The 57,671-nt window shown below is 62.1% G+C and carries 43 protein-coding genes, 1 tRNA gene, 5 pseudogenes and 1 riboswitch (2 of these 50 running past the window's edge); of the genes and pseudogenes, 22 read left to right on the top strand and 27 right to left on the bottom strand.

Annotated features, from left to right (window positions below):
* The 9 genes from tolB to serA form a co-directional block, all read left to right on the top strand.
* On the top strand, nucleotides 1–1,234 hold the 3' portion of the coding sequence (gene tolB / locus QMO82_RS18980) for a Tol-Pal system beta propeller repeat protein TolB (RefSeq protein WP_183609617.1). Its footprint begins 77 nt before the window's first position; the window shows 1,234 of its 1,311 coding nt (coding positions 78–1,311); the start codon falls outside the window, past its left edge; its stop codon occupies nucleotides 1,232–1,234.
* 150 nt (nucleotides 1,235–1,384) lie between these two features.
* Complete coding sequence (pal, locus tag QMO82_RS18975; protein WP_085738270.1) at nucleotides 1,385–1,921, top strand: peptidoglycan-associated lipoprotein Pal; 537 nt, start codon at nucleotides 1,385–1,387, stop codon at nucleotides 1,919–1,921.
* Nucleotides 1,922–2,081: 160 nt separating this feature from the next.
* Nucleotides 2,082–3,071 (top strand): tol-pal system protein YbgF, encoded by a 990-nt coding sequence (gene ybgF / locus QMO82_RS18970; RefSeq protein ID WP_183609618.1) that lies wholly within the window; start codon nucleotides 2,082–2,084, stop codon nucleotides 3,069–3,071.
* 11 nt (nucleotides 3,072–3,082) lie between these two features.
* Entirely contained in the window at nucleotides 3,083–4,579 is a 1,497-nt protein-coding gene (gene tilS, locus QMO82_RS18965) for a tRNA lysidine(34) synthetase TilS (RefSeq protein ID WP_183609619.1), read from the top strand.
* A gap of 97 nt (nucleotides 4,580–4,676) precedes the next feature.
* Nucleotides 4,677–6,608: an ATP-dependent zinc metalloprotease FtsH gene (gene ftsH / locus QMO82_RS18960; RefSeq protein ID WP_047616537.1), complete on the top strand. Its 1,932-nt coding sequence runs from the start codon at nucleotides 4,677–4,679 to the stop codon at nucleotides 6,606–6,608.
* Between the two features lie 240 nt (nucleotides 6,609–6,848).
* A complete protein-coding gene (glmM, locus tag QMO82_RS18955; RefSeq protein WP_183609620.1) occupies nucleotides 6,849–8,201 on the top strand; it encodes a phosphoglucosamine mutase in 1,353 nt (450 codons plus the stop codon).
* 262 nt (nucleotides 8,202–8,463) lie between these two features.
* The gene (locus QMO82_RS18950; RefSeq protein WP_183609621.1) at nucleotides 8,464–9,300 is read left to right on the top strand and encodes an outer membrane protein; all 837 of its coding nucleotides are present in this window, start codon (nucleotides 8,464–8,466) and stop codon (nucleotides 9,298–9,300) included.
* 185 nt (nucleotides 9,301–9,485) lie between these two features.
* Nucleotides 9,486–10,664 carry a phosphoserine transaminase gene (locus tag QMO82_RS18945; RefSeq protein ID WP_183609622.1) on the top strand — a complete coding sequence of 393 codons (1,179 nt, stop codon included), beginning with the start codon at nucleotides 9,486–9,488 and terminating at the stop codon, nucleotides 10,662–10,664.
* Between the two features lie 83 nt (nucleotides 10,665–10,747).
* A complete protein-coding gene (gene serA, locus QMO82_RS18940) occupies nucleotides 10,748–12,343 on the top strand; it encodes a phosphoglycerate dehydrogenase (protein ID WP_183609623.1) in 1,596 nt (531 codons plus the stop codon).
* A 78-nt stretch (nucleotides 12,344–12,421) separates the two neighbouring features.
* On the opposite strand, the gene QMO82_RS18935 is transcribed toward serA, so the two are convergent.
* Nucleotides 12,422–12,685 carry a hypothetical protein gene (locus QMO82_RS18935; RefSeq protein ID WP_183609624.1) on the bottom strand — a complete coding sequence of 88 codons (264 nt, stop codon included), beginning with the start codon at nucleotides 12,683–12,685 and terminating at the stop codon, nucleotides 12,422–12,424.
* A 713-nt stretch (nucleotides 12,686–13,398) separates the two neighbouring features.
* Here QMO82_RS18935 and mnmA point away from each other — a divergent pair.
* Together mnmA and QMO82_RS18925 are read left to right on the top strand one after the other, a co-directional pair.
* Nucleotides 13,399–14,598, top strand: coding sequence for a tRNA 2-thiouridine(34) synthase MnmA (gene mnmA, locus QMO82_RS18930; RefSeq protein WP_183609625.1), 1,200 nt, complete (start codon nucleotides 13,399–13,401; stop codon nucleotides 14,596–14,598).
* 135 nt (nucleotides 14,599–14,733) lie between these two features.
* Nucleotides 14,734–14,810: transfer RNA gene (locus QMO82_RS18925), tRNA-Met, on the top strand.
* 399 nt (nucleotides 14,811–15,209) lie between these two features.
* On the opposite strand, the gene QMO82_RS18920 is transcribed toward QMO82_RS18925, so the two are convergent.
* From QMO82_RS18920 to pobA, 4 genes and pseudogenes are all read right to left on the bottom strand, one after another.
* The gene (locus QMO82_RS18920) at nucleotides 15,210–16,049 is read right to left on the bottom strand and encodes a VCBS domain-containing protein (RefSeq protein ID WP_272783968.1); all 840 of its coding nucleotides are present in this window, start codon (nucleotides 16,047–16,049) and stop codon (nucleotides 15,210–15,212) included.
* Nucleotides 16,050–16,414: 365 nt separating this feature from the next.
* Nucleotides 16,415–17,130 (bottom strand): annotated as a pseudogene (locus QMO82_RS18915) (ABC transporter ATP-binding protein).
* Nucleotides 17,111–17,506, bottom strand: a pseudogene (locus QMO82_RS18910) (ATP-binding cassette domain-containing protein); the annotation flags it as partial. The pseudogenes QMO82_RS18915 and QMO82_RS18910, both read right to left, overlap by 20 nt.
* 101 nt (nucleotides 17,507–17,607) lie before the next feature.
* Nucleotides 17,608–18,780: a 4-hydroxybenzoate 3-monooxygenase gene (gene pobA, locus QMO82_RS18905; RefSeq protein ID WP_183609627.1), complete on the bottom strand. Its 1,173-nt coding sequence runs from the start codon at nucleotides 18,778–18,780 to the stop codon at nucleotides 17,608–17,610.
* A 117-nt stretch (nucleotides 18,781–18,897) separates the two neighbouring features.
* On the opposite strand from pobA, the gene QMO82_RS18900 reads away from it, so the two are divergent.
* Nucleotides 18,898–19,788, top strand: a complete 891-nt coding sequence (locus QMO82_RS18900; protein ID WP_183609628.1) for a helix-turn-helix domain-containing protein — start codon at nucleotides 18,898–18,900, stop codon at nucleotides 19,786–19,788.
* Nucleotides 19,789–19,866: 78 nt separating this feature from the next.
* Here the strand turns inward: QMO82_RS18900 and QMO82_RS18895 are convergent, their stop codons facing one another.
* The 3 genes and pseudogenes from QMO82_RS18895 to QMO82_RS18885 all read right to left on the bottom strand — a co-directional run bounded on the left by QMO82_RS18895 (nucleotide 19,867) and on the right by QMO82_RS18885 (nucleotide 24,142).
* Nucleotides 19,867–20,229 carry a hypothetical protein gene (locus tag QMO82_RS18895; RefSeq protein WP_183609629.1) on the bottom strand — a complete coding sequence of 121 codons (363 nt, stop codon included), beginning with the start codon at nucleotides 20,227–20,229 and terminating at the stop codon, nucleotides 19,867–19,869.
* A gap of 279 nt (nucleotides 20,230–20,508) precedes the next feature.
* Nucleotides 20,509–22,892: pseudogene (locus QMO82_RS18890) on the bottom strand (phosphoketolase).
* 71 nt (nucleotides 22,893–22,963) lie between these two features.
* Nucleotides 22,964–24,142, bottom strand: a complete 1,179-nt coding sequence (locus QMO82_RS18885; RefSeq protein ID WP_183609630.1) for an acetate/propionate family kinase — start codon at nucleotides 24,140–24,142, stop codon at nucleotides 22,964–22,966.
* A 265-nt stretch (nucleotides 24,143–24,407) separates the two neighbouring features.
* Here QMO82_RS18885 and QMO82_RS18880 point away from each other — a divergent pair, with 265 nt between their 5' ends.
* Nucleotides 24,408–26,009: an inorganic phosphate transporter gene (locus tag QMO82_RS18880; protein WP_183609631.1), complete on the top strand. Its 1,602-nt coding sequence runs from the start codon at nucleotides 24,408–24,410 to the stop codon at nucleotides 26,007–26,009.
* A gap of 95 nt (nucleotides 26,010–26,104) precedes the next feature.
* Here the strand turns inward: QMO82_RS18880 and QMO82_RS18875 are convergent, their stop codons facing one another.
* Nucleotides 26,105–27,676 carry a bifunctional diguanylate cyclase/phosphodiesterase gene (locus tag QMO82_RS18875; protein WP_183609632.1) on the bottom strand — a complete coding sequence of 524 codons (1,572 nt, stop codon included), beginning with the start codon at nucleotides 27,674–27,676 and terminating at the stop codon, nucleotides 26,105–26,107.
* A gap of 476 nt (nucleotides 27,677–28,152) precedes the next feature.
* Nucleotides 28,153–28,707 (bottom strand): histidine phosphatase family protein, encoded by a 555-nt coding sequence (locus QMO82_RS18870; RefSeq protein ID WP_183609662.1) that lies wholly within the window; start codon nucleotides 28,705–28,707, stop codon nucleotides 28,153–28,155.
* 82 nt (nucleotides 28,708–28,789) lie between these two features.
* Nucleotides 28,790–28,911, top strand: a riboswitch (cobalamin riboswitch).
* Between the two features lie 28 nt (nucleotides 28,912–28,939).
* Between QMO82_RS18870 and QMO82_RS18865 the strand changes: the two genes are divergently transcribed.
* The 3 genes from QMO82_RS18865 to QMO82_RS18855 all read left to right on the top strand — a co-directional run bounded on the left by QMO82_RS18865 (nucleotide 28,940) and on the right by QMO82_RS18855 (nucleotide 30,697).
* Nucleotides 28,940–29,149 (top strand): CbtB domain-containing protein, encoded by a 210-nt coding sequence (locus QMO82_RS18865; RefSeq protein WP_183609633.1) that lies wholly within the window; start codon nucleotides 28,940–28,942, stop codon nucleotides 29,147–29,149.
* 116 nt (nucleotides 29,150–29,265) lie between these two features.
* On the top strand, nucleotides 29,266–30,015 hold the full coding sequence (locus QMO82_RS18860; RefSeq protein ID WP_183609634.1) for a CbtA family protein: 750 nt from the start codon (nucleotides 29,266–29,268) through the stop codon (nucleotides 30,013–30,015).
* Nucleotides 30,016–30,064: 49 nt separating this feature from the next.
* On the top strand, nucleotides 30,065–30,697 hold the full coding sequence (locus QMO82_RS18855) for a hypothetical protein (RefSeq protein WP_183609635.1): 633 nt from the start codon (nucleotides 30,065–30,067) through the stop codon (nucleotides 30,695–30,697).
* On the opposite strand, the gene QMO82_RS18850 is transcribed toward QMO82_RS18855, so the two are convergent.
* A complete protein-coding gene (locus QMO82_RS18850; RefSeq protein WP_183609636.1) occupies nucleotides 30,682–31,344 on the bottom strand; it encodes a sulfite oxidase-like oxidoreductase in 663 nt (220 codons plus the stop codon). The genes QMO82_RS18855 and QMO82_RS18850 overlap by 16 nt on opposite strands.
* A 157-nt stretch (nucleotides 31,345–31,501) precedes the next feature.
* Between QMO82_RS18850 and QMO82_RS18845 the strand changes: the two genes are divergently transcribed.
* The 6 genes from QMO82_RS18845 to QMO82_RS18820 all read left to right on the top strand — a co-directional run bounded on the left by QMO82_RS18845 (nucleotide 31,502) and on the right by QMO82_RS18820 (nucleotide 39,295).
* A complete protein-coding gene (locus QMO82_RS18845) occupies nucleotides 31,502–33,328 on the top strand; it encodes a sensor histidine kinase (protein WP_281413818.1) in 1,827 nt (608 codons plus the stop codon).
* Nucleotides 33,325–34,659, top strand: a complete 1,335-nt coding sequence (locus QMO82_RS18840) for a sigma-54 dependent transcriptional regulator (RefSeq protein WP_183609637.1) — start codon at nucleotides 33,325–33,327, stop codon at nucleotides 34,657–34,659. Before QMO82_RS18845 ends, QMO82_RS18840 begins: the two co-directional genes overlap by 4 nt.
* Before the next feature lie 217 nt (nucleotides 34,660–34,876).
* Nucleotides 34,877–35,860, top strand: coding sequence for a tripartite tricarboxylate transporter substrate-binding protein (locus QMO82_RS18835; RefSeq protein WP_183609638.1), 984 nt, complete (start codon nucleotides 34,877–34,879; stop codon nucleotides 35,858–35,860).
* 179 nt (nucleotides 35,861–36,039) lie between these two features.
* Complete coding sequence (locus QMO82_RS18830) at nucleotides 36,040–36,501, top strand: tripartite tricarboxylate transporter TctB family protein (protein ID WP_183609639.1); 462 nt, start codon at nucleotides 36,040–36,042, stop codon at nucleotides 36,499–36,501.
* Nucleotides 36,502–36,510: 9 nt separating this feature from the next.
* Nucleotides 36,511–38,016, top strand: coding sequence for a tripartite tricarboxylate transporter permease (locus QMO82_RS18825; RefSeq protein WP_018243405.1), 1,506 nt, complete (start codon nucleotides 36,511–36,513; stop codon nucleotides 38,014–38,016).
* A 109-nt stretch (nucleotides 38,017–38,125) separates the two neighbouring features.
* Nucleotides 38,126–39,295, top strand: coding sequence for a M20 aminoacylase family protein (locus tag QMO82_RS18820; RefSeq protein WP_183609640.1), 1,170 nt, complete (start codon nucleotides 38,126–38,128; stop codon nucleotides 39,293–39,295).
* An 87-nt stretch (nucleotides 39,296–39,382) separates the two neighbouring features.
* Here QMO82_RS18820 and QMO82_RS18815 read toward each other — a convergent pair whose 3' ends face one another.
* The 16 genes and pseudogenes from QMO82_RS18815 to QMO82_RS18740 form a co-directional block, all read right to left on the bottom strand.
* On the bottom strand, nucleotides 39,383–41,170 hold the full coding sequence (locus tag QMO82_RS18815) for an adenine deaminase (RefSeq protein WP_183609641.1): 1,788 nt from the start codon (nucleotides 41,168–41,170) through the stop codon (nucleotides 39,383–39,385).
* Nucleotides 41,167–42,087, bottom strand: coding sequence for a nucleoside hydrolase (locus QMO82_RS18810; protein ID WP_183609642.1), 921 nt, complete (start codon nucleotides 42,085–42,087; stop codon nucleotides 41,167–41,169). The genes QMO82_RS18815 and QMO82_RS18810 overlap by 4 nt, the downstream gene beginning before the upstream one ends.
* Nucleotides 42,088–42,091: 4 nt before the next feature.
* Entirely contained in the window at nucleotides 42,092–43,117 is a 1,026-nt protein-coding gene (locus QMO82_RS18805) for an ABC transporter ATP-binding protein (protein WP_183609643.1), read from the bottom strand.
* Nucleotides 43,110–43,889, bottom strand: a complete 780-nt coding sequence (locus QMO82_RS18800; protein WP_183609644.1) for an ABC transporter permease — start codon at nucleotides 43,887–43,889, stop codon at nucleotides 43,110–43,112. Before QMO82_RS18800 ends, QMO82_RS18805 begins: the two co-directional genes overlap by 8 nt.
* Nucleotides 43,886–44,713: an ABC transporter permease gene (locus QMO82_RS18795; protein ID WP_183609645.1), complete on the bottom strand. Its 828-nt coding sequence runs from the start codon at nucleotides 44,711–44,713 to the stop codon at nucleotides 43,886–43,888. The genes QMO82_RS18800 and QMO82_RS18795 overlap by 4 nt, the downstream gene beginning before the upstream one ends.
* Before the next feature lie 57 nt (nucleotides 44,714–44,770).
* Nucleotides 44,771–45,793, bottom strand: a complete 1,023-nt coding sequence (locus tag QMO82_RS18790; protein WP_183609646.1) for an ABC transporter substrate-binding protein — start codon at nucleotides 45,791–45,793, stop codon at nucleotides 44,771–44,773.
* A gap of 1 nt (nucleotide 45,794) precedes the next feature.
* Nucleotides 45,795–46,839, bottom strand: a pseudogene (locus tag QMO82_RS18785) (LacI family DNA-binding transcriptional regulator).
* A gap of 179 nt (nucleotides 46,840–47,018) precedes the next feature.
* Nucleotides 47,019–48,461, bottom strand: coding sequence for an efflux transporter outer membrane subunit (locus QMO82_RS18780; protein WP_183609648.1), 1,443 nt, complete (start codon nucleotides 48,459–48,461; stop codon nucleotides 47,019–47,021).
* Between the two features lie 150 nt (nucleotides 48,462–48,611).
* Nucleotides 48,612–51,722 carry an efflux RND transporter permease subunit gene (locus QMO82_RS18775; RefSeq protein ID WP_183609649.1) on the bottom strand — a complete coding sequence of 1,037 codons (3,111 nt, stop codon included), beginning with the start codon at nucleotides 51,720–51,722 and terminating at the stop codon, nucleotides 48,612–48,614.
* A gap of 48 nt (nucleotides 51,723–51,770) precedes the next feature.
* Complete coding sequence (locus tag QMO82_RS18770; RefSeq protein ID WP_183609650.1) at nucleotides 51,771–52,982, bottom strand: efflux RND transporter periplasmic adaptor subunit; 1,212 nt, start codon at nucleotides 52,980–52,982, stop codon at nucleotides 51,771–51,773.
* Between the two features lie 167 nt (nucleotides 52,983–53,149).
* Nucleotides 53,150–53,752 (bottom strand): TetR family transcriptional regulator, encoded by a 603-nt coding sequence (locus QMO82_RS18765; RefSeq protein WP_183609651.1) that lies wholly within the window; start codon nucleotides 53,750–53,752, stop codon nucleotides 53,150–53,152.
* A gap of 103 nt (nucleotides 53,753–53,855) precedes the next feature.
* Nucleotides 53,856–54,800, bottom strand: coding sequence for a phosphoribosylaminoimidazolesuccinocarboxamide synthase (locus tag QMO82_RS18760; protein WP_183609664.1), 945 nt, complete (start codon nucleotides 54,798–54,800; stop codon nucleotides 53,856–53,858).
* Nucleotides 54,801–54,881: 81 nt separating this feature from the next.
* Nucleotides 54,882–55,814, bottom strand: a pseudogene (locus QMO82_RS18755) (SLC13 family permease).
* A gap of 92 nt (nucleotides 55,815–55,906) precedes the next feature.
* Nucleotides 55,907–56,593: a phosphoribosyltransferase gene (locus tag QMO82_RS18750; RefSeq protein ID WP_183609665.1), complete on the bottom strand. Its 687-nt coding sequence runs from the start codon at nucleotides 56,591–56,593 to the stop codon at nucleotides 55,907–55,909.
* Nucleotides 56,594–56,607: 14 nt separating this feature from the next.
* Nucleotides 56,608–57,414 (bottom strand): pseudouridine synthase, encoded by an 807-nt coding sequence (locus QMO82_RS18745; protein ID WP_183609652.1) that lies wholly within the window; start codon nucleotides 57,412–57,414, stop codon nucleotides 56,608–56,610.
* A 156-nt stretch (nucleotides 57,415–57,570) separates the two neighbouring features.
* Nucleotides 57,571–57,671 carry the 3' end of a hypothetical protein gene (locus QMO82_RS18740; protein ID WP_097621140.1) on the bottom strand. The gene runs 106 nt beyond the window's last position, so the window shows 101 of its 207 coding nt (coding positions 107–207); its start codon lies beyond the right edge, outside the window; it ends in the stop codon at nucleotides 57,571–57,573.

The following is a 57,671-nucleotide window of genomic DNA, read 5'->3' as shown; positions in this document are numbered from 1 at the left end:
CAATGCGCTGGTCACCCTCGATATTCGAAAGGGCAACGTCCAGCCGCTGCCGATTGCGGTGACGGACTTCCTGCAGGGGGATATGGGTGCGCAAGTCTCGCAGGTCATTGCCGCCGACCTGCAGCGCTCCGGCTTGTTTGCACCGATCAGCAAGACCGCCTTTATCGAGAAGATTACGAATCCTGATGCTGCACCACGTTTCGAGGACTGGAAGGTCATCAATGCGCAGGCGCTGGTCACCGGGCGGGTTACCCAGGAAGCGGATGGCCGTCTTCGCGCCGAGTTTCGCCTCTGGGACCCGTTCGCCGGACAGCAGATGACCGGTCAGCAGTTCTATACGCAGCCGGAGAACTGGCGCCGCGTCGCTCATATCATCGCCGATGCGATCTACAAGCAGATCACCGGTGAGGAAGGTTATTTCGACACTCGTGTCGTCTTCGTCTCCGAATCCGGTACCAAGCAGCAGCGCAAGCGCCAGCTGGCGATCATGGATCAGGACGGCTTTAACGTGCGCATGCTGACGGACGGCAGCGATCTCGTACTGACGCCGCGCTTCTCGCCGAGCCGGCAGGAAGTCACTTACATGTCCTTTGCCAATCAGCAGCCGCGGGTCTACCTGCTGCAGCTGGAAACCGGGCAGCGCGAGGTCGTCGGCAATTTCCCCGGCATGACTTTCTCGCCGCGCTTTTCGCCGGATGGGCAGAAGGTGATCATGAGCCTGCAGCAGGAAGGCAATTCCAACATCTACACGATGGACCTGCGCTCGCGCACGACGACGCGGCTGACCTCGACGGCTGCGATCGACACCTCGCCCTCCTATTCGCCTGACGGCGCGCGTGTCAGCTTCGAAAGCGACCGCGGCGGCAAGCCGCAGATCTACGTGATGAATGCCGACGGCTCGGGCCAGACCCGTATTTCCTTCGGTGACGGCTCCTATTCGACGCCGGTCTGGTCGCCGCGCGGCGATCTCATCGCCTTCACCAAGCAGGCCGGCGGCAAATTCTCGATCGGCGTGATGAAACCGGATGGTTCAGGCGAGCGCATCCTGACGACCGGCTTCCACAATGAGGGCCCGACCTGGGCGCCGAACGGCCGCGTCCTGATGTTCTTCCGCCAGGCGGCAGGGGCGGGCGGTCCGCAGCTCTATTCGATCGATCTGACCGGTTACAACGAGCAGCTTGTGAAGACGCCGACCTACGGTTCCGACCCGGCCTGGTCGCCGCTTCTGGAGTAGCGGGTGCCACAATGCCTTCATGTCGCCCCAAAGTCATGAAACCGGGCGACTACGGGACAAATCAGTAAATCGTTAACCATAGTCATTGAGGGGCGGTTAACCGAGTGCGGTTACTGTCCGGAAACCCTGAAATCGCAAGGAGACCCGGCCATGAGCCGAATTCACACCCCGGCAATGAGCCGCATGCAGAATTTCGCCCGCAACCCCGTCATGATCGCGCTTGTCGCCGGTCTCGCCCTCGCGAGCTGCGCTAAGAAGCCGCCGAACAGCGCCGGCGATCTCGGCCTCGGCGCCGGTGGCGCGGGTGGTGCGGCAACGCCGGGCTCGGCCCAGGACTTCACGGTCAATGTCGGCGACCGCATCTTCTTCGACACCGACTCTTCGTCGATCCGTGCCGATGCTTCGCAGACGCTCGACCGTCAGGCGCAGTGGCTCGCCCGCTACCCGAACTACCAGATCACCGTCGAAGGCCATGCCGACGAACGCGGCACGCGCGAGTACAACCTCGCGCTCGGCGCCCGCCGTGCGGCTGCGGCCAAGGATTATCTCGCTTCGCGCGGCGTCCCGGCGCAGCGCCTGAAGACGATTTCCTACGGTAAGGAACGTCCGGTCGCCGTCTGCGACGATATTTCCTGCTGGTCGCAGAACCGCCGTGCGGTCACGGTTCTCGGCGGCGCCGGCATGTAATTTGCCGGTACAGCTGGCTTTCGGAAGGCGGTCCCTGAAGGGGCCGCCTTTTCTTTTTGACCACACTTTGGCCAGACTCCGTTGCTTTTTGAAAGCAATTGGAAAAATCTCCTGTTCGTGCCATCGAGGTGCGAAGAATCACTGGGACAGGACGATACATATGAAGAAACTTGTCGTGGCAGGCATGCTGTGCCTCGCGGCTGTGACCGGGAGCGAAAGGGCGGCCTATTCCGCCTCGTTCTTTGGGCTGCATCTCGGCGGCCGATCCGCGGAAAACCAGGCGGCGCCGCCCGTCGTCAAGGTGCAGAGCGGCGATGCGGAGGTCCGCGTGCAGCAGCTCGAAGAGCAATTGCGGCAGTTGAATGGGCGGATCGAGGAGATGAGCTTTCAGCTGCTGCAGATGCAGGAGACGATCCGCAAGCAGCAGGAAGACAATGAATTCCGCTTCCAGCAGCTGGAAAAGACGGGTTCCGGCGGCGGCGGTGCCAAGGCTCCCGTCAAGAAGAGCGAGACCGATGCCGCTCCGGCAGCCTCGGGCGGCGACGACATCGCCAAAGTGATCCAAGCGCCGCAGGGAGCCGAAACGGCTCCCTCCACGGGCGTGCCTGAGAATAGCGGTCTCGGCCAGCCGCCGAAGGAACTCGGCTCGATCGATTTCGATAAGAACGGCAATCCGATCGGCGGAACCGTCGACGATAATGCCACAATCGGTTCCGGCCCGATTCCCGATGCCAACCCCAAAGCGCCGCAGCAGACCGCCTCGCTCGGCGGTGAGGCGGACCAGTACAAGGCCGCCTATGGCCACGTCTTGTCCGGCGATTACAGCACGGCCGAACAGGAATTCACGCAGTACATCACCCGCTACCCGAGCAGCGCGCGGGCGGCGGACGCCAATTTCTGGCTTGGCGAAGCGCTCTATTCGCAGGGCAAGTATAATGAGGCGGCCAAAACCTTCCTCAATGCGCACCAGAAATACGGTACCTCCGAAAAGGCGCCGGAAATGCTGCTGAAGCTCGGCATGTCGCTTGCCGCCCTCGACAATAAGGAGACGGCCTGTGCGACGTTGCGCGAAGTCTCGAAGCGTTATCCGAAGGCTTCACGTGCCGTCATCAGCAAGGTTGCGAGCGAACAGAAGCGCCTCGCCTGCTAAGGTCTTCCGGCATGCCTCCGGAAGCCCCGTCGCCGCAACAGGCGATCCTCCAGTTTCTTAGCTCGCTTCAAAGCCCCGCGCGCATTCTCGTCGCGATTTCGGGCGGCAGCGATTCGACCGGCCTGCTTCTCCTTCTCGATGAAGCCGTGAAGGCCGCGCCCCATCTCAAGATTTCCCTATGCGCTGCAACCGTCGACCATGCGCTGCGTGCAGGTTCCGCAGACGAGGCGCGAGACGTCGCAGCCCTCTGCGCATCGCGCGGCATTTCCCACACCACCCTGGTCTGGCAGGGCGCCAAGCCGAAAACCGGCATCATGGCTGCTGCCCGTGAGGCGCGCTATGGCCTTCTGGTCGAGGCAGCGAGAGCATCCGACGCTGATCTCATCGTCACCGGCCACACATTCGATGACCAGCGCGAAACACTTGCCATGCACGGCATGCGGACAGAGCAGATTTCGACGGGTATTGCCGATGCGGTGCTCTTCGATCGGCGTTTCTGGATTTTACGGCCGCTTCTTTTTTCCACCCGGGCAGATGTCCGCGCTTTCCTGAGAGAACGAGGCGCGGGATGGATCGACGATCCCAGCAACGAGGATATGAAATATGAGCGCGCGCGGACGCGCCGGCAGCTTTCGGCCGATACATCGGCGCAGAAGGATATTCGTGCGGCCTGGGCGGAGCGGTTGGCTCTGTCGTTCGGCGGCGCCGAATGGCTGGATCGTCACTTCACGCTTCACCGCGGTCTGCTCGGGCGGGTGCTGCCGGATGGGCTGCGGCAGGATCGGGCCGTCCTCGATTATGCGCTTGGGCGCCTGACGGCTGTTTTCGGCGGACAGCCGTTTGCGCCGGGGAGGGCGCATATGGAGCGTATCCTTGCATTTGCCACCGGCAGTGAACCGGGACGGATGACCGCCGGCAGGGTGGTTTTCGATCTCAGGCGTGACGGGCTTTATCTCACGCGCGAGAGCCGGGGGATAATGCCGTTGTTATTGCCGCCGGGAGAGGCTGGGGTGTGGGATGGAAGGTTTTATGCGTGGAATGGTTTGTCCACATCGATGGTGGTCGAGGCCGCCGATCCACACGCTCCCTCATTCCTGTGGCCTCAGGGCTTTGCCCGAGGGATGTCACAGGAATCCAGCGCGCCCAAGTCCTTGGGCGCGGGAGACGCTTCACGCATTGTTGAGTCAATCACCGCGCGGACGCGCGGTGGCTGGATTCCTGTGACATCCCTCGGATCAAGTCCGAGCACAGGAATGAGGGAGCGTATGCATCACCTCCCCAAGGCGGCATGGAAGCGCGCCGTCGCCTCCGCGCCGGCTTTAACCGCCGAAGGAGCCCCTTTATCCGAGGAATTCGTCCGCAGGGTCGACCTCACGCCCTATTTCGCACCCTTCGACCGCTTTTTGACACGATTTGATTTCATCTTTGCCAACAGGCTTTCGGCGGTTTTCGCGACGGCGCCCTATGCGAGGCCGCCTTTAAGAAGTATTGACGGAAAAACCATCTGACCTGGGGGATCGCCTTGGCAATCGCACGGCGCAACCCTATGTTAGAGAAGAATAAGACGGTCGCCATGAGGCGGCTGTTCCAGTGCTGGGGAGTTCAATGAACCCTAACTTACGTAATTTCGCCTTGTGGGCGATCATAGCGCTTCTGCTGATCGCCCTTTTCAGTATGTTTCAGACGGCGCCGGCGCAGACGGGCTCCCGCGAAATCCCTTATTCGCAGTTTCTGCGTGAGGTCGATGCGGGCCGCGTGAAGGAAGTCGTAGTCACGGGCAACCGTGTCTCAGGGAGCTATGTTGAAAATGGCACCACCTTCCAGACCTATTCGCCTGTGATCGACGACAGCCTGCTCGATCGCCTGCAGTCGAAGAACGTCCTGGTTTCCGCCCGCCCTGAAACGGACGGCTCTTCGGGTTTCCTCAGCTATCTCGGCACGCTTTTGCCGATGCTTCTGATTCTCGGTGTCTGGCTGTTCTTCATGCGGCAGATGCAGGGCGGCTCACGTGGCGCGATGGGCTTCGGCAAGTCCAAGGCCAAGCTGCTCACCGAAGCGCATGGCCGTGTGACCTTCGAAGACGTCGCCGGCGTCGACGAGGCCAAGCAGGATCTCGAGGAAATCGTCGAATTCCTGCGTGATCCGCAGAAATTCCAGCGTCTCGGCGGCAAGATCCCGCGCGGCGTGCTGCTCGTCGGTCCTCCGGGCACCGGCAAGACGCTGCTTGCCCGCTCGGTTGCCGGCGAAGCCAACGTGCCCTTCTTCACCATTTCAGGTTCCGACTTCGTCGAAATGTTCGTCGGCGTCGGCGCCAGCCGCGTACGCGATATGTTCGAGCAGGCGAAAAAGAATGCGCCCTGCATCATCTTCATCGACGAAATCGATGCGGTCGGCCGTCATCGCGGCGCCGGTCTCGGCGGCGGCAATGACGAACGCGAGCAGACGCTGAACCAGTTGCTGGTCGAAATGGACGGCTTCGAGGCGAATGAAGGCGTGATCCTGATTGCCGCCACCAACCGTCCCGACGTGCTCGACCCGGCGCTGCTGCGTCCCGGCCGTTTTGACCGTCAGGTCGTCGTGCCGAACCCCGATATCGTCGGCCGCGAGCGCATCCTCAAGGTGCACGCCCGCAATGTTCCGCTGGCGCCGAATGTCGATCTCAAGGTTCTCGCCCGCGGCACACCCGGTTTTTCCGGCGCCGACCTGATGAACCTCGTCAACGAAGCCGCCCTCATGGCCGCCCGCCGCAACAAGCGCGTCGTCACCATGCAGGAATTCGAAGACGCCAAAGACAAGATCATGATGGGCGCCGAGCGCCGTTCCTCGGCGATGACCGAGGCGGAGAAGAAGCTCACCGCTTACCATGAGGCCGGTCACGCCATCACCGCGCTCAACGTCGCCGTCGCCGATCCGTTGCACAAGGCGACGATCATTCCGCGCGGTCGTGCACTCGGCATGGTCATGCAGCTTCCCGAGGGCGACCGCTACTCGATGAGCTACAAGTGGATGGTCTCGCGCCTCTGCATCATGATGGGTGGCCGCGTCGCCGAAGAGCTCACCTTCGGCAAGGAGAACATCACTTCGGGTGCCTCCTCCGACATCGAGCAGGCGACCAAGCTTGCCCGCGCCATGGTCACGCAGTGGGGCTTCTCCGATCAGCTCGGTCAGGTCGCCTATGGCGAGAACCAGCAGGAAGTCTTCCTCGGCCACTCGGTATCGCAGTCGAAGAATGTTTCGGAAGCCACCGCGCAGAAGATTGACAATGAAGTGCGCCGCCTGATCGACGAAGCCTATACCCAGGCCCGCACGATCCTGACGGAAAAGCACGACGAATTCGTCGCCCTTGCCGAAGGTCTCCTCGAATACGAGACTCTGACCGGCGAGGAGATCAAGGCGCTGATCCGCGGCGAGAAGCCGTCTCGCGACCTCGGCGATGATTCGCCGCCAAGCCGCGGCTCGGCGGTTCCGAAGGCCGGCGCACGGCCTGCCACCAAGGGCGACGAGCCCGAAGGCGGCCTCGAACCGCAACCGCATTGAACAGCGGCACCATCTTGAACAAGGCCGGATTTCCCAGGCGGGAGATTCGGCTTTTTCTATTGGTAACGGGATATAATCATTTTTCTTGCTAATTTACGTGCCGATCGCCGCATTTTGTGGCATTCCGCTGAATTGAGGCAAGCATAAATCACGCTTCTGGATTGACGACATCCCATTGAAGCCGGATTTGCTTGAAAGGATGCGCTGCCTTGAATGGCGCGCGAAAACGCAGGAGTGCAGATGAAAAGACGCTATTTCGGGACCGACGGCATTCGCGGCCAATCCAACGTCTTCCCGATGACGCCGGATCTCGCGATGCGGGTCGGCATTGCCGCCGGCACGATCTTCCGCCGGGGCAACCACCGCCACCGTGTCGTCATCGGCAAGGATACGCGCCTTTCCGGTTATATGCTTGAGAATGCCATGGTCGCGGGCTTCACGGCCGCCGGCCTCGACGCCTTCATTCTCGGCCCGATCCCGACACCTGCCGTCGCCATGCTGACGCGCTCGCTGCGCTGCGATATCGGTGTGATGATCTCGGCTTCGCACAATCCCTACGAGGATAACGGCATCAAGCTCTTCGGCCCCGACGGCTACAAGCTTTCAGACGAGCTCGAAGCCGAGATCGAGGACCTGCTCGAAAAGGACCTGAACGCGCAGCTCGCCAAATCCGATGACATCGGCCGTGCCAAGCGCGTCGACGGTGTGCATGACCGCTATATCGAACATGCCAAGCGGACTTTGCCGCGCGACGTGACGCTGCAGGGCCTGCGGATCGCGATCGACTGCGCCAATGGTGCTGCCTATAAAGTGGCGCCCGCCGTGCTGTGGGAGCTGGGTGCGGATGTCGTGACGATCGGCAACGAGCCGAACGGCACCAACATCAATCTCAATTGCGGTTCCACCAGCCCCGTCGCCCTGCAGAAAAAGGTCGACGAGGTGCGCGCCGATATCGGCATTGCGCTCGACGGCGACGCGGATCGCGTCATCATTATCGACGAGAATGGTTCGATCGTCGACGGCGACCAACTGATGGCCGTCATTGCCGAAAGCTGGGCCGAGAGCCAGCAGCTGCGGGGCAACGGCATTGTTGCCACTGTGATGTCCAACCTCGGCCTCGAGCGTTTCCTCGACGAGCGCGGCATGGCGCTTGCCCGCACGAAGGTCGGCGACCGCTACGTCGTCGAGCATATGCGCCAGCACAATTACAATGTCGGCGGCGAACAGTCCGGCCATATCGTGCTCTCGGATTATGGCACGACCGGCGACGGCCTCGTCGCGGCGCTGCAGATCCTTGCCGCAGTGAAGCGCACCGGCCGGACCGTCAGCGAGGTCTGCCGCCGTTTCGAGCCGGTGCCGCAGCTCCTGCGCAATGTCCGCATCAGCGGCGGCAAGCCGCTGGAGGATATCCAGGTGCAGAAGGCGATCGCCGATGCCGAAGCCGAGCTGGCCAGGAGCGGTCGCCTCGTCATTCGCCCCTCGGGCACCGAGCCGTTGATCCGCGTCATGGCCGAAGGCGACGACCGCGCCCAGATCGAGCGCATCGTCAATGAGCTGATCGGCACGATCTCGAACGTCCGGACCGCAGCCTGATCCCATCAGGCCAGACTATGGAAAGCCGGTGCGAAAGCGCCGGCTTTTTTCATGCGCGCTTATGTCGTCTGCTGCTTTTGCCGAGGCTGAACCATTCCGACGATGCAACCCGACCCATGTCGAGGACGTGGCGGTGCCTGCATCAAGGTAAACAAGCGTGGTTAAGCAGCTTTTAACGTTTCCCATTCATTATCCATGCGACGCGTACCAGATTGGCAGCGACTTGAGCCTGCCGACGCAACGGGATTTTGGAGTGGGATCCATGAAAAGAAGCTTGTCCGGCATCTTTGCCGCATTGTTGATCGCGACAAACGCCTATTCCGCGGACCTCGCCCCTGCCGAGCCTATCCCGGAGCAGCCGCCTGAGGTGACGGTCAGCGAAGCGACCGGCTGGTACCTGCGCGGCGATGTCGGTTATGCCTTCACCGATCTGCGCGGCGCCCGCTATTTCCAGGGCAGCAACGCCACGGAAGTCGATTTCGACCGTGCCGATCTGGACGACGCATGGACGGTCGGCGGCGGTGTCGGTTATCAGATCAACAGCTATCTGCGCACCGATCTGACTTTTGACTATCTCACGCAGGCTGATTTCAAGGGCTCGACATCTGGGCAGTGCGGCTTCCCGCTGGTGGATTGCACGTCGAGCGACCGCTCTTCGCTGACCGCCTATACGCTGCTTGCCAACGCTTACGTCGATCTCGGCACCTATGGCTACGTCACGCCGTATGTCGGCGCCGGTATCGGCGGTTCCTATGTGAAGTGGAAGAATCTCCGCAACGTCGCCTGCGCCGATGACGGCAGCTTCTGCGACGATCAGGTCACCCATGGCGGCAAGGGCAACTGGCGCTTCACCTACGCGCTCATGGCCGGCGCCTCGATCGACGTGACCTGCAACATCAAGGCCGATGTCGGCTACCGCTACCTGCATATCGACGGCGGCAACATGTTCGGCTTCGCAGAAAATGGCGGCCCGGGCCGCGACAAGGGTCTCAGCGTCCACGAAGCTCGCGTCGGCGCCCGCTATCTCTTCGGTGGCTGCGCCCAGCCGGTCGCCTACGAGCCGCCGGCAATCCCGCTGCAGCAGCCGGTCTACAAGTAATTCACTCTCTTGCATCAGAAAGCCGCCCGAGTCCGGGCGGCTTTTTTCGTTTCGGCCGCCTTGCCTGCGTCAAAATATCTTCTGCTTGCGACACTTCGATCTTGACTATGAAGCGTCCGATCCATACACACGGCGGCGGGACACCCTTCCCCAACGAAGGGCTTTCTATCTGAGAGGATAGCACCATGGCGAAGACCGCAAAGCCGGACATCCGTCCGCACAATACCCATTTTTCTTCTGGCCCGTGCTCGAAGCGCCCCGGTTGGTCGCTCGAAGCCCTTTCCGACGCGGCTCTCGGCCGTTCGCACCGCGCGAAGGTCGGCAAGGCCAAGCTCAAGCAGGCCATCGACCTTACCCGTGAAATTCTCGACGTGCCGGCGGATTATCGCATCGGCATCGTTCCGGCTTCCGATACCGGCGCCGTTGAAATGGCGCTCTGGTCGCTGCTCGGCGAACGCGGCGTCGACATGCTCGCCTGGGAAAGCTTCGGCGCCGGCTGGGTCACCGACGTCGTCAAGCAGTTGAAGCTCAAGGATGTGCGCAAGCTCGAAGCCGGTTACGGCGAGCTTCCCGATCTCGCGACCGTCGATTTCGACCGCGACGTCGTCTTCACCTGGAACGGCACCACATCCGGCGTGCGCGTGCCGAACGCCGATTTCATTCCCGCCGACCGCAAGGGCCTGACGATCTGTGACGCCACCTCGGCCGCTTTTGCGCAGGAACTCGATTTCGCCAAGCTCGATGTCGTCACCTTCTCCTGGCAGAAGGTTCTGGGTGGCGAGGGCGCGCACGGCATCCTCATCCTGTCGCCGCGTGCCGTCGAACGGCTCATCTCCTATCAGCCGGCATGGCCGCTACCGAAGATCTTCCGCCTGACCTCCGGCGGCAAGCTGATCGAAGGCATCTTCCAGGGCGAGACGATCAACACGCCGTCGATGCTCTGCGTCGAGGACTATATCGATGCGCTTCTCTGGGCTAAGCAGCTCGGCGGTCTCAAGGCTCTGATCGGTCGCGCCGATGCCAATGCCAAGGTCATCCACGATTTCGTTGCCGCAAACGATTGGATTGCCAATCTCGCCGTCAAGGCGGAAACGGCCTCGAACACCTCCGTCTGCCTGAAGATCGTCGATAAGGACGTGAGCGCCCTCGACGACGATGGCCAGGCGAATTTCGCTAAGGGTCTCGTCGGCCTCCTGGAAAAGGAAGGCGTCGCCTATGACGTCGGCCACTACCGCGACGCGCCGTCCGGCTTGCGTATCTGGGCCGGCGCCACGATCGAGGCATCCGACATGCAGAAGCTGATGCCGTGGCTTTCCTGGGCTTTCGAAACCCAGAAGGCGCAGCTTGCTCAGGCTGCCGCCTGACCTGATCGCATCCGGCTCCGCCATCGGGCGGAGCCCAGCATTCCTATTTCATCCATCGCTGAACACTTTTGAAGGAGGCCATAGTGGCACCTCGCGTTCTCGTATCCGACGAATTGTCGGAAACCGCCGTCCAGATTTTCCGCGACCGCGGTGTCGAAGTCGATTTCGAACCGCAGCTCGGCAAGGACAAAGACCGTCTGCTCGAAGTCATCGGCAACTATGATGGCCTAGCCATCCGCTCGGCCACCAAGGTGACGGAAAAGATTATCGCGGGGGCGAAGAACCTCAAGGTCGTCGGCCGCGCCGGCATCGGCGTCGATAATGTCGATATTCCGGCTGCCTCGCGCCGCGGCATCATCGTCATGAACACGCCCTTCGGCAATTCGATCACCACGGCCGAACACGCGATCGCGCTGATGTTCGCCGTCGCCCGCCAGCTTCCGGCAGCCGATACCTCGACCCAGGCCGGCAAGTGGGAGAAGTCGAAATTCATGGGCGTCGAGATTACCGGCAAGACGCTCGGCGTCATCGGCGCCGGCAATATCGGCTCGATCGTCTGCGCCCGCGCCATCGGCCTGAAGATGCATGTCGTCGCCTACGATCCGTTCCTTTCGAAGGAGCGCGCCGAGGAGATGGGCGTTACCAAGGTCGAGCTCGACGAGCTTTTCGCTCGCGCCGATTTCATCACGCTGCATGTGCCGATGACCGACAAGACGCGCGGCATCCTCAACAAGGATGCCCTGGCAAAGACCAAGCCCGGGGTGCGCATCATCAATTGCGCCCGCGGCGGCCTGGTCGACGAGGCAGCGCTTGCCGAAGCCATCAAATCCGGCCATGTCGCCGGCGCCGCTTTCGACGTGTTCGAGGTCGAGCCTGCCAAGGAAAGCCCGCTCTTCGGCCTGCCGAACGTCGTCTGCACGCCGCATCTCGGCGCCTCGACCACCGAGGCGCAGGAAAACGTCGCTCTGCAGGTGGCCGAACAGATGGCGGATTACCTCGTCAACGGCGCGGTCTCCAACGCCATCAATATGCCGTCGATCACCGCCGAGGAAGCGCCGATCCTGAAGCCCTTCATCCGTCTCGCCGATGTTCTCGGCGCCTTCGTCGGGCAGGTCACCGAGGAGCCGATTAAGGAAATTGAGATCCTCTATGACGGCGTCACGGCCGGCATGAACACGCGGGCGCTGACGAGCGCCGTGCTCGCCGGCCTCATCCGCCCGCAGGTCGCCGATGTCAACATGGTTTCGGCGCCGATCATGGTCAAGGAAAAGGGCGTCGTGCTGTCCGAGGTCAAGCGCGACAAAACTGGCGTCTTCGACGGCTATATCAAGCTGACGGTGACGACGGAAAGCATGACGCGCTCGGTCGCCGGCACGGTGTTTTCGGACGGCAAGCCGCGTTTCATCCAGATCAAGGGCATCAACCTCGATGCGGATGTCGGCTCGCACATGATCTACATCACCAACACCGACGTTCCCGGCATGATCGGCTTCATCGGCACGACGCTCGGTGCCGCTGGCGTCAACATCGCCAACTTCCAGCTCGGCCGCGACAAGCAAGGCGGCGACGCCATCGCGCTGCTCTATGTCGACGGCGAGGTTGATGACAGCGTGCTTGCGCAGCTGACGGCCCACCAGGCGATCCGCCAGGCAAAGCTGCTCACCTTCAACATCGACTAGGTTTCCTCCCAAGGAAAACATGGAAAACCCGGCGCGGGAAACGGCGCCGGGTTTCTGCCATTGACGAACCGGTGAGCGTCAGTGATGCCGGCGTCGGCGGACAATCCTGCCAAGACGGGCGGCATCGTCCTGTGCCTTTGTGCGGTGAAGGAAAGCGAGCCTGCTACCGTCAAAACCCTCGAAGAATTCGTCCCAGGAAATCTCCTCCAGCGGTTCCGAGGTGAAATCGACGCGGACGGTTTCGCTGTCCGGCGCGTTCTGGATACGGGCGGGATGGCCGCCGCGCTCTTCGATCCAATGCCTGATCCTGCTGTAATCCGTTGTCGTGCCGACCCTGGCCATGAAACCCTCCTCAGCATCCCATTGCGACATCGATGTAGCCCGGCAACGCACAATCGGTGGAATTGTTCCATGGCGCCCCATTATTTTTTGGAAGCCAGAATCATGATCGCAGCTTGCCGCTTTGCTCATTTCGCCGATGGAAGCTTAAGATTTAGCCTCGATTATGAGGCTGATTTTATTTAATTTTTCCGATATTCTGTCTGGAGTCGGCATGAGCCGCCCCCGAACTTCCCCTTTGCTGAAGGCGAGCAGATGGAGGCCCCCAGCATGGACAGGCATAGAGGATCGCTGCCTTCGGCGGCGGTTGTCGGGCGCCATCAAGCATTCGTTATTTTGAGAACGACGGCCGAACCCTCATAATTGTCGCGGGCTGGAAGGAGGATGCATATGAAACGCTATTCATTCTCGGTGATCGGACTGGCGCTCGTGACTGCCATCATCGCCAATCCGGGCATCGCATTCGCCTGTAACAAGCTGATCGGCACCTGAGCCGCACCCCCCGCTTTACCAAGGCGCGGCTTCGGCTGCGCCCTCTTTTCAACTGGGAATGCGAAACTATCGGCCGTCCGAAGGCCCGCCCCTTGCGTCCAGAGGCAATCCTTTCTATATCGGTCCCTCATCGAGACACGGCGGCCGATCCCGCCGGAGATCAGCAAATCCGCCGCAATTGCAGCGCAAGGGCGGATCGTGACCCGAGCAGAATTGGCACATCGTTGAACACACTGGATTTTGACAAGAAGCCGGAAGAGACCCGCGTCGTCGTCGCCATGTCGGGCGGCGTCGATTCATCCGTCGTCGCCGGCCTCCTCAAACAGCAGGGTTACGATGTGCTCGGCATTACGCTGCAGCTTTACGATCATGGCGCCGCCGTTCACCGTGCCGGCTCCTGCTGCGCCGGCCAGGATATCGACGATGCGCGCCGCGTCTGCGAAACGCTCGGCATCCCGCATTACGTGCTCGATTACGAGAAGCGCTTTCGCGAGACGGTGATCAATCCCTTCGCCGAAAGCTATGTGGCGGGCGAAACGCCGATCCCCTGCGTGTCCTGCAACCAGACCGTCAAATTTGCCGACCTGCTGGCGACGGCCAAGGAGCTCGGCGCCGATGCGCTGGCGACCGGCCACTATATCCGTTCGGCCCGGAACCCTTCGCCGGAAAGCCCCGGCCGCCGCGCGCTGTTCCGCCCGGCCGATGCCGACCGCGACCAAAGCTATTTCCTCTTCGCCACGACGCAGGAACAGATCGATTATCTGCGCTTTCCCTTGGGCGGCCTGCCGAAGGCCGAGACCCGCAGGCTTGCCGAGGAAATGGGCCTCGTCGTCGCCAAGAAGGCCGACAGCCAGGACATCTGCTTCGTGCCGCAGGGCAAATATTCCGACATCATCACCAAGCTGAAGCCGAATGCGGCGCTTGCTGGCGAGATCGTCCATCTCGACGGTCGCGTGCTCGGTACCCATGAGGGCATCCTGCATTTCACGATCGGCCAGCGCCGCGGCATCGGCATCGCCACCGGCGAGCCGCTCTACGTCGTCTTTCTCGACGCCCGCTCGCGCCGCGTGATCGTCGGGCCGAAAGAGGCACTGGAGACGCACCGCGTCTATCTCCGAGACGTCAACTGGCTGGGCGATGAAACGCTTGCGGGAGCGGCTTCCGGCAAAGGCTTTGCCTGCTACGCCAAGGTCCGCTCGACGAGGGCGCCGGCACCCGCCGTGCTGCATGTCGATGCGACCGGCACCTATGTCGACCTGACGGTCGGCGAGGCGGGCATCGCGCCCGGCCAGGCCTGCGCGCTTTATTCCGCCCCCGGTGATAACGCCCGCGTCTTCGGCGGCGGCTTCATCGAGCGCTCCGAGCGCGAGCCTTCGGCGGAAGCCTCGCTGAAGGCGCTTTTGGCCAGCCCCGTCGCCGCCTGAAAGCTATAGGAAACGGCGCCCCACAAAGCCCACCGTTTTTCTCGATCATGCGCTTGACACAAAGCCGAAGCGCACCTTATAAGCCGCTCATCCCACGAACCGGCATCGCTTCGCGAGCAGGTATCGTTGACCAGTGGCGGAGTAGCTCAGTAGGTCAGAGCAGAGGAATCATAATCCTTGTGTCGGGGGTTCAAATCCCTCCTCCGCTACCATCTCCTCAATTGCAGAATGAGCGATTTTTGCGGCTCGATTTCGAGCCGGTTCCGGCGATCGCGCGGCCAGCTCTGATCTGCAGAATTTCCGCCAATGCCGAGGACACTATCTGTAGAGCGCCAAAAGCAATATCGGCATCTTCGTCGTCCAAAGATGGTATGAGGTAGCGATAATAATAGCCCATACGGCCAGCGAGAACATGAGCGCCGCTAACCTGATGATTCCGACTGACTGCATCATTTCCTCCATCCCAGCATAATCGTCCCCCCTCGGACGATCCAATGCTAGCAAGGCTGAGGTCGATCAGCTATCGCAAGAAATTGGTACCGGATAGCCGCTGCAGGACGTGCTCGGAAAAGATGCAAGTTTTCGGCGATACGATGCCCTTTCCCGATCCATCAAACAATGAAATGGAAGTTGTCGTATTGCGCGCCGTAATAGTCCGGGCCGCTCGTTTCGGTGATGACGGGCTCGGTGTCGAGCACGAGATAGTCGATTGCGCCGTAGGTGCTGAGATCGATCACTTGCGGGTCATGAATGCTGTCGGCGGTGATGTTGACCGTGACCAAGAATACGGTATCGCCGTTCAGCCTACCTTCGATCGTCAGAACGTTGTCATAGTCCGACGTGCCGTTGGCGACACTGAATTGCTCAAGCTGGAAGGCGCCGCCATCGGCGGCCTGGATGGGTGTCCAGAACACGCCACCCGACAGATAATGGTTGCCGTCGGCTTCCTTGTGTATCGTTGCGTCGTCACCATCGTGCCAGGCGCCCCAATCGAAGCCTTTGTAGCCCGTGGGGAAGTCGTGGGTGCCGACATCCTCGAAATTGACGAAGACGTCGCCGCGCTCCGGCAGGTCGACCGCGATATTGAGCAGGCCGAAGTCGGTGGCGCCTTTGCCGTCCGAGATCTTGAAATTGAACTGATCGACGAGTTGATCTCCCGGGCCGAGCGCCGCCACCACCGGGTTGATGTGATCGAGTTCGTAGGTGTAGTTGCCGTTGGAATAGACGGTCAGCGTGCCGTATTTTCCCTCGATCGTCGTCGTTGTGGCAGGCCCATCCGGATCGGCCGGCTGCGGAATTCGCTGTCCGTTTACGAAGTTGAGGCGCACCCGATCGCCGTCGGCATCCGTGGAACTGGTGCTGTCCAGGATGTTGCCGTCGATCGGGTTGTCGATGTTGAAAATAGGCTGGTATACGTCGCCTGCGACCGGCTTGTGGTTTGCCATTTCTATCCCCCGTGTAATGTTGTGTTCAACTATGCAACCCTATCGGGTGTCTGGCAACGGAATTCATAGAGTGTAGGGTCGATTCCGAACGTCAAATCCAACAGAATCGGTTGGCTGCAGCCCAGGCATCCAAGTAAAGGGATCGGCATCGACGTCGATCGTGACTATCAATGACGATTGTATGCGCTGTCCTGCGCGGATGCCGTTTCGTTGATCAGGATGTTCCCCGCCTCTTCTGGCGATGCATCGATTTGGCCTGCAGAAACCTTTCAGACAGTCCAATAATGACAGGCAGGTGATGACGTCATCATGACGATATACTGGGTGAAAGGGAGTTGATCGGCAGGTCCGCAGTTCTGCCGATCTCTGCGTCAATGCAGTCCGCCGACCCCGAGCAGGCTCTCGACGACCTCGTGATCCCTGGTGAGGCTCTCCGGCGTTCCCGTCCAGGCCAGTCTGCCTCGTTCGAGAATGACGACCTGATCGGCGAAATCGAGCGCGCTCTGGATACGCTGTTCGACCAGGAGGATGGTCATGTCTCCTGTCTTGGCGAGTTCGGCAAAGGCAGCCATCAATTCCTCGCGGACAACGGGGGCGAGGCCTTCCAGCGGCTCGTCGAGCGGCAGAACGGAGGGGCGGCCGAGAATGGTGCGGGCGGTGGAGAGCATCTGCTGCTCGCCGCCGGAGAGCTGGCTGCCGAGGTTGCGGCGGCGCTCCTTCAGTCGCGGGAACATGGCATAGGCTTCCTCCAACGCGTCTCCGGCCGCGTCTTCAAGCCGACGAAAAGGTTCTCTTCGACCGTCAGCGTCGGGAAGACGCAGCGCGTCTGCGGCACATATCCCAGGCCCTTATGCGCCCGTGTTGCGCTCGGTGCCGTGGTGACATCCGAACCGCCGAGGCGGATACTGCCCTGGTATCGCCTGGTCTGGCCGGCGAGCGTTGCGAGCAGCGTGGTCTTGCCCATGCCGTTGCGGCCGAATACGGCGAGCCGGGCTCCTGCCGGCACGGAGAGGGAAATACCTTCGAGCACGCGTGTCGGCCCATATCCGGCCGACAGATTTTCGACCTCAAGCGATATGGCTGGCATTGGCATAGCTCCCGAGATAGGCCTCGCGCACGCGCACATCCCTGGTGACGTCTTCAGGCCGGCCATCGAAGATGATTGCGCCTGACGTAAGCACGATGACGCGTTTCGCAAAACGGAAGACAAGATCCACGTCGTGTTCGATCATCAGCACGGCGAGATCGGTGGGGAGATCGGCGAGCGCCTGCTCGATGCGACCGGTATCGCTCTGCGGCACGCCGGCTGCCGGCTCGTCGAGCAGCAGCACCTTCGGTCTCAGCGCCAGCGCCACGGCGATCTCGAGAAGCCGCTGCTGACCATAGGCAATCTCATTGACCTTGCGATGCGTCAGTGAAGCCAGTCCGAGTTTTCCCAAGAGATCGTCGACCTCAGCCACGACGTATCCCGGAATTCATGTTCACACTGTTATGAACTGGAGCGGAAACAATGGACGGCCAGCTCCGTGTTCAATGTGGCTTGCATCCGTCGCCAATCTCCCCGTCAGAATGGCAATCCCACATAGTTTTCCGCGAGCACCGTCGAGGCGGCGCGGGAATGGGTGAGATAGTCGAGTTCGGCCTCTTGGATCTTCTGTTCGAAATCACCGGTATCGGGAAAACGGTGCATCATCGTCGTCATCCACCAGGAAAACCGTACGGCCTTCCACACCCGGGCGAGCGCCTTCTGCGAATAGGCGTCGATGCCGCTATTCGAGCGTTCGCGGTAATGTTCGACCAGCCCGGAGTAAAGGTAGTGGACGTCGCTGGCTGCAAGGTTCAACCCCTTGGCGCCAGTCGGCGGGACGATATGGGCGGCGTCGCCGACAAGGAAGAGCCGGCCGAAACGCATCGGTTCGGCGACGAAGGAGCGCAGCGGAGCGATGGATTTCTCGAAGGACGGCGCAGTCGTCAATGCCTCGGCGTGATGCGCCGGCAGACGCCTTCGCAGATCGTCCCAGAAGCGATCGTCGCTCCAGTCCTCGATCTTCTCGTCGAGCGTGCATTGGATGTAGTAGCGGCTGCGGGTGGCCGAGCGCATCGAACAGAGCGCAAAGCCTCTGGGATGGTTGGCGTAGATCAGTTCATGGCTGACCGGCGCCACGTCGGCAAGGACGCCCAGCCAGCCGAAGGGATAGACCTTTTCGAAACTCCGGATCGCCTTTTCGGGCACGGCCTTGCGGCTCGCGCCGTGAAAGCCGTCGCAGCCGGCGATGAAGTCGCAATCGATGCGTTGCGTAGCACCGTCCTTGGTATAAGTGACGAAGGGAGAGTGGCCGTCGAAATCATGCGGCGTGACGTTGGCGGCATCGTAGATCGATGGGGAGCCGCTCGCTTCGCGCCGTTCCATGAGATCGCGCGTCACTTCCGTCTGTCCGTAGACGGTGACGCGCCTGCCGCCAGTCAATTCGTGCAGGTCGATGCGATGGTCGCGGCCGTCGAAGGCCAGTGAGAAACCGTCATGCGGCAGGCCTTCGGCATGCAGCCTCGCGCCTGACTTGGCTTGATCCAGCAGCCCGACGGTGCCTTCCTCGAGAACGCCGGCGCGAACCCTGCCGAGGATGTAATCCTTGTTGACGCGATCGACAATGACATTGTCGATGCCGGCTTCGGTCAGAAGCTGGCCGAGCAGCAGGCCGGATGGACCTGAACCGATAATGGCGACCTGAGTTCGCAAATGCTTCCTCCTTGCATTTTTGCGTTTTGTCAGATTCTGCCGTGCCGCCCTCGTCGCAGCAATGGACATCCCAGCCTAAAAATTGCACTAATCGAACATTGGTGCGGGAGGAGCCCCATGAGCAGACATGTTCCTACCTATGAACTCTACGGCGAAAATACCAGGCGAGGGCTGGATTTTTGGTTGCATTGCGAAACAATTCGCTCCCGCAGCAGCCTGCATCAATGGGAAATTCGTCTGCACCGCCACGAAAGTTTCTTTCAGATATTGTACATCGAGGGCGGTTCGGGCGATGCGATTTTCGGCGAAAGGAGCCATGCCCTCCGGCCGCCGGCAATCATCACCGTGCCGCCTGGGCTCAATCACGGTTTTCGCTTTTCACGCGATGTCGACGGCCTGGTGATCACCCTGTTGAGATCGCATCTCGGCCATCCGCTCGGCGATAAAAGCCAGCTCGGCGAATGGCTGGCGGCACCGCATCTGACGCCGCTCGATCCTGAGAATGTCGAGGCAGCCTATGTCATGCAGACATTGCGGCGGCTGGGCGACGAATTCGAAAACCGGCGCAGCGGCCGCAACGAGGTATTAGCTGCCTATGTCGCCTTGGCGCTCAGGCTGACAGCGAGGATTTCCGATCAGGGTAACACGCGCGAGCTTCCGCCCGACGAGAATGAGCGGCGGCTGGGAATGCTGAACGAACTCATTCAGCGCCATTTCCGATCGCACAAGCCCGCTTCCTTCTACGCCAGGGAGCTTGGCGTTTCGCCGACGCATCTTACCCGTATCGTCCGGTCGATGACCGGCAATACCCCCCATGAATTGCTCGCCGGAAAACTCATCGAAGAGGCGAAACGCCAGCTCGTTTTTACGCTTGGCAGCGTCCAGGAGATCGGGTTTCGGCTCGGCTTTGCCGACCCCGCCTATTTCTCGCGCTTCTTCCTCAAATATACCGGAGAAACGCCGCGGGTCTGGCGGGTAAAGGAGAAGATCCGGCTTGAAGGCGTATAGCGGCAGTCACTCACCGGGACTGCTCCACACGGTCTCTATCGCCCGAGGTGCTCGATTTTCGGCAGATCATTTGATGAACTAACCGGGCATGGTCCTGAACATTATCTGGTCCACGCAATGTCCATTTTCGGGTTTTTTAAAAGCCACCTCCAGAAACATTGATGTTCCTATAGAAAAGATGGAAGACGTCGTCATTTCAATGATGTCTGCTCTACCCACTGGAGCTTTGTTGCAGTCAATGATTTTGCCCGTGGCCTCGAACATCTTGTCGTTTTTGCTTATCATCTCAAAATTCCGGTAGCGCCCGCTTACGTAGATCTCGTATAATTCCAAGTTGGTATAGAAATGCACATTGCCTATAATGTATAGTGCCTCAATAGCCAGTAATGAAGTTGCTATTACATCGGAAATTTTTATGGATATTTGGGGAGGCATTGTCATGTCTTGCGAGTCATATTCGTAGTAAACGCTTAAAAGAAAGCTTGCCCGACATCGTTGAAATAATCAATGCCAGCCCACGCGCGATTGGCGTGTCTGTTATCAAAAGCGGTTCCATTTAATGCTGTGATCCACGCAGTATCATTATCGGATGATGCCAGGTTTCCGGTTATTACATTGCCAGTGGCCCACCTGTTGGGATCTGCCTAAACAGACACACCTGTATCCAACCCGGCGAATATCGAAAGCTTCGGACTTCTCCGGCGGTGCCTGGCCTTCGCCTCACGCCGCAGGCCACGTCCAGTTCCGCACCTCCGGCATGTCCTCGCCATATTCCCTGACATAGTCGTGATGCTCCGCGAGCTTGCCGCGGAAGGCGGCCAGTGCTTCCTTTGCCTTTTCCTTCAGGCCCGGCACGCGCTCGATGGCTTCGATGGCGAGGTGGTAGCGGTCGAGTTGGTTGAGGACGGTCATGTCGAAGGGGGTTGTCGTCGTGCCCTCCTCGATGAAGCCGCGGACGTGGATGTTGCGGTGGTTGGTGCGTTTGTAGGTCAGGCGGTGAATGAGATAGGGATAGCCGTGATAGGCGAAAATGACAGGCTTGTCCGATGTGAAAATTGCGTCGAAGGCCTCGTCGGTCAGGCCGTGCGGATGCTGATCCCGGGATTGCAGCGCCAGCAGATCGACGACATTGACGGTACGAATCTTCAGCTCCGGGATGGCCCTGCGCAGCAGGTCGACGGCGGCGAGCGTCTCCATTGTGGGCACATCGCCGGCGCAGGCCATGACGAGATCGGGGGAGGTCGCGTCTTCCTCGTTGCCCGCCCAGTGCCAGATGCCGATGCCGGCCTCGCAATGTTTCGCCGCTTCATCCATCGACAGCCATTGTGGCTCCGGCTGCTTGCCGGCAACGATGACGTTGACGCGGTCGTAGGTGCGCAGGCAATGGTCGCCGACCCAGAGCAGGGTATTGGCATCCGGCGGCAGATAAATGCGGACGATATCGGCCTTCTTGTTGGCGACGAGATCGACGAAACCGGGATCCTGATGGCTGAAGCCGTTATGGTCCTGACGCCAGACATGCGAGGTCAGCAGGTAATTCAGCGATGAGATCGGCTTTCGCCATTCGAGTTCGCGCGTCACCTTCAGCCATTTGGCGTGCTGGTTGAACATGGAATCGATGATGTGGATGAAGGCCTCGTAGCAGGAAAAGAGGCCGTGCCGGCCGGTCAAGAGGTAGCCTTCCAGCCAGCCCTGGCAGAGATGTTCGGAGAGCACTTCCATAACGCGCCCGTCGCGGGAGAGGTGGACATCATAAGGCTCGATACCCTCCATCCAGACACGGTCGGTGACGTCGAAGACGCTGCCGAGGCGGTTCGATTCCGTCTCGTCGGGGCCGAAGATACGGAAGTTGGCGGCCTCCGCGTTGCGCTTCATCGTGTCGCGCAGGTAATGGCCGAGAATCTCCGTCGACTGCACCATGGCGCTGCCGCGCTTGCCGATATCGACCGCATAGTCGCTGATATCGGGAACGTCGAGCTCCCGGCGCAGCAAGCCGCCATTGGCATGCGGATTGGCGCCCATGCGGCGTTCGCCGGCGGGTGCCAGCGCGCGCAGTTCGGGTTTCAGCCGGCCGTCGGCGCCGAACAAGTCTTCGGGGTCATAGCCGCGCATCCAGTCCTCGAGGATCTTGCGATGGCCGTCATCCCCGCGGCAGTTGGAGACCGGCACCTGGTGGGCGCGCCAGAAGCCTTCCACCTTCTTGCCGTCGACCTCCTTGGGGCCTGTCCAGCCCTTCGGGCTGCGCAGCACGATCATCGGCCAGCGCGGGCAGCCTTCAGCGGCCTTGCCGTCACGGGCTTGCCTCTGGATCTCCCGGATGCGGTCGAAGACGCTGTCCAGGGTTGCGGCCATCTGCTGATGCATGTCGCGCGGCTCATGCCCCTCGACGAAGAACGGTTCGTAGCCATAACCTTCGAAGAGACACTTGAGGTCGTCATGACCAGTGCGGCCGAGAATGGTCGGGTTGGCGATCTTGTAGCCGTTCAGATGCAGGATCGGCAGTACGGCGCCGTCGCGGGCGGGGTTGAGGAATTTGTTGGAATGCCAGCTCGCAGCCAGCGGCCCGGTCTCGGCCTCGCCGTCGCCGACGACGAGGCGACGATCAACTCGGGATTGTCGAAGGCGGCGCCATAGGCATGGACGAGGGCATAACCGAGTTCGCCGCCCTCGTGGATCGATCCCGGCGTTTCGGGGGCTGCATGGCTCGGGATGCCGCCAGGGAAAGAGAATTGCCGGAAGAGCTTGCGCATGCCCTCCGTATCCTCGGAAATATCGGAATAGATCTCGCTATAGGTGCCTTCGAGATAGGTGTTGGCCACCATGCCCGGCCCGCCATGGCCGGGGCCGCACATGTAGATGATGTCGAGATCGCGGGCGCGGATGAGGCGGTTCAGATGCGCATAAATGAAATTCAGGCCGGGCGTCGTGCCCCAATGGCCGAGCAGGCGGGGTTTGATGTGCTCTGCCTTCAGCGGCTCACGCAGCAGAGGATTGGCCAGCAGGTAGATCTGGCCGACCGAGAGATAGTTGGCGGCCCGCCAATAGCGGTCGATGAGGGTGAGTTCGGCATCGGTCAGAGCGGCGGTCGAGACATGCGTTTCCATCGGCTTCTCCCGTTCGAAAACCTGTTCAACGTCAAGTCTACCGGTCGGCGCCGAATTGCCGTTGATCTGGATCAGTCACTGCGAAGAATAGACAGCGCCTCGTCGGCGATGACCTGTTCCTCATCGGTGGCGATGACATGGGCGGCGATGCGGCTTTCCCCAGTGCTGATCGTGAAATCACCGGCGGCATTGGCCTTTTCGTCGATCGCAAGGCCGAGCCAGGACAGTCGTTTCGCCACGCCGTTGCGGATCTCCGGCTGATGCTCGCCGATGCCGGCGGTGAAGACGATGGTGTCGAGGCCGTTCAGCGTTGCCGCCATGCGGCCGATCTCGCCGGCGATGCGCAGGGTGAAAAGGTCGATCGCCTGGCGCGCCTCCGGCTGCCCGTCCTTCAACAGCTCGCGCGTATCGGTGCTGATGCCGGAAACGCCGAGCAAGCCGGAGCGGTGATAGAGCAGGTCTTCGATCTCCCTGAAGGATTGCTTCTTCTCACCGGCCAGATGCAGGATGACGCCGGCATCGAGCCAACCGGGGCGCGTCGCCATCGGAATGCCGTCGAGTGTCGAAAAGCCCATGCTGCAATCGCGGCTGACGCCGTCATCCAGCGCGCAGAGGCTGGCGCCGCTGCCGAAATGGGCGACCACCGCCTTAGCTGCACGCGGCGCCTTGCTGGCAAGCACAGCGGCGATGAATTTGTAGGAAAGGCCGTGGAAGCCGTAACGCTTGACGCCCTCGTCATGCAGGGCACGGGGAATGGCGAAGCGGCGAACGAGATCGTCCTGCGTGGCATGAAAGGCAGTGTCGAAGGAGGCTGTCTGGGCAAGATGCGGTTTCAGATGCCGGAGCGCGCGGATGAAACGCAGCGCCTGCGGCTGGTGCAGGGGTGCAAGCGGGGTCAGCGCATCGACGGCATCGATTGCGGCGGCGTCGAGGGCGATCGCCTTCGTGAAACGGTCGCCGCCATGGACGACGCGATGGCCAGCGGCGCGTGTGGCGGTGATGTCGACATGATCGGCGAGAAGCGCGAAAACCTCGTCGACGACGCCGTGCAGGTCGTCCGTCACTTCGGCCTTCAATGGCATCTCGAATGTCTGCGATCCCTTCGTCAGGTCGAGCGAGAGCGGCTCGGCGCGAAAATCGATCACACCCTTGCCGATGCGCCGGGCCGCAGCGCCATCCATCGCGAAGATGCCGATCTTGACGGTCGAGGAGCCGGCGTTGAAGGTCAGGAGGAGATCGGTCGATGGCATGTTTCGAAGACTCCGCGTCAAGATGCCGAACTTAGGGCCGGGGCTTCGGACGGAAAGGCATTTATTCGCCGGTCGCGTGTTTTTGTCGCTCCCGGCCCGTCATTCCGGTCGGTGGGGCGTGCGACGGGGTATTTTCATCCGTAGGGCGGACAGCATGTGACGGCTAATATTGCCTGATGTCAGTGCCTTACGACGTCATGAGAGCTTCACGCTGCGGAATTATTAACAAAAGGCACATTTGCAAAACGGAATAAGGAACTATGCCATGGCCGATATTGCCCCCAGCCAGGTTCATAGCGACACTTCCCACCCGCTCCACAGTTCGAATTCATCCGGCAAATGGTTCTTGCCGGTATTCGCACTCGTTCTGGTCTGCGGCCTCGGATATGTCGCCTATGCACTCACCCGCGACCTGACAACCGCAGTTGCCGTTCCCTGGATTCTCTTAGGTCTTGCTCTGCTGATTGCGCTCGGCTTCGAATTCGTCAACGGTTTCCACGATACGGCCAATGCCGTAGCCACCGTCATCTACACGCGTTCCCTGCCGGCGGAATTCGCCGTCATCTGGTCGGGTTTCTTCAACTTCCTCGGCGTGTTGACCTCGAGCGGCGCCGTCGCTTTCGGCATTCTGGCGCTGCTGCCGGTGGAACTGATCCTGCAGGTCGGCTCCGGTTCCGGCCTTGCCATGGTCTTCGCGCTGCTAATTGCCGCGATCGTCTGGAACCTCGGCACCTGGTATCTCGGCCTGCCGTCGTCGAGCTCGCATACGCTGGTGGGATCGATCATCGGCGTCGGCCTCGCCAACCAGTTCTTGGCGCCGGCAGGCACGGCGACGAGCGGCGTCGACTGGTCGCAGGCGACCAATATCGGCCTGTCGCTTTTGATCTCGCCGCTGATCGGCTTCGGTCTTTCCGCCGTGCTTCTGCTGGTTATGAAAGTCCTGGTGCGCAACAAGGCACTCTACGACGAACCGAAGGGCAACCAGCCGCCGCCGCTCTGGATCCGCGCGATCCTGATCTTCACCTGCACCGGCGTCAGCTTCGCCCACGGTTCCAACGACGGCCAGAAGGGCATGGGCCTCATCATGCTCATCCTGATCGGCCTCGTGCCAACCGCTTTCGCGCTGAACCGCACGCCCGATGTCAACTATCTCGAGGCTTACAAGTCGGCATCGGTCCAGGTGGAAACCGCGCTCGGCAAATATGTGAAGCCCAGCGTGACCGTCACCGACTACAAGGCCGAGATCAGCAACGCCGTCAAGAACAAGACCTGGACGGATGCAACGACGCCGGCTCTGCAGCAATATATCCACCAGACGAGCGCCGAAGTCGCCGCCTTCCCGACGCTGGAAGCGGTGCCGACCAATCTCGTCGGCAACGTCCGTAACGACATCTACCTGATCGGTGAGGCGCTGAAGCTGATCGACAAGCAGAAGCTGCTGCCGATGGACGCTGGCGACCTCAGTGCAGTGACGAACTACCACAAGGCGGTCGACAATGCGACGAAGTTCATCCCGCTCTGGGTGAAGGTGGCGGTCGCGATCGCGCTCGGCCTCGGTACGATGGTGGGCTGGAAGCGGATCGTCGTCACGGTCGGCGAAAAGATCGGCAAGACGCATCTGACCTACGGCCAGGGCGCGGCAGCCGAAGTGGTGGCGATGGTCACCATTGCCTCGGCCGATCATCTCGGCCTGCCGGTCTCGACCACGCATGTTCTGTCGTCCGGCGTCGCCGGCACCATGGCGGCGAACGGTTCCGGCCTGCAATGGTCGACCGTGCGCAACATGCTGATGGCCTGGGTGCTGACGCTGCCGGCCTCGATCGCGATCGCCTTCGTGCTGTTCGTGATCCTGCGGCAGGTGTTTTAGAGCAAATTCCAGGAAGAGTGCAAAGCGGTTTTCCCAGGCAAAGCGCTAAGCGGTTTTGCCGGGAATCGCGTCAAAACAAAGGGTAGAGCGCTCCGTCAGGCCGTGGAGGCCAGACTGGTATTGCGATCGCTGATGAAGATGCCCGCCTCGGCGGCGGGCATCGCCTTGCCGAAGAGATAGCCCTGGCCGATATCGCAGCCAAGCTGCAGCAGGAAGGCGAGCTGGCTATGCTCCTCAACGCCTTCCGCTGTTGTTTTGATGTTGAGGCTCCTGCCGAGGCCGAGCATGGCGCGGACGATCTTTTCCTGGCGTTCGTCGTCGCGATAGGTGGCGATGAAGCTCTTGTCGATCTTGATCTTGTCGAAACGATAGCGGGCGAGTTGGGCGAGGCTCGAATAGCCGGTGCCGAAATCGTCGAGGGCGATCTGGATGCCGGCCGCGTGCAGTTCGTCGAGAACGACGACGGCGATGGCGGGATCCTGGATCAGCGCATTTTCGGTGATCTCCACTTCCAGGCGCTGCGGCGGCAGCCGGCTTGCCGAGAGAACCTTGAGGATGCGGGAAGTCAGGAGCCTGTCTTCCATCTGCACCGGCGAGACGTTGAAGGACAAGGTCACATGCTCCGGCCAGGTGAGTGCGTCGCTGCAGGCCTGGGCGAGAAGATCCTCGAACAATGCGGTGATCATGCCCGTCTCCTCGGCGATATCAATGAAGACAGGCGGCGGGATGTTGACACCATCATCGCCGATCCAGCGCGCCAAGGCCTCGAAGCCACAGAGCTGGCCGGACTTCAGGTCGATCAGCGGCTGATAGAAGGGTTTGATCGCCTTGGTGGAAATTGCAGCACGCAGCCTGGTTTCCAGCGCGGCGCGTTCCGTTACCTTGTCCTGCATCGACGGTTCGAAGACGAAATAATGGTTGGGTCCGCGTGATTTCGCCTCGTACATGGCAAGGTCGGCACGATGGGCGGCATCTTCAAGGGGTTCGGCTCCCTCGACCCAGCGGTCGTAGCCGACGCTGGCGCCGACTTCGACGGCAAAGCCATCGATATGGATCGGCCGGGTAATGGCCTGGATCAAAAGCTTGGCAAAACGCTCCTCGCGTTGCGCCGTCAGGGCGAACGCGACGATGACGAATTCGTCACCGCCGAAGCGATAGACGCAGTCGGCATTGCCGAGCGCGCAGATGCGTCTGGCAACCTCGATCAACAGGACGTCGCCGCCCTTGTGGCCGACGAGATCGTTAACTTTCTTGAAGCCGTCGAGGTCGACGGAGAAGAGGGTGACGTTGCGGCCCCACTCCTCGATCTCGGCCTCGTCGGTCTTGATCGGCCGGGAAAGAATCTTGCGCTCGAAGGCGTAGCGGTTCGGCAGTTTGGTCAGGTGGTCGTGGGTTGCGGTCCAATCGGCCTTTGCCTGAGCGGCGGCGCGCTGTTCCGTTTCCTTGCGCAGGTCGGCGATGCGCAGCACCGAATAGATGAAGCTCATGGCACCGGCGATGCCCAGCGCCAGAACGAGCTTGTCGGCGCCGTATTCGCCGAAACCGGTCATGAAGAAGGCAAGGCTGTCGTCAAGCTGCAGCAGCGTGCCGAGGAGCCAGAGAGTGATCCCGAACCCGACGATCGACACACATTGCCTTCCGGCCCTGCTCTGGAAAAATACCGGCACCACGCCTTCTCCATCTCCAACCTTCGCGGAAGTAGCACAAAAGTCTGAAATGTTCGTTGAAACCAGAAGGCGAATTATCGGAGGCGGCAGCCTGTTGCTGTACCGTCAAGGGACCAGAGGGGTGCTTTTGCGAGACCGAGAAACGCTGAGCGCGGTCTTCGTCGTGATTGCAGACTGGCGTGTGAAAAGAACGAAGGCGAGCGTGCCATGGCACCGCTCGCCCTTTCGTGCTTCAGGCGGTGACGATCAGCAGCGGGACGCTGACGATGAGACCGACCAGAACTGTGACTGTGGCAAAACGCATCAAACGCAAGCGTCGCGTGCGCTCCCCACTCCAATCATATGTCATTCTTCCATCTCCTTGGGATAAGGAAGTAGTCCCCGCCAAACCGGGTTCAATAGAGATGACGCGATTTGCTTGTGTAAGGCTGGATAAGTTTATGCAGCGATTCAAGGTGTTACAGCGGCCTCGGGCTCTAATGCGGAAAGCGTAGAGACCAGCGCCGTCCATCAGTGGTCATGTGAATGACGGCGAGTGGCTCGACGTCGCTCAGCCAGAAGGAAGGGAGTGGCGCCTGAAGCACATGCGCCACCGCTGCCCGAATGACGGCCGCGTGGCTGACGGCGATCACATGGCCGCCGAGGCTGGATTCATTGTCCATCCAGCTGGCGACCCGCCTGCGCAGATCAACAAGGCTCTCGCCGCCATGCGGGGCAGCTTCCGGATCGCTCATCCAGGCCAGGAGGTTTGCCGGCTCGTCTGCCTCGACCGTGGTGATCGACCTGCCGGCCCAGCGGCCATGGTCGCAGTCGCGAAGCGCCTGATCTATCCGGGCGTCAAGGCGAAGCGCTTCCGCGGTCTGGCGCGCGCGTAAGGCGGGGCTCGTGGCGATACGGTCGGCGCGGGGAGGGGCAGCCATGCTGGCCGCTTCTTCCTCCGCCTTGTCTTCCAGCGGTTCGTCGAGCGGGAACAGGGCTTTGCGGCTTGCCATCGTCGCGCCGTGGCAGATCCAGGTGAGGCGCGTATTCACCATCGTTCTGATCTCCCGGAATGCGGCTCCAGCGTCTTTGCCGGCTTGTGAAGTTTCGTTGACAGTCTCTTCGGCGTGCAGATATAACCGTGCTGTTGCGGGTTTGGAAGCCGGTGGAAATCCGGCACGGTCGCGCCACTGTGACCAGCGTGTCGAAAGCTCTTCGCGTTGGAAGTCAGACCCACCTGCGTAAGCACTCTTTCGACTGAACGCGTCATTCCCGGAGGAATACATGTCTGACACCACTTTCGCGCCCGCAGCAGTACCGGCGCCGATCCCCTTAGGAGAGATCCTGCCCTGGGCGATCTTCGGCGGCCTGCTGATGCTCATCGTCCTCTATTTCGTCGGTACCGAGGAAGGCGCAATGGCGCTGTTCAATGGCATGTATGTGCACGAATTCGTGCATGACGGTCGTCATCTCCTCGGCTTTCCCTGCCACTAAAGCGCGTCGCGATCTTTCAGATTCGCTTCTCGCGCCTTAGGTCTTGTTTTGCGCATGTCGTTCTCGCGAAACCGCTCACACAGTTTTGCGCGACATGCTTTAGGGGAGTTCCTGACATGGTTGGAAACCTTCTGCTTCGCGGCATGCTCGCGGGCCTGATTGCCGGTATTCTCGTTTTTGCCTTCGCCCATACCTTCGGCGAGCCGCTGGTCGATGCGGCCATCGCCTTCGAGGCGGCGACTGCGCAGGCGGCCGGCGAAGCTGCTGAACCTGAAATCGTCAGTCGCGCCACGCAGGCCGGTCTCGGCCTTTTTACCGGCGTCATGGCCTACAGCGTCGCCGTCGGCGGGCTTTTTGCGCTTGCCTTCGCTTTCGTGCACGGGCGCTTCAGCAGCCTTTCGGCGCGCGGCACTTCGGCGGTCATCGCCCTTGCCGCCTTCGTGGCGATCGTTCTTGTTCCCGGGATCAAGTATCCGGCCAATCCGCCGGCGGTCGGCAATCCCGACACGATCGGCGTCAGGACCGAAATGTTCTTCCTGATGATCGTCGTTTCGCTTGCCGCGCTGGTTGCCACAGTGGCGCTGTCGCGCCGTCTTGCCGAACGTTTCGGTCTCTGGAACGGTGCGATCATCGCCGGCATCGCCTATCTCGTCTTCATCGGCCTCGTGCTCTATCTGCTGCCGCCGATCAACGAGGTGCCGGAGAATTTCTCGGCGATGGTGCTCTGGCGGTTCCGCACGACCTCGCTCGGCATGCACGTGATCCTCTGGGCAACCTTGGGCCTCGCCTTCGGAGTGCTGGCGGAAAAGCAGCTTGCCGTGAAAGGCGGGCCGCAACGAGGTCGGCCGGCAACGGCGTTTCACTGAATGCATCGAGGGGCGCCGCATACCGGCGCCCTGAACTTTTCGGGCAAACATGAAAAGCAGCCGAACCATACCGCTCCTGTCGACGGCGTTTGTCGGCGTCGCCTTTTCTTGCGTGGTTGCCGGAAACGCCTTTGCCCATAGCCGCAGCGGCGGCGGCAGCCATGCCGGGCTGGATATCCCCGAGATTTCCCATGGCGAGATGGCGGTGATTTCAGACTATCGCAGTGGGATCATTGACCTTGCGTCGCAAGCGGTCGATACCAACGAGCGGTTCCGCCGCGTGCTGAACTATGCCGAAATCCAGTATTCCTATTGTCTATGGGGCCGGATGCCGGGTAGCGTGACGGACGAGGAAAGCCCGTTCAACCAATGCGCCCATGCCTATCTCGCAGCGACCAAGGCCGTCTTGTTTTCGATGCGTGAGATGCCGCGGGAGAGCGCTGCGGCGGGTGAAATCATTTCCGCGGTCGACGCCGACATGGTGCGGCGCGGCCTTGCGCTCGTCACCTGCCGGTTCAGCGGCGAGGCCTTCAACACCGCCGATGTTGTCAAGCCGCACTGGAGCAAGGTACCGCTTCATCCAGCCAGTATGGCATCGTTGACGGGGCTTGCCGCATTGTTCGGCGTTGGTTTTTATGCGCTTCGCCGCTTGCTGCGGCCGGAGGCTCAATCGTCGGAATAGCGCTGCTCGCGCCACGGATCGCCGTAGATGTGGTAGCCGTTCTTTTCCCAGAAACCGGCCTCGTCGTCCGGCATAAGCTCGATGCGGCGCAGCCATTTGGCGCTTTTCCAGAAATAGAGATGCGGCACGACCAGGCGCATCGGGCCGCCGTGATCCGCCGTCAGCGGCAAGCCTTCCCAGGCGGTGGCAAGGATCGCGTCCTCGGCGGCGAAATCGGCGAGCGGCAGGTTGGTGGTATAGCCGTCATAACTGGTCAGCATGACGTAACCGGCTTCCGGCTTGGGCATGGCGAGATCGAGCAGATCGCGCGTCGAGACGCCCTTCCATTTGTTGTCGTAGCGCGACCATGTGGTGACGCAGTGGATATCGCTGACCTTAGTGCTCTGCTCGATCGCGTGGAAGGCGGCCCAGGTGAGGGTGAGCGGCGTTTCGACGAGGCCGCGCACCTCGAGCCGCCAAGTATCCGTAGAGACAACAGGCTGCTGGCCGAGATCGAGCACCGGCCAGTTCTTGACGAGGTGTTGGCCGGGCGGCAGGCGCTCGGTTTCGGGTCGGCTGATGCGGCCGGTCAGGAACTTGCCTTCGGCGGCCCAGCGACGCTTGGATGTGGTGAGCTTGCTGTCGGCGGGTGTCTGATCGTCGCTCATGGGCGGGGCCTCCTTGCGGTGCAGCAATAGGATATCCGCGTTCGTTAAGTGTCAAGTTTCGGCAGGCCCTTGGAAATCCCCGTCCGTCTCATTAAACTCGGCACTGTCGGGCCTCGCTGGGGAGTGGAGGCAGAAAGGGGAGGAGCGGGATCTGTCTTTGCGATATCGCGCGATAGCGGCGTTGCTCGTGGTGCCGCTGATCACCTTCGCCTTCTTCACCTATGGAAGCGCGATCGCGACGCGCGCCTATATGGCGGAAGCCTCGGCGCAGGCGGGAACGGCGCTGCGCCTTGCGGTCTCGGCGCTCAGCGGGCATCTCAACCGCTACGAAGCGCTGCCGGCGCTGATCGCCGATCACGAGGACATCAAGGAATTGGTGAGCGCGCCCGAGGATACGGCGCTGCGCGATGCCGCCAATCTCTATCTCAAGGAGATCAACGGGCTGCTGAAATCCTCCGACATCTATGTGGTCAAGCCTGATGGAGAGACGATCGCGGCGAGCAATTACGATGGACCGGCAAGCTTCGTCGGACAGAATTTCAGCTACCGGCCCTATTTCCAGGACGCGATCGAAGGCCGGCAGGCGCGGTTCTACGCGCTCGGCACCACCTCGCTGAAGCGCGGCTATTATTTTGCCGCGCCGATCCGGATCGATGCGGCTATTCGCGGCGTCATCGTCTTCAAGGTCGATATCGACATGATCGAATCGTCCTGGGGCGGCGGCGAATACAAGATCTTCGTCTCCGATCCGGAGGGCATCATCTTCATGTCCGGCAGCCCGGAATGGCTCTATGGCGCCATCCTGCCGCTGACGGCCGATCGCATCGCGCGCACGGAAGCGTCGCGACGCTATGCCAATGCCAGGCTGACGGCGCTACCGGTGACGCGCCAGCGCCTCGAGCCGCATGAGCTGATGACGCTGGCCGGCGAGCGCGGCTCGAGCGAATATCTGGTGCTCTCGCATTACATGCCGGCCGAGGACTGGACGGTGAACGTGCTGATGGAGACGAGTTCCATCCGTGCCCAGGCGCGCACCGCGCTTGCGGCGGTCTTTCTCGTCCTCTGCATTGCCGGGCTCGCGGTCGCGGTCATTCGCCAGCGGCGGGCGCGGCTTGCCGAGCGCATGCAGATGCAGGCCGACGCCCGCAACGAGCTGGAGCGGCGCGTCGAGGAACGCACGGCCGATCTTGCCCGCGTCAACAGCCGCATCGAAGAAGAGATCGCCGAGCGGCGACTGACCGAGCAGCAGCTCCGCCAGACACAGGCCGATCTGATCCAGGCCGGCAAGCTCGCCGGCCTCGGGCAGATGTCGGCTGCGCTTTCGCACGAGTTCAACCAGCCGCTCGCCGCCGCCAAGACCTATACCGACAGCGCCTCCGTTCTCATCGATCGCGGCCGGACGGAGGAGGCGCGGGACAATATTAAGCGTATCGGCGGGCTCATCGACCGCATGGCCGCGATCAGCCGGCACCTGCGCAACTTCGCCCGCAAACCGAACGAGAAGCTCGGGTCGGTTTCTCTCGACGAGGCGATGCATGACACGCTCGAGATCATCGCTTGGCGGCTGAAAGCGGCGGATGCCGAACTCCGGCTCGATCTCGGGCCGTGTCCGCCGGTTGTGCGCGCCGGTTCGGTGCGTCTGCAGCAGGTGCTGGTGAATGTGATCTCGAATGCGGCCGATGCGGTGGAAGGGCTGGATGACAGGCGCATCGAAGTTTGCGCCTTCGAGGAGGCCGGCAAGGTGATGCTGACGATACGCGATCACGGGCCGGGCGTGCCGGCGGCGATCGCCGAGCGCATCTTCGATCCCTTCTTCACGACGAAGGGCGTCGGCAAGGGACTCGGTCTCGGGCTTTCGATCTCCTACAACATTATCAAGGATTTCGGCGGCAGCCTGACTGCTGCCAATCATCCTGAAGGGGGGGCGGTCTTCCGCATCGAGCTGCAATCGGCGGCGGGGCTGATGCCGGAGGCGGCGGAATGAACGATGCGAAGATCCTGCTGGTTGACGACGAGGAGGAACTGCGCCGCTCGACGGCGCAGGCGCTGGAGCTCTCCGGCTTCAGCGTCGAGACCTTTTCGAACGGCGACCATGTGCTGGAACTGATCGGCTACAGTTTTCCCGGCGTCGTCGTCAGCGATATCCGCATGCCCGGCATGGACGGCATGACGCTGATGCAGAAGATCCGCGAGATCGATCAGGAGGTGCCGGTCATTCTCGTCACCGGCCATGGCGACGTTCAGCTTGCGGTGAAGGCGATGCGCGAAGGCGCTTACGATTTCATCGAGAAGCCGTTTACGCCTGAAATGCTTGCCGGCGTCATCCGCCGGGCGATGGAGCGGCGCGGCCTCGTGCTCGAAAACCGGCTGCTGAAGGCGGTCGCCGGCAAGCGCGACGATATCGAGGCGCGGCTGCCGGGGCGCACGCAGGTGATGGTGGATCTGCGCTACCGCATCCGCGCGATCGGCGCGAGCGATGCCGATACGCTCATCGTCGGCGAGACCGGCGCCGGCAAGGAAGTGGTGGCGCGGGCGCTTCACGATATCAGCGCCCGGGCGAGCCGGCCGTTCATCGCGATCAATTGCGCCGCGCTGCCGGCAAACCTGATCGAGAGCGAGCTCTTCGGCCATGAGATCGGGGCCTTTCCGGGGGCGGTGAGGCCGCGCTACGGAAAGTTCGAACATGGGCGCGGCGGCACCATCCTGCTCGACGAGATCGGCTCCATGCCCTTCGACCTGCAGGCGAAGTTCCTGCGGGTGCTGCAGGAACGGGTGATATCAAGACTCGGATCGAACGAGGTCGTGGCGCTCGACGTGCGCTTCATCGCGACGAGCAAGGTCGACCTGGAAGCGGAAGTGGCGGCAGGGCGCTTCCGCGCCGACCTCTTCTACCGGCTTGATGTCGCAACGCTGCATGTGCCCTCGCTGTCGCAGCGGCGGGCCGATATTCCGCTGCTCTTTCTGCAACTGGTGCGGGAGGCGGCCGCCCGCTACGGCCGCGACGAGGGGGCCGTGCCGCCGGAGATGATCTCCGACATTGCCCAGCGCGACTGGCCGGGCAATGTGCGTGAACTCAGGAACGCCGCCGACCGGCTGGTTCTCGGCCTCGACAATGGCGGGCGGCAGGCCGAGGAGGCAACCGGGCTTGCCGAGCGCGTTGCCGAATTCGAACGAGGGGTCATTGCCAGCGCGCTGGTGGCCCATGGCGGCAGCCTCAGGCCGGTCTACGAGTCACTCGGCATTTCCCGCAAGACCCTCTACGAAAAGATGCAGAAATACGGCCTCGACAAGCGGATGCTGACCACCGACGGTTAGATTGCGGCGGCTGAACCTGCTGCGATGGGTGGAAATCCACCCATCGCATTGGTCGTTTGTTTCCAAATCGACCCATGCTGCATCGCACTTTCGCAGAATCCTCCTTCGAAAGCGGCGGCGATCATTGCGGACCCATTTTTCGCGGCGGCAAATAGGCCATCCCAACCGGCGCGGAGGAAGTGTCGGCGGGCTCGCTTATTTCATCAGGGAGGAAACGATGAAAATCCTGAAGGCCATGCTCGGCCTGACCGCTGTTGCAGCGGTCTCTCTTCTCGCCGGCGCCGCTACGGCGCAGACCTATCCCGAACGCACCATCACTATGGTCGTGCCCTTTGCGGCCGGCGGCCCGACCGATACCGTCGCGCGCCTCGTCGCCGAATCCATGTCGAAGGATCTCGGCCAGCAGATCGTCGTCGAAAATGTCGGCGGCGCCGGTGGCACGCTCGGCGCCGGCCGCGTGGCAAATGCCGATCCCGACGGTTACACTATCCTGCTGCACCATATCGGCATGGCGACCAGCGCTACGCTCTACCGCAAGCTCGCCTATGATACGCTCGGCGCTTTCGATTATGTCGGCCTCGTCACCGAGGTGCCGATGACGATCGTCGCACGCAAGGACATGGAGCCGGCTGACCTCAAGGGGCTGATCGATTATCTCAAGGCCAACAAGGACAAGGTGACGGTCGCCAATGCCGGCATCGGTGCCGCCTCGCATCTCTGCGGCATGATGTTCATGAGCGCCATCCAGACGCCGCTCACGACCGTTCCCTACAAGGGCACCGGCCCTGCCATGACCGACCTGCTCGGCGGCCAGGTCGACGTCATGTGCGACCAGACGACCAACACGACGAAGCAGATCCAGGGCGGCACGATCAAGGCCTATGCCGTGACCTCGCCCAAGCGCCTCGACGTGATGAAGGACATTCCGACGGCGGTCGAAGCCGGCCTGCCGGGCTTCGAAGTCGGCATCTGGCACGGCATCTATACGCCGAAGGGCACGCCGGCTGCGATCAACGAACGTCTGTCGAAGTCGCTGCAGGTGGCGCTCAAGGATCCGAATGTCAGCGCCCGCTTCGCCGAGCTCGGCACGGCGCCATCCTCCGACGCTGATGCGACGCCGGCTGCGCTGAAAGCCAAGCTCGAAAGCGAGATCGCTCGCTGGAAAACCGTGATCGAGGCTGCCGGAGAATATGCCGACTGAGGATGGTATCCTCGTCCGGGCATGCCGAAAGAGCCCCTCACCCTGACCTACCGGGGTCGAGCCACTTGTCTCGACCCGTCCTGCGGACCCCCGCATGCGGGGAGAAGGTGCCGACAGGCGGATGAGGGGCAGCCATCGCAGCAGCGCGTCACGAACCATCTCCAACTTCAGGAGACACCATGAAATCCATCAGTTTCGACACCACCAATGCCATCTGCGGCGCGCTTTTCGTTGCGACTGGCGCCTTCTTCGCCATCCAGTCGCTGGGGCTCGACCTCGGCACGGCCGTGCGCATGGGGCCTGGTTATTTTCCGCTGGTGCTTGCCTGTGTGCTGGTGCTCCTCGGCGCGATCATCTTCATTCAGGCGCTGCGCGTCGAGGGTGAGCCGATCGGCGCCTTGGCCTGGCGCGGCATGCTCTTCATCCTGCCGGCGCCGGTCTTCTTCGGGCTGACGGTACGCGGGCTCGGATTTGCGCCGGCGCTGTTCTTCACCGCCTTCATCGCCTGCTTCGCATCGCAAAAGATGAACGTATTCTTCGCGATCATTCTTTCGCTGTTGCTGACGATCTTTTCCGTGGCGGTCTTCAGCTATGGGCTCGGCCTGCCGTTCGAGCGCTTCGGCCCCTGGGTCCGGTTCTAGGAGACGATGATGGATCTTTTCAGCAATCTCGCGCTCGGCTTTGCGACAGCCGGCACTCCGGAAAACCTGTTCTTCTGCCTGATCGGCGTGCTGCTCGGTACGTTGATCGGCGTGCTGCCCGGTATCGGCGCCACGGCGACGATCGCCATGCTCTTGCCGATCACCTTCCAACTGGAGCCCGTCTCCTCGCTGATCATGCTCGCCGGCATCTATTACGGCGCGCAGTACGGCGGTTCTACCACCGCCATCCTCATCAACATGCCGGGCGAATCCTCGTCGGCCGTCACCGCGATCGACGGTTACCAGATGGCCCGCAAGGGCAGGGCGGGGGCAGCGCTTGCAATCGCGGCGCTGGGTTCGTTCTTTGCCGGCACGGTCTCGACTTTCCTTGTCGCGATCTTCGCACCACCGCTCACGGCGATCGCGCTGCAATTCGGCTCGGCTGAATATTTCTCACTTATGATCGTCGGCCTCGTCTCCTCGATCGCGCTTGCGCATGGCTCGGTCGTCAAGGCACTGGCGATGGTGGCGCTCGGGCTGCTGCTCGGCCTCGTCGGCACCGACATCTACACCGGCACGCCACGCTTTACGCTCGGCATCCGCGAATATGCCGATGGGCTGAATTTCGTGGCGCTTGCGGTGGGCGTTTTCGGGGTGGCAGAAATCCTGCGTAATCTCGAGGGCGAGTCGACGCGCACCGTGCTGATGGCCAAGGTGTCCGGTCTGTTGCCGTCGCGCCAGGAATTCAAGGAAATGATTGCGCCGGTCATTCGCGGCACGGCCATCGGCTCGGCGCTCGGCATCCTGCCGGGCGGTGGCGCCATCCTTGCCTCCTTCGCCTCCTATACGGTGGAAAAGCGCATGTCGAAGACGCCGGAGGAATTCGGCAAGGGTGCGGTTGCCGGCGTCGCAGGGCCGGAATCGGCAAACAATGCCGGTGCGCAGACCTCGTTCATTCCGCTCCTGACGCTCGGCATTCCGGCCAATCCCGTCATGGCACTGATGATCGGCGCGATGATTATCCAGGGCATCGTGCCGGGGCCGAATGTCGCCACCGAGCAGCCGGCGCTGTTCTGGGGCATCATCGCCTCGATGTGGATCGGCAACCTGATGCTGGTCATCCTCAACCTGCCGCTGATCGGGCTCTGGGTGAAGCTCTTGACCGTGCCCTACTACGTGCTCTTCCCTGTCATCATGGCTTTCTGCTCGATCGGGGTCTACAGCGTCAACGCCAACGTCTATGATCTCTACGCCGTCGCCTTCTTCGGGCTCATCGGCTATGTGCTGGCAAAGCTTCGTTGCGAACCGGCGCCGCTCTTGCTCGGCTTCGTGCTTGGGCCGCTGCTCGAGGAAAACCTCCGGCGCGCCATGATCCTGTCGCGCGGCGATCCCACAACCTTCGTCACGCGGCCGATCAGCGCCATTCTTTTGGCCATTGCGGTTGCCGTGCTGATCGTCGTCTTCCTGCCGAGCGTCAAGAAGAAGCGCGAGGAGGTGTTTGTCGAGGAAGCGTAGAGGGGTTGAATTTGCGATCCGTTTGATGAACAAGGAATGAACTGACGCGGGCGCCGGTCGGGCGCCCGTTTCTCGTGAAGGGATATCCAGGCCTCAGGAGCATTGCCCGATGAGCATTCCCGCCGGGATCAAGGATGATCTGCCCTTCCTCACCGCCCTGCGTCGTGATCTGCATGCCCATCCCGAACTCGGTTTTGAGGAGGAGCGCACCGCCGGCATCGTCGCGGGGCTTCTCGAAGAGGCCGGTATCATCGTGCATCGCGGCGTCGGCGGCACCGGTGTGGTCGGTACGCTGCAGGTCGGCAATGGCGCGCGGAGGATCGGGCTCAGGGCCGATATGGATGCGCTCGCCATGCCTGAAATGGCGGAACGGCCCTATAAATCGACCGTGCCCGGCAAGATGCATGCCTGCGGCCATGACGGCCATACGGCAATGCTTCTCGGCGCCGCCCGGCATCTTGCGACGACGCGGGGTTTTTCCGGCACGGTGCATTTCATCTTCCAGCCGGCCGAAGAGGGGCGCGGCGGGGCGAAGCGCATGGTCGAGGAGGGGCTGTTCCAGCTTTTCCCCTGCGACGCCGTCTACGGGCTGCACAATATGCCCGGGCTTGCGGTCGACGAGATCGCTGTCGTCGAGGGGCCGCAGCTTGCCTCCTCCGATAGCTGGCGCATGACCTTCCGGGGAACCGGCACGCACGGCGCCAAGCCGCATCTCGGCCGCGATCCGATCACGGCCGCCGGCACCTTCCTGTCAACGCTGCAGACGATCGTCGGGCGCGTGATCGACCCGCTGCAGCCGGCCGTCGTCAGTACCTGTTTTCTGCAGGCGGGTGATTCCAAGGCCTTGAACGTCATCCCGGATGTCGTGGAGATCGGTGGGACGGCACGGGCCTATTCACCCGCGGTGCGGGATCAGCTGGAGATCGAGATCGGGCGGTTGGCGCATGGTACTGCTGCTATGTACGGCATCGCCGTGGACTATGCATTCGAGCGACGGATTCCACCTGTCATCAATGACGCGGATGCCACGGCGAGGTCGCTCGCTGCGGCCGGCGCTGTCTTCGGCGAGAAAGTGCGAACACGCTTTCCGCCGTCGACGGCGGGAGACGATTTCGCCTTCTTCGCGCAGAATGCGCCGGGTTGTTATGTCTGGCTCGGCAACGGCCAGGCGGTGGATGGGGCGCTGCATCACAATACGGCTTATGATTTCAACGATGGGGCGCTTGGTTATGGGGCTGCCTATTGGGTAGCGTTGGTGGAGCGGGAGTTGAAAGGGTAAGCTTGGCGTTTGTAGCACCCTTGCCGCCTGCCGGCAGGCGGATGGGGGTCGCACGGGACGTCCGTCGCGAGGTCCGTGCGTCCCGGCTTACCAAATCTCCAGCACGGGACTTTCCATCACTCCCCCCGTCACCACATCCGCAATCCCTCGATCGGTCTGGTGCGGGCCGACGTTGCAGGCGAGTGTGGCGCCGAAGCAGGCCTTGAAGACCCGGTAAGGCGGTTTCCAGTCGGCGATCTTTTCCATGGTCTTACGGATGTTGGCGAAGGCCAGGGCGGTGTTCTCAAGCGATGCATCGGTCACCAGGCCGGAGAGCGGCAGCGGCAGGAGCGCCTCGATCGCGCCGTCTCTTGCGACCGCCATGCCGCCGCCCGCTGATATGACGGCATTGGCGGCGAGCGCCATGTCGCGTGCATTGCCGCCGAAGACAGTGAGGTTGTGGCTGTCATGCGAGACGGTGGTGCAGAAGGCGCCGCGCCATTCGCCCCAGCCGGTGAGGAAGCCGATGCGCGGGGTGCCTTCGGCCCTGCCGTGGCGATGGACGACTGCGATCATGGCACTGCCGGCCGGCGGCACGACGAAGCCGTCCCTGACCTCTGTTTCGGCCTTGCCCCATTGCGTGAAGCGCGGGCAGTCGATGGTGGCGACGCGGACGCGTGTGCCTTTCGACGGAATGCGGAAATCATTTTCGCCGAATTGCGGGAGCTTTACCGAATTTTCAAGCGGTGCGGTATCGAGTTGCCTGATGTCGACCTGCATGCCGCCGTTGCGGGCGACGATGCGGCCGCCCGATATGACCAGCCGCGCCCGGAATTCCTGGAGATCCTCGAAGAGCACGATGTCGGCGCGGCGGCCGGCTGCGACGAGGCCGAGATCGGAGCGTTTCAGCCGCGCTGCGGCGTTGAAGGTCGCGGCCCGCAGCGCCCATTCCGGTTTCATGCCGTAGCGCACCAGACGGCGGATAACGTCGTCGAGGCCGCCGCTTTTGTAGAGTTCATCGGGAAAGACGTCGTCGGTGCAGAGTGTCACGGTTGGGGGCAGGTGGCCGAGACCGTTCAGCACCTCGACGAATTCCTGCAGCAGATGGTCGTGGGATCCGCGCAGCTCGATCGTCAAGCCAGCGGCAAGCTTGGCGGCGAGGTCGGCGCCGGAGGTGAGTTCGTGGTCGGAGGTGATACCCGATGCCATAAAGGCGTTGAGATCGGCGCCTTCGAGGCCGCGGGCATGGCCGCAGACGAGCTTGCCGGAGGCAAGTCCGGCATTGACGATATCAGTCATGCGCGGTTCGCCATCGATGACGCCGTGCATGTTCATGACTTCGGCAACGCCGCCGACGGCGGAGGAACGCAGCATCTCGGCGACGACGGCAGCATCGAAGTCGGCGCCTGCAAGTTCCAGGCCGGGCGCCGATGGTACGCAGGATGGGGCGAGCAGGATCATGCGCAGCGGCAGTGAACGCGCCGCCTCGATCGCCCAGCGCACGCCGTCGAGGCCATGGACGTTGCCGAATTCATGCGGATCCCAGACGATTGATGTGACGCCGCGCGGCAGTACCGCGCTTGCATATTCGGCCGGTGTCACCATCGAACTTTCGACATGCATGTGGGTGTCGATCAGGCCGGGCGTCAGGACGCTGCCCGCCGCATCGATGATCTCGACTGCATCCGTGCGGCTTGCCGGGGCATGGACACTCGCGATCAGCGCGCCGGCGAGGCCGATATCGGCGTCGCGGATCAGGCCCGTCACCGCGTCGAGCAGCCGGCCGCCGGTAATCAGCACGTCGAAGGGGGCATCGCCGCGCGCGGCAGCAACGGCGCGGGCGCGCAAGTCGGGATCGTTGAGATCGGCGGGTTCCTGGCGAGGGGTGGCGTTCATTTGCGGGCCTCGTTGACCAGGGCGGCGAGAATGATCACACGCGCCCTATCGGCATCGATGTCGGCGGCGAATTGCGCATTGAAATTCGCATGCGCGGCGCGGGTCTCTACGACGGTGCGACCACGGGTGAGGGCGCCCTGCAGCTCGACGTCGATGCGCGCGGGACGGAAGCTGACGATATCGGGAGCGACAAAGGCGACGGCGGCGCAGGGGTCGTAGATCGCCATGGCGGGGCGGCCGCGGCTGGTGGCGATGCTTACATAGCCCGAGAGCATATCGGCGATCAGCTCCGCATTGGTGCCGTCGGCGGTGCGCACCGGCTCGGCATCCTCGGGCCGCGCCAGCACCTTGCGGCAGAGGTCGAGATCGACCATGCGCAGCGGCAGGCCATGGGCGATGACGATCGCCAGCGCCTCGGGATCGGCCAGCGCGTTGAACTCGGCAGAGGCCGTGTGGTTGCCCGATGTGACGCCGCCGCCCATCCAGACGAGTTCGCTGATACGGGCGGCGAGATCGGGCCGGGCAAGCGCCACGGCGGCAATATTGGTAAGGGGCCCGAGCGCCAGGATGCGGTGCTGGCCGTCACGTTCCAGCCAGCGGCAGAGCGCCGTGAAGGCATCGCTTTCGGCGAGGGCGGGTCCCTCCGGCAGGGTCTTGCCGATGGTCGGAATGCCGGTTGCGCCGAGGATCGCCTGAGCGGTTTCGAGCTTGCCGAGAACCGGCATGGCGCGGCCGGTGTGGATGGGGAATTTCCAGCCGAAGGCGATGGCAGCGCCGGCAGCATTCCTTCTCACCTGCGGCAGCGGCGCATTGCCGAAGACCAGTGATAGGCCGTCGATCTCATATTCCGACTGTGCCACCACCAGAATGGCTGATATGTCGTCGAAGCCCATGTCGGTATCGATCCAGACGCCCATGATTTCACCCGAACCGTTTGAGGTTTGCCGCGCCGGCAACCGGCAGGTCGAAGGCGAGCGCGCTGCCGATCTCATGCGGCGGCTGGCTTGCGTCGATCTCGGCCTTGATGGGCCCAAGCGGCGTATCGAGGAGATATTCGCGGGTGCTGCCGGCGAAAGAGGTGCCGCGCACGGCGCCCTGGAAGGGGCCGGAACCGAGGTTAACCGCGCGCGGCCGCCAGGCCAAGCCCGCTGAGGCTTCCGGCACTGCGCCGGAAAGAGCCACCGGCCCGTTCGGCGTCGCTAGCTTTCCGTCCTTCAGCGCGAAGACGTTCTCGAAGCCGACGAAATCGGCGACGAAGGCAGAGGCGGGATTGTTGTAGATCTCTTCCGGCGTGCCGATCTGTTCAATGCCGCCGTTCAGCATCACGACGATGCGGTCGGCGAGCGCCAGGGCTTCGGTCTGGTCGTGGGTAACGAAGATCATGGTGACGCCGGTCTCCTTCTGTACGCGCTGCAATTCGGCGCGCATTTCGAGGCGAAGCCGGGCATCGAGATTGGAGAGCGGCTCGTCGAGCAGAAGCACCTTCGGCTCCATCACCATCGAGCGGGCGAGCGCCACTCGCTGCTGCTGACCGCCGGAGAGTTCGGCGGGCTTGCGGCCGGCGAAGGCCGAGAGGCCGACGGATTTGAGGCCGGAACCGACGCGGGCGTTGAGATCCGCACCTGAAATGCCCTTGAGGCGCAGGCCGAAGGCGACGTTCTCATAGACCGTCAGATGCGGGAAGAGGGCGTAGGACTGGAAGACGAGGCCGACGGCGCGTTTGTTGGCAGAGATGCGGGTGATATCGGCGCCGTCGAGGCTGATGCGGCCGGAGGTGGGCGTCAGCAGGCCGGCGATGGCGCGCATCGTCGTCGTCTTGCCGCAGCCGGAGGGACCGAGAAGCGCCACGAGTTCACCTTTGCCGATCGTAAGGTCGAGATTGCCGACCGCGACCGTATCGCCATAGGCAAGCGTCAGCTTGTCGAGTTGAAGATAGGCATCAGACATAGCGCGAAAATCCCAGGAAGCGTTCGGCGAGGAAGACGATGCCGATCGAGAGAAAGGCGAGAAGGGCGGAGAGCGCCGCGATGGATGGGTCGTAGGTGGTTTCCATGTAACCCAGCATGTCGATCGGCAGTGTGCGGACGCCGGGACCGGAGAGGAAGAGCGAGACGGGCACCTGGTTGAAGCTGGTGACGAAACCGAGGATGAAGGCGGCAAGGATGCCGCCGCGGATATTCGGCATCACCACGCGGAAGAAGGCGCCGAGCCTGGAGGAGCCGAGCAGGACGGCGGCCTCCTCGATATCAGAGCGCAGATTGTCGAGACTTGCGGAGACGACGCGCACGGCATAGGGCAGCACCAGGGCCGTATGGGCAAAGAAGAGCGCGAGCGTGATGTTGAAGCCGAAGGGAACGACGAGATAACGCAGCAGCGCCAGGCCGACGATGATGCCGGGCACGATGATCGGCAGCGAGACGATGGTGCGGACGGTCTCAGCCGAGGGCAGCCGGTAGCGCGACAGGGCGTAGGCGGCCGGGATGCCGAGGACGAGGGCTGCGAGCGTTCCGAAGACGGCGAGGAACATCGACATGGCGAAGCTGTCGCGGAAACTCTCGATGGTGAACACCTTCATCATCCAGCGCAGCGACAGGCCCTGTGGCGGAAAGGCCAGCGTCTCTCCGGCCGAGAGCGACGCGGCGATGATGATCAGAAACGGGCCGATCAGGAAGACCAGCAGCAGGGCAAGCACGATAGGCGAAAACAGGCGGAGGGTCATTTGCGGTTCCTCGCCGTCGCAAGACGTTTCAGCAGGATGTTGGCGGCAAAGCTCATGATGATCAGGATAAGAGCGATGACGCTGGCCGAGACGAAATCATTGGCGACGGAAACCTGCTGGTACATCAGCGTTTCGAGCATCAGCACCTTGGAGCCCCCGAGCACGGCGGGGGTGATATAGGCGGTGAGCGAGCCGGTGAAGACAAGCGTGCCGCCGACGACGAGGCCCTCCCTGGTCAGCGGCAGGATGACTTTCCAGAAGACCTGGAACCAGTTGGCGCCAAGCACGCGAGCGGCCGGAATGGCATCCTTCGGCATGTTTTCCAGCGCGCTGATCAAGGAGAGGATCATCAGCGGCAGGAAGAGCTGCAGGAGCCCGATGAAGACGGCGGTCTCGGTGAACAGCAGCCGCAGCGGCTCGGCGCTGAGGCCGAGGCCCGTGATCGCCTGGTTGACGATGCCGGTGCGGCCGAGAATGACGATCCAGGCATAGGTGCGGGCGACCGGCGAGATCATCAGCGGCAGGGTGACGAGGCCGATCATCCGGCCCTTGCCATTCGCCGGCAGATTGACGATGGCAAAGGCTGCGGCATAACCGATGACCGCGGAGACGGCGGTGACTTCGAGCCCGAGCCGGAAGGTGCGCAGGAAGACGGTGCGGTTCAGCGTTTCGGAAAAGAAATCGGCATAGGCCGACAGGCTCCAGGCGCTGCCGGCTTGGAAGCCCTCCGACAGCAGGATCGTGACGGGCAGCAGAAAGACCATGGTCGCAAAGATGGCTGCCGGCAGGGCAAGCGCCAGGGCTTCCGCGCGGTTCTGGAACATGAGGCGCCTTTCCAGGACAGGAGAGCGGTCCCGGCGGCGCCGGGACCAGATTTCACGTTACTGGCCGACCTTCTCGTTCCATGTCTTCAGCCAGCCGGCGCGATTGTCGAGGGCGACGGCGGAAGGGATCAGCTTGAGGCTCTTCGCCGTTTCCTCGCCATAGGTGAGGTTGTTGGCCGCTGCCTCGGAAAGCTTGACCTCGCTGTTTGCGGGGCTGTCGATCAGCTTCTCGGCGAGCTTGGTCTGGGTGTCGGTCGAAAGCCAGAAATCCATGAACTGCAAGGCGAGATCCGCGTTTTTCGAACCCTTGGTCAGCACCAGGACGTTCATGCCGCCGGTCTGGCCCTCCTTTGGCGTAGCCCACGCAATGGGGAGGTTGAGCTTGGTGAAACCTGCCCAGGAGAAACGGCCGATCGGCGCTGCCCAGATCTCCTCCTGTTGCATCAGCTGCACGAGCTGCGAGGATTTTTCGTAGAAGGTGACGATCTCGTCCTTCTTCTCGCCCAGCGCCTCGATCGGTCCCTTCAGATCGGGCGTGTCCTTGCCGAGCGCCTGGCCCAGCATGTAGAGCGCTGGCGGCCCCTGATTGGTGGTCACGTTCGGAAAGGCGACGTGGCCGACATAGTCCGGCTTCAAGAGATCGGCCCAGGAGTCGATCTTCATCTTGTCGGAGCGATAGGCGATGGAGGTGGCGTAGAAGGTATAGCCGACGCTCATGCCGTCACCGTTCGGATCCTTGGCGATGTCGTACAGCTTGGCGAAATTGGAAAGTTTCGCGGTATCCACCTTGTCGGTCAGCCCGGCGCGGGAGGCGGCCAGCGCATCGGCCATCGAAACGGCGGCAAGATCGACGACGGGGTTGGCCTTGTTGGCCTCCATCTTGGCCAGGCGTTCGACGCTGTTGCCGGTCTCGACCACGAGCTTGCAGCCGCATTTGGCTTCGAACGGATCGTAGACCAGCGTCTTGAAATCATCCTGGGCAAAGGCATAGACGGAAATGGTCAGCGTCCGTTCTGCCGCCGATGCGGCAAGCGGTGACAGTGCGGACAGCGCCACCGCGGCAATGACAGCTTTTTTCATCCTACATGTTCTCCATCTCTGAGGTTTTTGGTGCCGGGCTCGCAGGGCCCGGACGATTGGCGGACGATCAACTGCATGGCGACACGGTCGATTTCCGCGGTAACGAGCATGCCCTCCCCGGTGGCGCTGGTTCTTATGGCATCCGTCAGCGCCGACACGGCAATCTCGGCGATTCTATCCATGTCCATCCGGACCGTCGTCAGCGACGGCGTAACGACGGGTGACCAGATGAGATCGTCGAAGCCGGTGACGCTGACATCGGCGGGAATGCTGATGCCGGCCTGCTGCAGTTCCGTCAGCGCGCGCAGGGCCTGGAGGTCGGAGAGGGCTGCGAAGGCGGTGAAACCCTGTTCTACCTTTTCAGCGAGGCCGAGCGGGCAGCCAATGCCGCCATCCTGCTCCAGCCTGTCGATCCACAGTGTTTCCGCATGCATGCCCGGGCGCATGCCGGAGCGGATGCCGCCGGCACGGTCGTTCTGGACGTTGGATTCCTGGTTGTTGCCGATGATGAGGATGTGGCGATGGCCAAGGCCGGCGAGATGGTCGGCGATTTCGCGGCCGCCTTGCCAATGGTCGGCGGCCACGGTGTTGCCTGGCGTCGAGGCGGTGTCGATGACGGCGACCGGACAGGCGGCGGCAGAAATACGAGTGGCGCGGCGGGGAATGATGACCATGCCGTCGACGCTGCGCTCGACGAGCCGGTTGATCGCCTCGGTCTGGGTGGCGGCATCGCCGCGGGAATCGGCGATCAGCACGCCGTAACCGGCGGCGGAGGCTGCGAATTCGATCGCCTGAGCGATCTTCGGGAACAGCGGATTGGCGATATCGGGCAGCACCAGGCCGAGGACGCCGCTGCGTCCGGTCCTGAGCGCCCGGCCGGCCTGGCTCGGGACATAGCCGAGTTCGGCTGCGTGCTCGCGGATTCTCTCGATCAACTGGCCGGAGACCCGGCCCTTGCCGGAAAGCGCATTGGAGACGGTGGCGACAGAGACGCCGAGCGACGTCGCTATCCTGCTGAGGTTTGGTCCCGGGCGCGATTGAGCCATGATCGACGGCGCTCTGATTAATCGTTTAATCAGAGCTTTACCTCAGCTTTTTTTGCTTGTCGAATCCAAATTCATCTTATGCGCAATTATCCGCGAAGCGAATTCGGCAGGCATCAAAAAACCCCGCGAGACGATCGCGGGGTTTCGATTTTCCAATTTTCCAAAAGACCGGCTGCCGATCAGCTCTTGGCTGGCTTCGCTGTCGGCACGGGCTTCACCGGTGCGGTGGTTTTGCCGCCAGGCGCATAGCCGCCGCCGACGGCGATGTTCAGCGAGACGTAGTCCTTGGCCATCTGCTGGACGGACTGGGCAAGGCTTGCCTGGGCCAGTGAGACCTGGCGCTGCGCGTCGAGAACGTCGAGCAGCGAAGAGGCGCCGTCCTTGTAGGATGCGGTGGAAAGTTCGAGTGTTTCCTGGGTGGTCTTTACCTGGGCCTGAAGTGCGGCGACCGTGCGGGCGTCGCGCCGGACGGCCGAAAGCGCGTTCTCGACCTGTTCGACCGCGGTCAGCACCGTCGACTTCCAGTTGAGATAGGCCGTGGCGGCATCGGACTGCGCGGACTTGACGTTGGCGCGCAGGCGACCGCCGTCGAAGATCGGCAGGTTGAGGGTCGGGCCAAAGGACCAAGGCGTCAGGCCGCCATGGACACCACGCTGGTTGATGTAGGACGGTGAGATCGAGCCGCTGAGCGAGATGCTCGGATACAGCTGCGCCTGGGCTACACCGATATTGGCGGTTGCAGCAGCGAGATCACGTTCCGCCACACGAATATCGGGACGGTTGCGGATCAGGTCCGCCGGGATGCCGGAGGTGATGCCGCCGCGGAATACCGGCTGACCAGAGCCCCTCAGCAATTCATCGACCAGGGCTGAGGCCGGCAGGCCGAGCAGCGTCGCGATGTGATGGGCCGATATGCGGATGTTGGTTTCGAGGCCCGGAATTTCGGCGAGCGTCGACTGCACCAGGCCTTCGGCCTGAACGACGTCGAGACGCGAGGCGGCGCCGGCTTCGAGCTGGAACTTGGTCAGTTCGTAGGTTTCCCGGCGAGACTTCAGGTTGGCATTCGAAAGCGCTAGGCGCTGCTGATAATAGCGAACGTCGATATAGCTCGACACGAGATCCTGCACGAGGGTCAGCTTGGCGACATCAGCGGATGCGTAAGCGGAATCGAGCGAGGCGAGCGCGCTCTCCGTGCTGCGCTTGTAGAGGCCGAAGAGATCAAGCAGCCAGCTCAGTTGGACGTCGCCGGCGCTGGTGTTGCGCGTGTCGAACTGCGTGCGCAATTCGCCCCTCTGGCCGCTGACCGTGTGCGAGCCGCCGACGGTCAGGTTCGGCAGGCCGCCGGCGCCGGCGGTGGTGACGTTGGCGGAGGCCGCATTTATGCGTTCGATCGCCTGCTGGACTGACAGGTTCTGCTCGAGGCCGGCGTTGACGTAGCCGTTCAGCCTCGAATCGTTGAAGGCGGTCCACCATGCGGCGGTCGCAACATCACCATCGCTCTTCGTTCCGCCTTCTCCGAATTTGGCGGGCAGCGGCATCTCAGGAGGAACATGATCCGGGCCAACCACACAGCCCGACAGTAATAACAATAATGCCGGTGTGGCAAAACGAAGAGATACCATTCATTTCATCCTGTACTCGAGCAAGTCAATTCTTGTCCGAAGCTTCATGCTTCACTATCGGCCGCCGCGCCTCGTCGTACCAAAAACACCATTCCGAAGCAGTCGGGCGCAATGTAGCAACGAGAACAGCATTATCACAGTGCATTTTTATCACACTCCTGCCGCATTTTTGCTCCGTGTGGCAAAGATGCGTCGAATGACGACGAAGAACGACGGTACGAAGAAAATTCCGAGCATCGTCGCCGCCAGCATGCCGCCGAGGACGCCGATGCCGATGGCATTCTGGGCCGCCGAGCCGGCGCCCGTGGCGATCGCCAGCGGCACGACGCCGAGGATAAAGGCGAGCGACGTCATGATGATCGGCCGCAGTCGCAATCTCGCCGCCTCCAGCGTCGCTTCGTAGAGTCCCATGCCGCTTTCCATGCGGTCCTTGGCGAATTCGACGATCAGGATCGCGTTCTTCGCCGCCAGCCCGATGGTCGTCAGCAGGCCGACCTTGAAATAGACGTCGTTCGCCTGGCTGAAGAGCGTGGCCGCCATCAGCGCGCCGAGGATGCCGACAGGCACCGCCATGATCACCGAGAAGGGGATCGACCAGCTTTCGTAAAGTGCCGCCAGGCAGAGGAAGACGACGAGAACCGAGATCGCATAGAGCATCGGCGCCTGCGAACCGGAAAGGCGCTCCTGGTAGGAGATGCCCTGCCAGGCGACCGTATAACCGCCGCCGAGCTGTTCGGTCAGCGCTTCCATTTCGTTCATCGCATCGCCGGAGGAGACGCCGGGTGCGGAAGCGCCGTCGAGCGGAATGGCGCTGACGGCGTTGAAGCGGGCAAGCGATGGCGCGCCTTTCACCCACTCCGTCCTGGTAAAGGCGGAGAAGGGCACCATTTCACCGGCAGTGTTGCGGGCGTACCAATGGTCGAGATCATCCGGCTGCATGCGGAAGGGCGCATCGCCCTGAACATAGACCGGCTTGATCTCGCCGTTCAGCGTGAAGTCGTTGACGTCGCGGCCGGTGAAGATGATCGACAGCATCGAATTGACCGAGGCGATATCGACGCCCATGGCGCCGATCTTCTCCTGATCGAGCACGATGCGCATCTGCGGCTCGACTTCCTTATTGCTGCTGCGCAGCGCCACGATCTTGCCCGACGTATTGCCCATCTGGATCAGCCGCTTGGAGGCGGCCGTCAGGGCGTCGTTGCCGTGGCCGCCGGTATCGACGAGATACATGGAGAAGCCGCTCGATACGCCGAGACCCTGGATTGCCGGGGGCAGGAGTGCGAAGACCTGTGCCTCGCGGATGGCAAAGAAGCTGCGCAGCGCGCGGTTGACAACCGACTGGGCGCTCAGCTGCGGATCGGTGCGTTTCGAGAAATCCTTGAGTTTGGTGAAGACGATGGCGCTGTTTTGGCCGGAGCCGTTGAAGCCGAAGCCCAGCGCGCCGAACACCGATTCGACGGCATCCTTCTCATTCTCGCGATAGTATTTTTCGACTTTCTCGACGACCGCCTGGGTCTGCTGCGTGGTCGAGCCCGGCGGCGTGGTGACGATGGTCAGCAGCACGCCCTGGTCTTCCTGCGGCAGGAAGGAGCTCGGCAGGCGGGTGAAGAGATAGGCGCAGCCGGCGCCGACCAGCAGGAAAACCAGCATGACGCGGATCGGCCGCTTCAAGAGATAACCGATGGCGCTGATATAACCGTTGGTCGAGCGGGTGAAATTGCGGTTGAACCAGTCGCCGACGCGGTGCTTCCTGTGTTCGCCGACCGGCTTCAGCATCGTGGCGCAAAGTGCCGGCGTCAGCACCAGGGCGACGAGCGCAGACAGCAGCATGGCGGAGACGATGGTGATCGAGAACTGACGATAGATGATCCCGGTCGAACCACCGAAGAAGGCCATCGGAATAAAGACGGCGGTGAGAACGAGCGCAATGCCGACAATGGCGCCGGTGATCTCGCCCATCGATTTTTCCGTCGCCTCCAGCGGCGAAAGCTTCTCTTCGGACATGATGCGTTCGACGTTTTCGACGACGACGATGGCGTCGTCGACCAGGAGGCCGATTGCCAGCACCATGGCAAACATCGTCAAGGTATTGATCGAGTAGCCGGTGACGGCCAGCACCCCGAAGGTGCCGAGCAGCACCACGGGAACGGCAATCGTCGGGATCAGCGTTGCTCGCAGGTTCTGCAGGAAGACGAGCAGCACGACAAAGACGAGCACGATCGCTTCGATCAGCGTATGCACGACCTTCTCGATCGACAGTTCCACGAAAGGCGTCGTATCGTAGGGATAGGTGATCTCCACGCCCGCCGGCAGGGTGCGGCCGATGACCTCGAGGGCGGAGCGGACGCGGGCTGCGGTATCGATGGCGTTGGCGCCGATCGCGAGATTGACGGCAAAACCGGTCGACGGCTGGCCGTTGTACCGCGAACCGCCACCGTAGCTTTCCTGGCCGATCTCGATGCGCGAGACGTCGCTCAAGCGCACCGTTGCGCCGTCCTTTTCGACCTTCAGAATGATGTGCTCGAAATCGGCGACGGTGGTCAGCTGGCTTTGGGCGGTGATGGTGACGTTGATCTGCTGGCCGGGAAGGGCCGGCTGGGCGCCGAGCGACCCGACGGAGACCTGGGTGTTCTGTGCCTGGATGGCTGACGTGACGTCGCTCGGAGTCAATTGGTATTTCAAGAGCTTGAACGGATCGAGCCAGACGCGCATGGCGTAACCCGAACCGAAGACGTTGATACTGCCCACACCTTCCAGCCGCTGGATCTGATCCTCGATCGAGGTCGACATGATGTTGCCGAGGTCGACCGAGTTGCGCTTGCCGTCGGTCGAAACGAGCGAGCCGACGAGAAGAATGCTCGACGTCGAGCGGGTGACGCTGATGCCGGCGTCGATGACGTCGCCCGGGAGCTGCGACTGAACCAGCTGCAGCTTGTTCTGCACCTGCACCTGGGCGATATCCGGGTCGGCGCTGGTCCCGAAGGTGAGCTGGATGCTGGCCGAACCGGTCGACGAGGTCGAGGTCATGTAGGTCAGGTCGTCGAGGCCGGTCATGCCATCCTCGATGATCGTCGTCACCGATTTCTCGACAGTCTCGGCGCTGGCGCCCCGGTAGGTGGCATTGATGCGGACCGTCGTCGGGGCGATGTCGGGGTATTGCGAGATCGACAGCGTGAAGATCGCCAGCAGGCCGGCGAGCATGATGGTGATCGCAATGACCCAGGCGAAAATCGGACGTCGGATGAAAAACTTGGCCATCGGTTGTTCCTGTGCGGCTGAGACGGTGACGATGCGGGCCTGCTGCGATTATTTCGCTGCGGGCTTCTGCGTATCACCGGCCGCGGGCTGCTCGGCAGGCACGACCACGCCGTTGTCGTTGATCTTCATCGGAACGGGCTTCACCGGCATGCCCGCTGTGATCGACTGCAGGCCGCTGACGATCAATTGATCGCCGTCCTTGATGCCTTCGGTCACGAGCCAGGAATTGTTGGAGGGTGAGCTGTTCTCGAAGGCGCGGGTTTCGACCTTGCCGTCGGCGGAAATGAACTGTGCCGTCAGCCGGCCATTGGCATCACGGCTCGTCGCCAGCTGCGGCAGCGCATAACCGGCCTCGGCGCCGAGCTCGACGGTTGCCCGCACATACATGCCGGGCAGGACGACGCGATCGGGATTGGGAAAGAGCACGCGGATGATGAAAGTGCCTGTGGTCTCGCTGACCACCTGCTTCGACATGTCGAGCTTGCCCAGCTGGTTATATTCCTTGCCGTCTTCGAGGATCAGGTGGAAAGCGACGTTGTCTGCGCCCTTGATGTTGCCGGCGGCCATCGCATCGCGCAGCTTCAAAAGGTTGGTGCTCGATTCCGTCAGCGAGATATAGATCGGATCGAGCTGGCGGATCGTCGTCAGCGCCGTCGTCTGATTGGCCGAGACGACGTTGCCGACATTATAGGCCGTCTGGTCGATGACGCCGTCGAAGGGTGCGACGATCCTGGTGTGGTCGAGATCGATCTGCGCGGCGGAAAGTGCTGCCTTTGCCGACTCGACTTCGGCCTTGGCCTGGAGCAGCGTCGTCTTGGCTGTTTCGAATTCGATCTGGGTCGCGCCGCTGCCGACGAGGCGCTGATAGCGGTCGAGATTGCTTTCGGCGCTCGGCACGCTGGCTTGCGCCTTGGAGATTGCCGCCTTGGCCTGCTCTACGGCGGCGATATAGGGGGCATCCTCGATCTGGTAGAGAAGGTCGCCCTTCTTGATCTCTCCGCCTTCCTTAAAGGCGATCTCGCGGATGAGGCCGCTCACCTGCGGGCGGATATCGGCCGTCTGGAATGTCTCGGCGCGGCCGGGAAGGATCGTCGTGATTGGGAACGTGGCCTTCGTCATCGTGACCGCGCCGACGGCGGCGGCCTGCTGTGCGGCACCTGCGCCCGTATTGCCGGCGGGCTTGCCGGCATTGTCGCTGCAGCCGGCGAGCAAGGTGCCGAGCGCCAGGGCCGAGGAGATGAGGAGGGCGCGCCGTATCATTCTGAATTCCCTGTGCGGTGGCAATGGCCATTCAATCCACGGGCTCGGCCGCGGCTCAGCTTGACCGAGCGCAGGCTCCTATAAGCGTCAGGATTGGTTTGGCTTCAAATGCCATTATCCGAATTTAAGAAAGGCTTTACGAAGTGACGTAAGTCAGCAATCGTCACTTAGCAAGCGTTATTTTGCAATGCGGCATCGACGAAGCCGACGATGTCCTCGGCACGGTGGACGAGAGTTTCCTTGTCGTCGCGGGCGATCAGGATCGGGTGCAATACGCAGGCCAGCACGTCTGCGACGGTGCGTGCGGCGCTCTCGGGATCGCGGCATTGATAGCGTCCCTCCACTATGCCCTCGCGGATGATCTCACCGAGCTTCTGTTCTATACGGGCGCGATAGCGGTTGCCGGCGTCGAGTTTGGCCTCGATCGTCGAAAGCACCATTTCGAAGATGTAAGGGTTCTTCTGGATGTCCTGCAGATGGCCTTCCAGCAGGCGCAGGACGAAGCGGAGCAGTTGCTCCTTGGGCGGCAGGTCCTGCTCGAAGGCGGCGAAACGCTCGGTGGCATTGTCGAGATGGCGTCCGGCGATCGCGTCGATCAGTGCAACCTTGGAATGAAAATGTTTGAAGACATTGGCGGGCGACATGTGCAGTGCCCCTGCGATATCGGCGATCGACACCGCGAGATAGCCACGCTCGCGAAACAGCATCTCCGCCATGGAGAGAATGTCCTCCCGCGTTTCCTCGGCCTTGCGTCTCGGCCTTTTTATCATCCGTCCCCCGCCGGGCCGGGCCCGGTACCCTCTTTAATGCTAGCGCTATTGGGAGACAAACCGCAAGCCGATGCTTGGCCGGTCGGCTTTGCCCCTCGTCTTTTCAAGGGAAATAGGGGGCTAGGTTGTTTCGAACACGGGCAAGCGCCGTCTCGTCGCTATCGTCGGGGACAAAACGCTCGCCGGTAATCGCCTCGTAAGCCTTGATATAGACGGCCAAGGTCTGCTCGATCAGTTCGACGGGGATTTCGGGAATCTCGTCCTTATAGGGGTCGCAGCGCTCGGCCACCCAGGCACGGACGAAATCCTTGTCGAAACTATCAGGCCGTTTTCCGGCAGCGAAGCTTGCCGGATAGCTTTCGGCAAGCCAGTAGCGGCTGCTGTCGGGCGTGTGGATCTCGTCGGCGAGGATGATATTGCCATCGCCATCGGTGCCGAATTCATATTTTGTGTCGACAAGGATCAGGCCGCGTTTGGCCGCCATCTCCTGGCCGCGGGCAAAGAGGGTGAGCGCGTAGGTCGACAATATCTGCCATTGCTCTGCAGTCAGAAGGCCACGCGTGACGATTTCCTCAGGCGTCAGCGGCTCATCATGGCCGCCGTCGAATTCCTTGCTGGTCGGGGTGATGACGGGTTCGGGCAGGATCTGGTTGTCGCGCATGCCGTCGGGCAGCCGCATGCCATACATCTCGCGCTCGCCCTTCTTGTAGAGCGTCAGGATCGAGGTCCCGGTGGTGCCGGCGAGATAACCGCGCACGACGATCTCGACCGGCAGGATGTCGAGCCGTTTGCCGATGACGACATTCGGATCGGGATAGTCGAGAACGTGATTGGGGCAGATATCCCCAGTCGCCTCGAACCAGTAGCGCGCCGTCTGCGTCAGCACCTGGCCCTTATAGGGGATGCAGGTGAGGATGCGGTCGAAGGCGCTCAGCCGGTCGGTGCTGATGATGATCCGGCGTCCGTCCGGAAGGTCGTAATTCTCGCGCACCTTGCCGCGATAATAGTTCGGCAGTTCCGGGAAATGGGCTTCGGAGAGGATTCGCACGGCGCTCGACTGTCCTTGTGATTGGGTGAAGGCTTCCTGTCGTTTCATTGCCGGGAAGTCAAGGTGGCCGCAAGTATCGCATCACAGGCAGAACAGAGCCAGGAGAAACAAGGCGAGGCCGTTACTTGTAACGGCAAGCAGCCAGCCGGCGCGCAGGAAGTCGCTGAAGCGGTAGCCGCCGATGCCCATGGCCAGCGTGTTGTTGTGATGGCCGAAGGGCGTCAGGAAATCGAGCGAGGCACCGGCGGCGACCGCGATCAGATAGGCGTGCGGCGCATGCTGGCCGGTTCTTGCAAATTCCAGTGCGATCGGGGTCAGGACGATGGCGACGGTTGCGTTATTGACGAAGGGCGTCAGCGCCATGGCGAGGAAGAGGATGAGAGCGACGCCGAAGAGCGCATGGGTGATCGGCACGACGAGGCTCCAGCCGGCGATGGTCTCGGCCGCCCCGGTGAGTGCCGGAGATTGCGACCGGCAGGCCGACATAGGCAAAATCGAAGAAGTGAAAGCCGGCTCCGCTCGCCTCGCCGAGCGCCTCGCTGACGAGCAGGTTGGCCGGCGTGCCGATCAGCGAAACGAGACCGCCGAGCAGGGCTGCGAACGAGACCGGCATGACGAACTGGCGGCGAGGGATCGCCAGAGCCGTGCCGAGTCGCAGCGCCACCGGCAGGGTGATCGCAAAGGCACCGATATTCATGAAGATGGAGGTGAAGCCGGCGAGCGATGCATGCCTGATATGACCTGGAAACCCGAGGGTTCTGTGGCCGCGAAACGGGCAGGGAGACTGTCGAAGAGCCTGCGCGCCAGAACCTGGACGATCAGCAGGATCCCGACGACGTTGACGACGACGGGGCTGGCGAAGCCCGTGAAGATCCGATCGGCGGGATAAAGGCCAAGCGCATAGCCGGCAAGCAGACCGGCGATCGAGACCACCTCGATGCGGAAGCGATCGAGTGAGAAGAGAACCAGCATCGCCAGCAGAAGGATCAGCAGGGATGCTTGCTCGAACGACATGGGCAGGTCCGTGTTTCATCGATCGGGCGGACTGTAATCGTTCCTCGTGGGCTGTACAGAGGTGCCGGCAGGCAGGCCTGCAATATCTCGTCTCAGGCCGCTGGGGCCTGCCACCGGCCTGCGGCGTTCCGCTCCAGAAGGGGCGTTGCGAAGACGCCGACGGTGCGCGCGGTCCATTGCGGGCCGGCGGCCGTCAGGCTTTCGCGCCAGCGCTCCGATTGCAGCATGGCGGCGCCGATGACGACCGGTTCGATACCGCAGGCCGTCAGCAGATCAAGAGCCGCGACGATCGAGGCGCCGCTGGAAATGACATCGTCGATCAAGGCGACGCGCCGTCCGCTCAGCAGCGGCAGCATGCGCGGATCGATATAGAGGCGCTTTTGTTGCGTCGGCGTGGTGATCGAAGACAGGGCAACGGAGAGCTCGTCGCGGTACCAAAATTTACGTGAGGTTCCGAGCGGAACGTACCTGTTATGACCGAGCTTCTGCGCCACGGCGGCGGCAAGTGTCAGGCCGAGCGTCGGCAGGCCGGCGACGACATCGATGCCCCTAGGCCTGATCTTTTCGGCGAGGCTTTCGGCGAGCGTATCGAGCACGGCGAAGCTTGCCTGGTTGACGATCAGCGAGGCGAGGGCGTGATTGCCGTCCGCCAACACGCGGATCGGCAGGCGAAGCTGGCGGCCATCTTCCAGTGCGGCGACATAGAAGGCGGCAAACTCGCCATCGCCGGCAAAGGTGTCCGGCGGATCAAACTCCTGCCAGAAATCGTGCGGCGCCATGCCAGTCACATCAGTCAATTGCGTCTTGCCTTTTCGATGCCGGTTTTCCGCCGCAGCGACTGCAATTCCGCCGCAGTCAGCGCGCGCACGGCGCCCTTCGGTAGTTCGCCGAGTTCGAGCTCGCCGATTGCGACGCGCACAAGGCGCAGGCATTCCGTCCCGAGCGTTTCCAGCATGCGGCGGATCTGGCGGTTGCGGCCCTCGTCGAGTTCGACCTCGATCCATGAGTTCCTGTCGCCCTGGCGCAGGCGCCGCGCGGCGGTTGCCGTCAGCAACTCGCCGTCGTGGCGAATGCCCGATGTCATTGCGGCCATCGCCTCGTCATCCATGATGCGGTCGATCTGAACATGATAGGTCTTCGTCACATGCGTGATCGGATCGAGCAGGATCTGGGCAAATTCGGTGTCGTTGGTGAAAAGCAGCAGGCCCTCGCTCGCCTTGTCGAGCCGGCCGACGGGGGAGAGATGCGGGATGTCGAAATCCCTGAGGCAATCATAGACCGTCGGCCTGCCTTCGGGATCATGGCGGGTGGTGACCAGTCCGCGCGGCTTGTTGAGCATCAGGTAGATTTTCGCCTCGGCAGCGATAACCAGGCCGTCGACGCTGATCCTCGCCGTTGCAAGATCGACCCATGCGGAAATATCCGTGACGGCCCGGCCGTCGACAGCGACGCGGTTTTCGGCAATCAGGCGTTCGGCCTGCGTGCGGGAGCAATAACCGAGCTTGGAAAGGGCGCGGGGGAGGGTGACCCGCTTGCCGGCAGCGTCATCGGCAAGCTTTGTCCGCTCGCGCGTCTTGTGCGGTGGGCGCCGCTCCCTCATCTGCCGTCCTTGTCCTGCTTTTGATGCCGTCTCTTGGCATGAACGGCGGAAGGATGCCAGCAAGACGAATAAAAAACGAGAGGGATATCAGGCGCCGCAAAAGACACTCAGCGCTTCCCGATAAAGCGCCGCCAGGACTTGATGGGGTCGGCTGCCTCAGCGGCAGACCATGAATCCGGCCAGCTCCTTGCGGCTGATGACGATACCGGCGGCGGCCTTGACCGGATCCGGATGCGTATAAGAAAGGCTTGGCATTT

The sequence above is a fragment of the Rhizobium sp. BT04 genome, assembly GCF_030053135.1.
In the GTDB taxonomy this organism is placed as follows: domain Bacteria; phylum Pseudomonadota; class Alphaproteobacteria; order Rhizobiales; family Rhizobiaceae; genus Rhizobium; species Rhizobium binxianense.
Note: the sequence above shows the minus strand (reverse complement) of the source record. Positions and strands in the feature narration are given on the sequence as shown.

What these genes read in the sequence shown, in the direction of transcription:
- QMO82_RS18855 (WP_183609635.1), top strand. Translation starts at nt 30,065, where the DNA reads ATGAAAAGCAGCCGAACCATACCGCTCCTGTCGACGGCGTTTGTCGGC.
- QMO82_RS18885 (WP_183609630.1), bottom strand. Translation starts at nt 24,142, where the DNA reads ATGCCATCGACCGATCTCCTCCTGACCTTCAACGCCGGCTCCTCGACC.
- QMO82_RS18795 (WP_183609645.1), bottom strand. Translation starts at nt 44,713, where the DNA reads ATGTTCCAGAACCGCGCGGAAGCCCTGGCGCTTGCCCTGCCGGCAGCC.
- QMO82_RS18820 (WP_183609640.1), top strand. Translation starts at nt 38,126, where the DNA reads ATGAGCATTCCCGCCGGGATCAAGGATGATCTGCCCTTCCTCACCGCC.
- QMO82_RS18825 (WP_018243405.1), top strand. Translation starts at nt 36,511, where the DNA reads ATGGATCTTTTCAGCAATCTCGCGCTCGGCTTTGCGACAGCCGGCACT.
- QMO82_RS18895 (WP_183609629.1), bottom strand. Translation starts at nt 20,229, where the DNA reads ATGACAATGCCTCCCCAAATATCCATAAAAATTTCCGATGTAATAGCA.
- QMO82_RS18805 (WP_183609643.1), bottom strand. Translation starts at nt 43,117, where the DNA reads ATGTCTGATGCCTATCTTCAACTCGACAAGCTGACGCTTGCCTATGGC.
- QMO82_RS18835 (WP_183609638.1), top strand. Translation starts at nt 34,877, where the DNA reads ATGAAAATCCTGAAGGCCATGCTCGGCCTGACCGCTGTTGCAGCGGTC.
- QMO82_RS18765 (WP_183609651.1), bottom strand. Translation starts at nt 53,752, where the DNA reads ATGATAAAAAGGCCGAGACGCAAGGCCGAGGAAACGCGGGAGGACATT.
- pal (WP_085738270.1), top strand. Translation starts at nt 1,385, where the DNA reads ATGAGCCGAATTCACACCCCGGCAATGAGCCGCATGCAGAATTTCGCC.
- QMO82_RS18750 (WP_183609665.1), bottom strand. Translation starts at nt 56,593, where the DNA reads ATGGCGCCGCACGATTTCTGGCAGGAGTTTGATCCGCCGGACACCTTT.
- tilS (WP_183609619.1), top strand. Translation starts at nt 3,083, where the DNA reads ATGCCTCCGGAAGCCCCGTCGCCGCAACAGGCGATCCTCCAGTTTCTT.
- QMO82_RS18770 (WP_183609650.1), bottom strand. Translation starts at nt 52,982, where the DNA reads ATGATACGGCGCGCCCTCCTCATCTCCTCGGCCCTGGCGCTCGGCACC.
- QMO82_RS18790 (WP_183609646.1), bottom strand. Translation starts at nt 45,793, where the DNA reads ATGAAAAAAGCTGTCATTGCCGCGGTGGCGCTGTCCGCACTGTCACCG.
- QMO82_RS18830 (WP_183609639.1), top strand. Translation starts at nt 36,040, where the DNA reads ATGAAATCCATCAGTTTCGACACCACCAATGCCATCTGCGGCGCGCTT.
- QMO82_RS18860 (WP_183609634.1), top strand. Translation starts at nt 29,266, where the DNA reads ATGGTTGGAAACCTTCTGCTTCGCGGCATGCTCGCGGGCCTGATTGCC.
- QMO82_RS18880 (WP_183609631.1), top strand. Translation starts at nt 24,408, where the DNA reads ATGGCCGATATTGCCCCCAGCCAGGTTCATAGCGACACTTCCCACCCG.
- QMO82_RS18945 (WP_183609622.1), top strand. Translation starts at nt 9,486, where the DNA reads ATGGCGAAGACCGCAAAGCCGGACATCCGTCCGCACAATACCCATTTT.
- ftsH (WP_047616537.1), top strand. Translation starts at nt 4,677, where the DNA reads ATGAACCCTAACTTACGTAATTTCGCCTTGTGGGCGATCATAGCGCTT.
- QMO82_RS18850 (WP_183609636.1), bottom strand. Translation starts at nt 31,344, where the DNA reads ATGAGCGACGATCAGACACCCGCCGACAGCAAGCTCACCACATCCAAG.
- QMO82_RS18865 (WP_183609633.1), top strand. Translation starts at nt 28,940, where the DNA reads ATGTCTGACACCACTTTCGCGCCCGCAGCAGTACCGGCGCCGATCCCC.
- QMO82_RS18780 (WP_183609648.1), bottom strand. Translation starts at nt 48,461, where the DNA reads ATGGTATCTCTTCGTTTTGCCACACCGGCATTATTGTTATTACTGTCG.
- QMO82_RS18840 (WP_183609637.1), top strand. Translation starts at nt 33,325, where the DNA reads ATGAACGATGCGAAGATCCTGCTGGTTGACGACGAGGAGGAACTGCGC.
- QMO82_RS18935 (WP_183609624.1), bottom strand. Translation starts at nt 12,685, where the DNA reads ATGGCCAGGGTCGGCACGACAACGGATTACAGCAGGATCAGGCATTGG.
- ybgF (WP_183609618.1), top strand. Translation starts at nt 2,082, where the DNA reads ATGAAGAAACTTGTCGTGGCAGGCATGCTGTGCCTCGCGGCTGTGACC.
- QMO82_RS18745 (WP_183609652.1), bottom strand. Translation starts at nt 57,414, where the DNA reads ATGAGGGAGCGGCGCCCACCGCACAAGACGCGCGAGCGGACAAAGCTT.
- glmM (WP_183609620.1), top strand. Translation starts at nt 6,849, where the DNA reads ATGAAAAGACGCTATTTCGGGACCGACGGCATTCGCGGCCAATCCAAC.
- QMO82_RS18815 (WP_183609641.1), bottom strand. Translation starts at nt 41,170, where the DNA reads ATGAACGCCACCCCTCGCCAGGAACCCGCCGATCTCAACGATCCCGAC.
- QMO82_RS18800 (WP_183609644.1), bottom strand. Translation starts at nt 43,889, where the DNA reads ATGACCCTCCGCCTGTTTTCGCCTATCGTGCTTGCCCTGCTGCTGGTC.
- QMO82_RS18900 (WP_183609628.1), top strand. Translation starts at nt 18,898, where the DNA reads ATGAGCAGACATGTTCCTACCTATGAACTCTACGGCGAAAATACCAGG.
- QMO82_RS18810 (WP_183609642.1), bottom strand. Translation starts at nt 42,087, where the DNA reads ATGGGCGTCTGGATCGATACCGACATGGGCTTCGACGACATATCAGCC.
- QMO82_RS18950 (WP_183609621.1), top strand. Translation starts at nt 8,464, where the DNA reads ATGAAAAGAAGCTTGTCCGGCATCTTTGCCGCATTGTTGATCGCGACA.
- QMO82_RS18775 (WP_183609649.1), bottom strand. Translation starts at nt 51,722, where the DNA reads ATGGCCAAGTTTTTCATCCGACGTCCGATTTTCGCCTGGGTCATTGCG.